Here is a 57282-nt window from a genome sequence, read left to right as displayed (position 1 = left end):
TCGCTGTTCAAAGAGACCGTCGCCGCCCTCGCCGCGGCGGGCCTGCCCACCGCCGAGCTCGCGGACCCCGGGCGCAAGCTCGTCATCCGCGAGGGCGACGTCGAGTACGTGATCGTGCGCGCCCAGGACGCGCCGGCCTTCGTGGGCCGGGGAGGCGCCGACTGCGGCGTCTGCGGCAAGGACTCGCTCATCGAGGCGGGGCTCGACCTGCTCCAGCTCGTGGACCTGCGCTACGGCGGCTGTCGCTTCGTGGTGGCCGAGCCGCGCGACAAGGCCGGTGAGGCGGCGCGCAACTACGCTTGGCGCGGCGCCGTCCGCGTGGCGACCAAGTACCCGCGCATCACGCAGCAGTACTACGATTCCATCGGGCAGCAGGTCGACATCGTGACGCTGCACGGCAACATCGAGCTCGGCCCGATCGTGGGCATGGCCGACCGCATCGTGGACATCACGGCGACGGGCACCACGCTCGCCGAGAACGACCTCGTGATCGTCGACGAGGTCATGGAGTGCACCGCGCGCTTCTTCGCCGGGCCCGCCGCCTATCGCTGCGACCGAAGGATCCGCGACCTCGCCGCGCGTCTCGCCGAGGTCGCGAGGAAGGGGAGTGAGTCATGAGGACCGTCGTGCTCGAGGGGGGACGCCGCCTCACGCAGGCCGACCTCAACCGCGCGGGCGCCCTGCCCGCCGAGGTCATGGAGGCGGCCGAGAAGATCGTGGCGGACGTGCGCGCCCGCGGCGACGTGGCGGTGCGCGAGCTCTGCGTGCGCTTCGACGGCGCCTGCCCGGACGCCTTCCGCGTGCCCGACGAGGCGCTCGCCGCCGCGCTCGAGGCCGTTCCGCAGGAGTTTCTCGCCGCCCTCACCCAGGCGCGCGACCAGATTCGCGACTTCCACGAGCGCGAGCGCGAGCAGTCCTGGTTCACGGCGCGCGCCGACGGCACGATCCTCGGCGTGCAGGTGACGCCCGTGGCCTCGGCCGCCGTCTACGTGCCGGGCGGCCGCGCGCAGTACCCCTCGACCGTCCTCATGGACACCATCCCCGCCAAGGTCGCGGGCGTGCCACGCGTGGTGATGGTGACCCCGCCGCAGGCGGGCGGCGGCCTCAACCCCTACACGCTCGCCGCCGCCGCGCTCGCGGGCGTGGACGAGGTCTACGCCGTGGGCGGAGCCCAGGCCGTGGCCGCCGTGGCGTACGGCACCGAGTCCATCCCGGCGGTCGACAAGATCGTGGGTCCCGGCAACGCCTACGTGGCCGCCGCCAAGCGCCTCGTCTCCGGGGACGTGGGCATCGACATGGTGGCCGGCCCCTCCGAGGTGTGCGTGCTCGCCGACGCCACGGCCGACCCCGTGGTGGTGGCCGCCGACCTCATGGCCCAGGCCGAGCACGACCCTATGGCGAGCTGCTACCTCGTGACCTGCGACCCGGAGCTGCCCGACCGCGTGCTCGCCGCCGCCGAGCGCCTCGTCGCCCAGAGCCCGCGCGAGGAGATCACCCGCGCCTCGCTCGACGACCGCGGCGTGATCGTGGTGGCCGAGAGCCTGGAGGCGGCCGTCGACGCCGTCAACGTGGTGGCTCCCGAGCACCTCGAGCTGCACTGCGAGGACGCCATGGCGCTTCTCGGCCGCGTGCGCAACGCCGGCGCGATCTTCGTGGGCGCCTGGAGCTCCGAGCCCCTGGGCGACTACGTGGCCGGCCCCAACCACACGCTGCCCACCGGCGGCACCGCGCGCTTCTCCAACCCCCTGGGCGTCTACGACTTCCAAAAGCGCTCGAGCGTGATCTGCTACACGCCCGAGGGCCTGCTCGCCGACGCCCCCGCGGCGCAGACGCTCGCGCAGTCCGAGGGGCTCTGGGCGCACGCCCTCTCCGTGGGCCTGCGCCGGCGCCTCGCCGAGGGCGCCTCGTTTGACGTGGACGACGTCCACCGCGTCGCCTGGCCCTCCGACCTCGCCGCCCCCGCCAGTTCTGCTAGTTGGGGACAGTCCCCAACTAGCAGGTCGGAGGTGTGAGATGGCCGAGAAGAACCTCGACCTCGCCGCCCGCCTGCGGCCCGCGCTCGCCGGCTTCGAGCCGTACGACCCGGCCTTCTCGCCCTGCCGCGTCAACCTCTCGGCCAACGAGAACACCCACGCGCTGCCGGAGGAGGTCCGCGCCGCGATCGACGCCGCCCTTCTCGCCACGCCGCTCAACCGCTACCCGGACCCCATGGCAAACGAGCTGCGCGACGCGATCGCCGAGCGCCACGGGGTCGCCCGCGGGAGCGTCTGCGTGGGCAACGGCGGCGACGAGCTGCTCTTCAACCTGCTCTTTGCCTTTGGCGGGCCGGGGCGGACGCTCGTCACGTGCCCGCCGGACTTCTCGGAGTACGCCAACTTCGCCGCGATGTGCGAGACCGCGGTCGAGCGCGTCTGGCGCGACGCGGAGGACTTCTCGGTGGACGCCGACGCGCTCGTGGCCGCCGCGGCAGGCGCCGACCTGGTGTTTGTGACCTCGCCCAACAACCCCACGGGCGACCTGCTCGACCCGGCCGTCGTGCGCCGCCTGCTCGACGAGACCGACGCCCTGGTCATGGTCGACGAGGCCTACGTCGAGTTTGCCCCCGAGGGCTCGAGCGTCGTGGGGTGGGTCGCCTCCGAGCCCCGCCTCATGGTGCTGCGGACCCTCTCCAAGGCCTTTGGCCTGGCGGGCGCGCGCGTGGGCTATCTCGTGGCGGACCCGGCGGTCGTGGACGTCCTCGGGGCCGTGCGTCAGATATACTCCGTTGACGTGCTCGCCCAGGCGGCGGGCCTCGCGGCGCTGCGCTGCCGGGAGGCGCTCGCCGGGACGGTCGCCGACATCGTGGCCGAGCGCGAGCGGCTGGCCGCGGGGCTTTCGGAGCTTCCCGGCGTCCGGACGTGGCCCTCGTCCGCCAACTTCGTGCTCGTGCGCGTGCCGCGCGCCGCCGAGGTGCGCCGGCGCCTGCGCGACGAGCACTCCGTCCTGGTGCGCGACTTCAGCGCCGCGCCGGGGCTCGAGGGATGTCTCAGGCTCTCCGTGGGCACGCGCGAGGAGAACGACGCTCTTCTCGACGCGCTCGCGACGCTTGTGAGGGAGGAATCATGACAAGGACCGCCAAGGCCGTCCGCGCCACCGCCGAGACCGACATCGGGCTGTCCGTCGACCTCGACGGGACCGGCGTCGCCGACGTCGAGACCGGCGTGGGATTTTTCGACCACATGCTCACCGCGCTCGCGCGCCACTCGCTCATCGACCTCACCGTCCGCGTGAAGGGCGACCTCGAGGTCGACGACCACCACACCGTCGAGGACACCGGCATCGTGCTCGGCCAGGCCCTGCGCGAGGCGCTCGGCGACAAGCGCGGCATCCGCCGCTTTGGTTCGGTCATGGTGCCGCTCGACGAGGCGCTCGTCATGGCCGCCGTGGACGTCTCCGGCCGCGGCGAGCTCTACTGGGACGTGCCCATCGGGCCCGCCAAGGTGGGGGCCTTCGACACCGAGCTCGGCCACGAGTTCTTCGCGGGCCTCGCGCGCGAGGCGGGCGTCACGCTGCACCTGCGCCTGGTCTGCGGGTCCAACGCCCACCACATCCTCGAGGCGACGTTCAAGGCGGCGGCGCGTGCCCTGCGCGAGGCCGTCGAGCCCGACCCGCGCGTCGACGGCGTGCCGTCCACCAAGGGGAGCCTGTGATGGCGCCCGCCGTCGGCGCCCGCCCGATCGTCATCGTGGACTATCACAAGGGCAACCTGAGCTCGGTCGAGCGCGGGCTTGCGGAGGCGGGCGGCAGCGCCGTGGTCTCCGACGACCCCGCCGTCATCAGGGCCGCGTCCGGCGTGGTGCTGCCCGGCGTGGGCAGCTTCGGCGACGCCATGGCCTACCTGCGCGCGTCTGGCGAGGCCGAGGCCGTCCTCGACGCGCTCGGCCGCGGCGTGCCGTTCCTCGGCATCTGCCTGGGCCTGCAGCTGCTCTTCGAGCGCGGCAACGAGACGGACGACGGCTCGTGGACGGGCGGCCTGGGCGTGATCGCCGGCTCGGCCACGCGCCTGGAGTCGTCGCGCCTCAAGGTCCCGCACGTGGGCTGGGACCAGGTCCACCTGACCGAGCACGGCCGCGGGTGCCCGCTCTTCTCGGCCGTGCCCGAGGGGGCAAACGTCTACTTCACGCACTCCTTCGCGCTCGCCGACGACGTCCCGGGCGACGTGGTGGCGGCGCGCACGCACTACGTGCGCAGCTTCGCGAGCGCCGTCTGGGCGGACAACGTCTTTGGCGTGCAGTTCCACCCCGAGAAGAGCTCGGCGGTGGGCCGCGCGATCCTCGAGGGCTTCGTCGGCGTGGTCGGGGGTGGCGCATGATCCTGTTTCCCGCGATCGATCTGGTGGGAGGCCGCGTCGTGCGCCTGGCGCGCGGCGAGCGCGCCCACATGGACGTCTACTCGAGCGACCCCGCCGCGGTGGCCGAGAGGTTCCGCGACGCCGGGGCGCGCTGGGTGCACGTGGTCGACCTCTCCGCCACGCTCGAGGAAGACGCCGCGGCCCGCGCGGCCAACGACGCCGCGATCCGCGCTATCTGTGCCGTGCCCGGCATCTCGGTGGACGCCGGCGGAGGCGTGCGCGACCTCGCCGCCGTGGAGCGGCTGGCGGGGCTCGGCGTGCGACGGATTGCCATCGGCACCGCGCTGGTGCGCGACCCGGCCTTCGCCGCGGAGGCGGCGCGGCGCTTCGGCGAGCTCGTGGTGGCCGACGTGGCCGCCCGCGGGGGAGAGGTGCGCGTGAACGGCTGGCGCGAGGGCGCGGCGCTCTCCGCAGACGAGCTCGTGGCGCGCCTCGCCGAGCTGGGGTATCGCCACCTCGTCTTCACCGACGTCGCGCGCGACGGCATGCGCTGCGGCGTGGACGCCGAGGCGTACCGCCACGTGGCCGAGGTCGCGGGCTTTCCCGTGGTCGCCTCGGGCGGCATCGCGGGCCTGGACGACCTGCGGGCGCTGGCGGCGCTCGGGCCGGGCGTGATCGAGGGCGCCATCACCGGGCGCGCCCTCTACGAGGGGTCCTTCTCGCTCGAGGACGCGCTCGCGGCCTGCGCGGGGTAGCCATGCAGTACCGCACCAACCCGCGCAACGGGGACCGCATATCGGCGCTCGGCCTCGGGTGCATGCGCCTTCCGGGCCCGCCCGGCCGCCCCGATCCCGAGCGCGCCCGCGCCATCATCGCCTGTGCCGTCGAGCGCGGCATCAACTACCTGGACACCGCCTACCTCTACCCGGGCAACGAGGCCTGCGTGGGCGCCGCCCTCGACGAGCTTGGCCTGCGCGACCGCGTGCTTCTCGCCACCAAGCTGCCGCACGGCTCCGTGCGCGCGACCGCCGACCTCGACCGCATCTTCGACGAACAGCTCCGCCGCCTGCGCACGGACCGCGTGGACTACTACCTGATCCACAACGTCACGAGCCCCGCGCAGTGGGAGCGCCTGCGCGACCTGGGCATCGAGGACTGGGTGGCCCGCCAGCGCGCCGCCGGCCGCATCCGCCAGACCGGCTTCTCCTATCACGGCAGCGCGGGTGACTTTCCCGTCCTGCTGGACGCCTACGACTGGGACTTCTGCCAGATCCAGTACAACTACGCGGGCGAGCAGTACCAGGCGGGCACCGCGGGCCTGCGCGCCGCCGCTGCGCGCGGTCTCGCCGTCTTTGTCATGGAACCCCTGCTGGGCGGGCGCCTCGCCGACAAGCTGCCCGACCGCGCGCGGCGCATCCTCGACGCCGCGGCCGCGCCCGGCCTGGAGACGCCCGCCGCCTGGGGCCTCTCCTGGGTGTGGGACCACCCCGAGGTGACGATGCTGCTCTCCGGCATGGCCGCGCCCGAGCAGGTCGAGGAGAACGCCGCCGTGGCGTGCCGCGCCCTGCCGGGTTCGCTCACGCCCGCGCAGCACGAGGTCATCGCCCGCGTGGTCGAGGAGTTCGCCCGAACCAACCGCGTCCCCTGCACGGGGTGCAACTACTGCATGCCGTGCCCGCAGGGCATCAACATCCCCGGGTGCTTCTCGGCCTACAACGCGAGCTTCGCGCACGGGTGGTTCACGGGGCTCTCGCAGTACTTCACCGCGAGCGCGGTGCGCACGAGCGCGCCCAAGCTCGTGAGCAACTGCGTCCGCTGCGGCGCGTGCGCGCGCCACTGCCCCCAGGGGATCGACATCCCCGCGCGCCTGATCGACGTCGGGCGGCGCTTCCAGCCCGGTCCGGTGGGCTGGGCGCTGCGCGCGTGGTCGCGCCGTGGTCGTTAGCCTCGCCGGGGGACGACAGCCCCCGCCATCCCGTGTAAACACCTCGGGGCGAGAAGAGCCTCCAGCCCCAGGGACCCCCGAAGTCCAACTATGATTGCAACGTCCTCCGTTCGCCCGGGGGTCCGCCGTCCTTCTCGGCAGGGCGAATCGCGCAGCGAGCGAACGCAGTGAGCGCTGGGCCCTGCGAGAAGGACGGCGGACCCGGGCCCCGGCAACCGAAAGGACCACCCATGCTGACAAAGCGAGTCATCCCCTGCCTGGACGTCAAGGACGGACGCGTGGTGAAGGGCGTCAACTTCGTGGGCCTGCGCGACGCGGGCGACCCCGTGGAGCTCGCGCGCCGCTACGACGCCGAGGGCGCCGACGAGGTGGTCTTCCTCGACATCACCGCGACCTCTGACGACCGCGCCACCAAGATCGGCCTGGCCAGCCGCGCCTCGGCCGAGCTGCGCATCCCCTACACGGTGGGCGGGGGCTTTCGCGACGTGGCCTCCTGCCGCGAGATGATCGCCGCCGGCGCGGACAAGGTCTCGCTCAACTCCGCCGCCGTCAAGGACCCGAGCCTCATCACCGCGGCGGCCACGGCCTTTGGCTCGCAGGCCGTCATCTGTGCGATCGACGCCAAGCGCGTGGGAGCGGCGGACAAGTGGGAGGTCTATCTCGCGGGAGGGCGCGTCGCCACGGGCATCGACGCCGTCGCCTGGGCGGAGGAGGCCGCGCGTCGCGGCGCCGGGGAGATCCTGCTCACGAGCATGGACCGCGACGGCACCAAGGACGGCTTTGACCTCGCGCTCACCCGCGCGGTGGCGCGCGCCGTGCCGATCCCGGTGATCGCGTCGGGCGGCGTCGGCACGCTCGAGCACTTTGCCGAGGGCATCATCGAGGGCGAGGCCGACGCCGTGCTCGCTGCGAGCGTCTTCCACTTTGGCACGTTCACCATCCGCCAGGTCAAGGAGTACATGGCCGGCCAGGGCATCCCCGTCCGCCTGGACTTCTAGGGCCCGCCCCGCGTTGTAGGCAGTTTTTGGAAGGGGCTCCGAGTAGCCCCTTTTGAACAAGCCGTCTACCTGCGCCTTTTCGCGTGAAATGCGCCCGATACTGGGGGCCATCGAAAAAACTGCCTACAACGGCGCCCCTCGTCGGGTTCCGGCCCTTAGCCGAGCGGCTCCGCCACGGGCCGGCCGTCCGAGCCCAGGCGAATCACGAGCGGGCGGGCCTGGTCAGGGTCCTCTTCGGGGAAGTCCGCGCGGTGGTGGGCGCCGCGGCTCTCCGTCCGCGCGAGCATGGCGGTCACGAGGGCGCGGGCCGAGAGGGCGGCGTTGGCAAGGCGCCGGGACCCGGTCCGCGCGCTGTCCCTGTCCAGCTCGTCGAGCAGGCGGCCCATCGCCTGCAGTTCCTCCGCGGTGCGCCCGAGCAGGCAGCGCTCGTCCATGGCGTGCCGCAGCGCGAGAAGCCCCTCCCGCTCCGGGACGCCGAGAGGGGACCGTGCCTTCACGGCGTGGGCGGCGGCGTTGGGTGCGGTGACGCGGGTTGCGGCGGCATCGCCGGCGGCGGCTCGCCCGGCGGCGTGGCCGAAGACCAGGCCGTTTGCGCTCGAGAGGCCGCCGATCCGGTCGGCTCCGTGCATGCCGCCCGTGGCCTCGCCGCAGGCGAAGAGGCCCGGGACGCCGGTCGCGCCCCGCTCGTCCGCGAGGATGCCGCCGTTGGAGGCATGCGCGTACGGGGCGATCCGCAGGCCCCCGTCCGGGCGGCGCCCGAAGGCGTCCTCGAACCAGTCGAAGTAGGTCTGCATGAACTCCGGCAGCTTCTCCGGCAGGTCGTAGGACACGGCCGCCCCGCGCGCCCCTGCCGCCGCGACCGCGAAGTCCACGACGCGGTCGGGCAGGCTCGCGGTGAAGGGCCCGTGCCCGCCGCGCGTGTCGAGCAGCCCCGCGGCGCCCGGCGCGTCGAGCCCCTCGACGCGCGCGTAGCGGAAGGTCCGCTCGTTGAAGACCACGCCGCGGACCGGCTCCACGAGGCCGGGCATGATCTGGATGAACTCGACGTTCACCAGGCGCGCCCCGTGGCGCAGCGCCACCGCGGCGGCGGTGCCGGTGACGTCGGGCATCGTGAGCGTGCGCGAGAAGAGCCCGCCGAAGCCGCCCGTCGCCAGGACCACGGCGCCGGCACCCACGACGCGCTCCGCCCCCGACCGCACGTCGAAGAGCACGGCGCCGCAGACGCGCCCGTCCATCTCGACGAGGTCGAGCAGCTCGTGGAAGGGGAGCGCCGTGACGCCAGCCGCCCGAAGCGCAGCCTCGGTCGCGGCTCGGTACGACGCTCGGCCGAGGCCGTGCCAGCTGCGGCATCGACGGTCGAAGCAGGGGATGAAGTCGCGCTCCTCGGGGCGCTCCGCCTGCTGAAGCTCGACGCCGCGCTCCTCGAGCCGCCCCACGGCCGCGGCGACGCCGCGCACGAGCGCGGACGCGAGCCCCGGCAGCGCCATGCCGCGCCCCACCTCGAGGATCGTCTCGACGAAGTCCGCCTCGTCCTTATCGTCCGCCGGCCCCACCAGGCCGAGCCCCCACGTGCCGGGAAAGAAGCTCGACCCGGAGAACGTGTCTGCCGCGCTCGCGAGCGCCACGCGCGCGCCGGCCTCGGCGGCGGCGAGCGCGGCCTCGCACCCCGCGATGCCGGCGCCCACCACGAGCACGTCGAACGACTCGGTTTCCGTCGCGTGAGCCATCGCAACCCCTTCGCTGCCGTGTAGTAAAGTGATGGGGCAGCAAGGACCGAGGAGGACCCGTGTCACAGACGCCCCAGCAGGAGCCTCAGTATACCTACGCCGGCGAGCGGCTCGAGCCCGTGACGCTCGCCGACGCGGTCGTGCGCTTCGACGAGCGAGGCCTCGTGCCCGCCGTCGTGCAGCAGGCCGGCACCGGCGAGGTGCTCATGGTCGCGTGGATGAGCGAGGAGTCGCTTCGCCTCACCCTCGAGACCGGCACCACCTGGTTCTGGAGCCGCAGCCGGCGTGAGCTCTGGAACAAGGGCGCCACCAGCGGCAACGTCCAGCGGGTGCGCCGCGTGCTCGTGGACTGCGACGCCGACACGCTGCTCGTCGAGGTGGACTCGCCGGGCCCGGCCTGCCACACCGGCCACCGCAGCTGCTTCTACCGCGAGCTCGCCGCCGCGCCGGCGGAGGGCGACGACCGCTAGGGGGATACCAATGGGGGAGAGAACCGCCAACGTGCACGACGGCGATATCGGCGAGACGCTCACCGGGCTCGCCGCCGTCATCCACGCCCGCCGCGACGCCTCGCCGGAGACGTCCTATACCGCCCGCCTGCTGCAGGGGCCTGAGGACACCCTCCTCAAGAAGGTCACCGAGGAGGCCACCGAGGTCGCGCTCGCCTGCAAGGACCGCGACCACGACCACATCCGCTACGAGGCCGCCGACCTCGTCTACCACCTGCTCGTCACCCTCGAGCGCCACGGCGTCACCGTCGCGGAGCTCGCCGGCGAGCTCGACGCCCGCCACCGCTAGGCCCAGATAGGAACAACATGGCAACCAGACCAGAGCACGTCGCCGAGAAGGACCTCGCCTCGACCATCCAGCCCGTCATCCTCGGCGCGGACTACTCCGCCTACGCCTACGTCCGCGCCTTCCGCGAGGCGTACGGCGCACGGGCGATCATCTACGGCAGCTCCGACATCAAGTCCATCTCGCGCACGCGCTTCGCGGAGTACCGCGTCGTCGAGGGCTTCGACGAGCCCGAGGTCCTTCTCGCCACGCTCGCCGAGCTGGGGGAGGAGCTCTGCGCCGCCGGGCGCGTGCCGTTCCTCGTGACCTGCGGGGACTTCTACGCGCGCATCGTCTCGCAGCACAAGTCCGAGCTCGAGCGCTGGTTCTACACGCCCGTCGTGGACTTTGACGTGCTGGACTTCGTCACGCAGAAGGAGAACTTCTACCGCGTGTGCGAGGAGGTGGGCGTGCCCTACCCCAAGACGCGCCTGCTCGACTGCGCCGACCCCGCCGCCCAGGCGGACGACTCCGGCTTCGCCTACCCGCTCGTGGCCAAGCCGTCCAACTCGGCCGCCTATCACTACGCGGAGTTCCCCGGCAAGCAGAAGATCTTCATCGTGGAGACGCCCGAGGAGCTGCGCCGCATCTTCGACGAGCTCAAGCGCTCCTGCTACGACGAGAGCCTCATCGTCCAGGAGTTCATCCCCGGCGGGGACTCCCACATGTACGCCATCTACCTCTACGCGGACGCCAACTCGGACGTGGTCTTCTCGATCTGCGGCCACGTGGGGCTGGAGGACCATCACCCCGGCGCCATCGGCAACGCGGTGGCCATCGTCCCGGAGCGCAACGCCGAGGTGGAGGCCGCCGCGGCCCGCTTCGTCAAGCGCGTGGGCTACCACGGCATGGGGACCTTCGACGCCAAGTGGGACGTGCGCACCGGCGAGTTCAAGTTCCTCGAGATGAACGCCCGTCCCGGGCGCAGCTCCTGGTTCGTCCTGCTCGCGGGCGTCAACTTTGCGCGCATCCAGGTGGAAGACGTCGTGCTCGGCCGCACGCCCGCGCCCGTCGCGCCCCGCGAGGACTGGGCCTACGTGGCCGTCCCGCGCAAGGTGATCGAGCGCTGCATGCCGGCCGGCCCCCTCAAGGACCGCGTCCTTGCCGCCTACCGCGACAAGACGGCGAGCTTCGCGCTTCACTGGCGTGGCGGGCACGACTCGCTCGCGCAGCGCCTCTGGGCCTACGTCAACTACTTCCACCAAGTCCAGAAGTTCGAGAAGTACCTCCCGCACGGGGACGTCTCGTGAGCGAGGCCCCGGACAGCCCCGCCGGCGGCGCCCGCGTGGAGCCGACCCTTTCCGAGCAGGTCGCGCGGGTCCCCACCGAGCCCGGCTGCTACCTCTGGAAGGACGGCCGCGGCGAGGTCGTCTACGTGGGCAAGGCCAAGAACCTGCGCGCCCGCATGCGCCAGTACGTGACCCTGCAGGACGAGCGCGAGAAGATCCCGCTCATGATGCAGGTCGTGAGGTCCTTCGACTACGTGGTGGTGGGCTCCGAGCACGAGGCGCTCGTCCTGGAGCGCAACCTCATCGCGCAGTACCACCCCTACTTCAACGTGGACTACAAGGACGACAAGTCCTACCCGTTCATCGCCATCACCGAGTCCGACGTCTTCCCCGCGATCAAGTACACGCGCGAGAAGCACCGCAAGGGCACGCGCTACTTTGGCCCCTACACCGACGCCCGCGCCGCCCGAGAGACCATCGACACCCTGCGCAAGGTGGTGCCCATATGCCTTGCCACCTGCGCGGAGTGGAAGCGTGCCAAGCGCCTGCTCGAGCGTGACCCCGACCAGGCTTCCGTCGCCAACCTCATGCTCGCCGAGAAGTGCCGCCCGTGCTTCGACTACCACGTGGGGCGCGGCCCGGGCGTGTGCGCCGGCATGATCGACACCGTGGAGTACGCGCGCCACGTGAGCCAGGTCGAGCGGTTCCTCCGCGGCAACCGCTCGGAGATCGTGGGCGAGCTCGCCGAGCAGATGCGCGCGGCGGCGGCGGACCTCGACTTCGAGCGCGCCGGCCGCATCAAGGCGCGCCTCGACAACCTCGACGCGCTCGACGACCGCCAGCAGGTGGTCTTCCCCTCGAGCGTGAGCCTCGACCTCTTTGGCTTCTACCGCGAGGAGACCATCAGCTGCGCCTGCGTCTTCGTGGTGCGCGAGGGCCGGACGGTGCGCTCGGCCGAGTTCATCCTCGACAAGGGCCTCGACGTCTCCGAGGAGGAGCTCGTGGGGGGCTTCGTCAAGCGCTACTACGACGAGACGGCCGACGTCCCCTCCGAGGTCGACCTTCCCTGCGAGCTCGGCGACGCCGAGGTCGTTTCCCAGTGGCTCGCCGAGAAGGGCGGGCGCGCCGTGCGCCTGCACCGACCGCAGCGCGGCGAGAAGCGCCGCCTGCTCGACATGGCCTCGGAGAACGCCCGGCACGCGCTCATGCGCTACATGGTGCGCACGGGATATGCCGACGAGCGCACCAACCAGGCCCTGCTGCAGCTCGAGAGCGCGCTGGCCCTCGACGCGCCGCCCATGCGCATCGAGTGCTTCGACATCTCGACGCTGCACGGGCACTTCACCGTGGCCTCGATGGTGGTCTTCACCAACGGCCGGCCCGACAAGGCGCAGTACCGCCGCTTCAAGATCCAGACGCCGCTCACCGAGGCCAACGACTTCGTCTCGATGTCCGAGGTGCTGGGACGGCGCTACGCCCCGGAGCGCATGGCCGACGAGCGCTTTGGCAGCCGTCCCGACCTGCTCGTGGTCGACGGCGGCAAGCCGCAGCTCACTGCCGCGATGGCCCAGCTCGAGAGCCTGGGGCTCGACATCCCGGTCTGCGGCCTGGCCAAGTCCGACGAGGAGCTCTTCGTGCCGTGGGACGAGACGCCGGTGGTGCTGCCGAGCGGCTCGCCCTCGCTCTACCTGATCAAGCAGGTGCGCGACGAGTCCCACCGCTTCGCGATCACCTTCCACCGGGAGCTACGCGACAAGGCGATGACGACGTCGGTCCTCGACGACGTGCCCGGGGTGGGCCCCAAGCGCAAGCGCGCCCTCATGCGCCGCTTTGGCTCGCTCAAGCGCCTGCGCGCCGCGAGCGAGGAGGAGATCGCCGCGACGCAGGGCATACCAACCGAGGTGGCCCGAGCCGTCTATCAGGCCCTTCAGGAACTTACATAGATACCAGTTCCTGAAAAATCGAGAAGAACTAGAACTGAGAACGATTCCATATACCTCAGATTAACTGGGCTTCTTTGAATGGGAGCAGGATATTGCGGTGAGGAAAGAGAATGTAACCACCATACCAGATTTACAGGCTGATTACATACGCCCAACCGTTTGGGGGCATTAATCCGTCCGTTAGTCGGTTCTATGAGTGATGTTGCGCAGGGGGTCGCGCACAATAGGACAACAAGGGACGACCGCCGCCACGAGGCGGTCGCAGGAGGAGAAAAGGAAGACACCATGAAGAAGCTCATGAACAGCGCCGTGTCTCGTCGTGCGTTCCTTGGTGGGACCGCCGCGGCGTCCGCGCTCGCGCTCGCCGCGTGCAACAACGGCGACGCGCCCGCCGACTCCACCGGCGACGAGGGCGGCGAGACCACCTCTGGCGGCGGCACCATCACGGCCGGCTCCGCCTACGCTCCGTCCGAGTACAACCCGACGAAGACCTCCTCGGCCTTCTGCCTGGGCTCCAACTGGCACGTCCTCGAGGGCCTCTACGGCACCGACCCGCACGACTACTCCACCTTCCCCGAGCTCGCCACCGGCGACCCGGAGCAGGTCGACGATACCACCTTCACCGTCACCATCCGCGAGGGCGCCGCGTTCTCCAACGGCAACGCCGTGACCGCCGCCGACGTCGTCGAGGCCTTCGACCGCACCAAGGCCGACGCCACCTACGGCGCGTTCCTCGCCCCGATCGACTCCCTCGAGGCCACCGACGACACCACCATTACCGTGAAGACCGCCATCGCGAACTTCTCGCTCCTCAAGGAGCGCCTGGCGCTCGTTCGCGTCTTCCCCGCGGGCACCTCTGACGACGAGCTCTCCCAGCAGCCCGTCGGCTCCGGCCCCTGGATGTACGACGCCATCACGGACAACACCGTCGACCTCGTCCCCAACCCCAACTACAACGGCTCCTTCCCGGCCGAGGACGCCGGCCTGCACTACGACATCCTCGTCGACGCCACCGCCCGCATGACCGCCCAGCAGCAGGGCACCACGCTCGTCATGGAGTCCGTCACCGCCGACGCCATCGACCTCATCGAGTCCGCCGGCTGCAAGGTCGACCAGGTCCAGGGCTTCGGCACCCGCTTCATCATGTTCAACACCACCAAGGCGCCGTGGGACAACAAGGTCGCCCGCCAGGCCGTGATGTACGCGATCAACACCGACAAGATGATCGACAACATCTTCAACGGCCTCGCCGCCACCGCGTCCTCCTACATCCCCAAGGACTTCCCCAACTTCCAGGAGGCCGCGACGGTCTACACCTATGACCAGGAGAAGGCCAAGAGCCTGCTCGACGAGGCCGGCGTGACCCCGGGCGCCCTCAAGATCCGCTGCACGGACAACACCCAGGCCTCCGGCATGGCCACCCAGGCCAAGCAGGACCTCGACGCCCTCGGCTTCAACTGCGAGATCGCCGAGGAGACCTCCGCGGCCACCTACGCGGCCATCGACGGCGGCACGGACGACTTCGACATCCTGATCGCCCCGGGCGACCCGTCCTGCTGGGGCGCCGACCCCGACCTGCTCCTCAACTGGTGGTACGGTGACAACGTCTGGCAGCAGACCCGTACCGGCTGGGGCAGCTCCGACGAGTTCAAGCAGATCCGCGAGCTCATGACCGCCGCCCTCGGCCAGTCCGGCGACGAGCAGCAGGCCACCTGGAAGCAGGTCTACGACCTCATCGCCGACAACGCGGTTCTCTACCCGCTGATTCACGTCCAGACCGTCACCGCCTCCTGGGCCGACGCCTCCGCCTCCCCGACCGGCACTGCCATCGAGGGCTTCGCGGGCATCGGCACCACGGGCATGAACTTCATCGGCTGCAAGACGGTCAGCGCGTAGCCTCGAGCAACGTTTCCGTTCCCCACTGAAAGGCTGGGGATCAACAAGGACGTTCGAGGGGTCCGGGCCAAGGTTCGCTCGGGCCCCTCTCTGTACTGCAGGCATTGAGAGAGGAGAGGGTATGAACAACCTTCTGCGCCTTGTCGGCCGGCGCATCATCGCGCTGCCGATCATGGCCCTGGGCGTCACCCTGCTCGTGTTCTTCCTCATGTCCTTCACCGACCCCTCCATCCCCGCGCGCACCGTCCTGGGCGAGGGCGCGTCGCCGGAGGCCGTCGCTGAGTACATGGACGAGCACGGCATGAACGACCCGTGGCCGGTCCGCTACGTCGACTACATCGGCGGCCTCGTCCAGGGCGACCTGGGCACCTACGGCAGCCGCCAGACCCCCGTCGCCACCGCCATCGCGTCGGCCCTGCCGATCACGATGCAGCTCACCTTCTTCGGCCTTCTAATCGCCGCGGTCTTCTCGTTCACGCTCGGCGTCATATCGGCGCTCTACCGTGACAAGTGGCCCGACCAGATAATCCGAGTGATATCGATCGCAGGCATCGCGACGCCGTCCTTCTGGCTGGCGGTCCTGCTCATCCTTCTGGTGACCATGGCCGGGCTCACGCGCGTCTTCCCGTCCTCCGGCGCGCTCCCCGACATCTTCACCAACCCCGGCGGCTACTTCGGCCGCATGATCATGCCCGCCATCGCCCTGGCCTTCCCGGTCATCGGCCAGATGACGCGCATCGTGCGCACCGCCATGGTCGAGGAGCTCGACAAGGACTACGTGCAGACGGCTCGCGGCTCGGGCATCCCCGAGAACGTCGTCATCGCCAAGAACGTTCTGCGCAACGCCCTCATCACGCCCGTCACCACCCTCGGCCTCAAGATCGGCTACCTCATGGGCGGCGCGGTCGTCATCGAGGTCATCTTTGCCCTCCCGGGTATGGGCACCCTCATCCAGCAGGGCATCACCGGCGGCGAGATCATGCTCGTCCAGGGCGTCGTCGTGGTCGTGGCTCTGGCCTTCGTCATCATCAACATCGTGGTTGACATGCTCTACCTGCTGATCAACCCGCGCATTAGGACGGTGTAGGCCCCATGACTAAGATCAGAGAGAACAAGACCGCTCAGCTCGAGAAGGCCGCGTCCAAGGGCGCCAAGTTCCACGGCCTCAAGAACATGAGCGTCCCGAGCAAGATCTCGCTCGTCCTTCTCGTCCTCGTGGCGCTGTCCGCCATCCTGGCACCGGTCATCGCCCCGCATGACCCGCTTGAGATCACCAAGGCCTACCAGCCGCCCGACGGGACCTACCTCTTCGGCACGGACAACGCCGGCCGAGACATCCTCTCCCGCATGCTCTACGGCGGCCAGTACTCGCTCGTGATCGGCTTCGGCGCCACCGCGTTCGCGCTCGTCCTCGGCTCCATCATCGGCGCCGTCGCGGCCGTCGCGCGCAAGGCCGTCTCCGAGGTCATCATGCGCGTGCTCGACGTCATCATGTCCATCCCGGGCATCGCCCTCGCGGCCATCCTGGTGCTCATCCTGGGCAACTCCGTCCCGGCCATCATCTTCTCGATCGGCTTCATGTACACGCCGCAGATCGCGCGCATCGTTCGCGCCAACGTGGTGTCCGAGTACGGCGAGGACTACGTCCGCGCGGTCATCGTCTCCGGCGCCCGCGCCCCGTGGATCCTCATGAAGCACGTCCTGCGCAACTGCATCGCTCCGATCATGGTCTTCACGGTGACCCTCGTCGCCGACGCCATCATCTTCGAGGCGTCCCTGACCTTCATCGGCGCCGGCATCGCCGAGCCCACGCCCACGTGGGGCAACATCCTGTCCTCCGCGCGTGACGGCGTCCTGCTCGGCCGCTGGTGGCAGGCCCTGTTCCCGGGCATCGCGATCATGGTCACCTGCCTTGCCCTCAACATCCTGTCCGAGGGCCTGACCGACGCCATGGCCGCCGCCCCGTCCGCGCCCGTCTCCAACGAGAACGCCGACAGCCGTCGCGAGGCCGACCTCCTCGTCGCCGACCCCGTCCGCGCCTACAAGGAACAGGCCGACTCCCTCGCCCGTCGCCTCGGGGCCCTTCGCGAGGTGGAGCTCGCCCGCACCGACCGCCGCGTGCCCGACTACTCGGTCGAGCCGATCCTCCAGGTCAAGAACCTCTCGATCGGCTTCCCGCGCCACGGCGACGTCCACGTGGTCGACAACGTCTCCTTCGACGTCCGTCCCGGCCAGTGCATGGCGCTCGTCGGCGAGTCCGGCTGCGGCAAGTCCATCACCACCAAGACCATCATGAACCTGCTGCCCGACAGCGCCCGCATCGAGGGCCAGATCCTCTACAAGGGCCAGGACCTGCTCAAGCTCTCCAAGGAGGAGCACCGCAAGCTGCTGGGCCACGAGCTCGCGATGGTCTACCAGGACTCCCTGTCCTCGCTCAACCCCTCCATGCTCATCTCCGCGCAGATGAAGCAGCTCACGAGCCGCGGCGGCACCCGCAGCGCCGAGGAGCTCCTCGAGCTCGTCGGCCTCGACCCCAAGCGCACGCTCGAGTCCTACCCGCACGAGCTCTCCGGCGGCCAGTGCCAGCGCGTCATCATCGCCATGGCGCTCACGCGCAACCCGTCGCTGGTGATCTGCGACGAGCCCACCACGGCCCTTGACGTGACGGTCCAGAAGCAGGTCATCAAGCTCCTGAACGACCTTCAGAAGCAGCTCGGCTTCGCGATGATCTTCGTGTCCCACGACCTGGCGCTCGTCGCCGAGGTCGCCTCCGAGATCACCGTCATGTACGCCGGCCAGGTCATCGAGTCCGCCCCCACCAAGGAGCTGCTCACCAACCCGATCCACGAGTATACCCAGGGCCTGCTCGGCGCCGTCCTCTCCATCGAGGCGCACGACGGCAGCCGTCTGCACCAGGTCCCCGGCTCCGTCCCGAGCCCCGCGGACTTCCCCAAGGGCGACCGCTTCGCCCCGCGCTCGAGCCACCCGACGGTGGGACTCGACGTCCATCCCATCCTCAAGCCCGTTCCCGGCGCCGAGCACCATCTCGTCTCGGAGATCCCCGACGAGGAGCTCGCCAAGAACGGTCTCGTTTCCCGTCTGGAGGTGAGGTAGATGGCGGAGAAGAACACCGAGCAGACGCCCATCATCTTCCTGGACAACATCTCGGTCACGTTCAAGTCCCGCACGGGCTCGCTGTTCCACCCCAACCTCGTGCACGCCGTCAACGGCCTGACGCTCAAGCTCATGCCCGGCGAGACGATCGGCATCGTCGGCGAGTCCGGCTGCGGCAAGTCCACCACGGCCAACGTCATGTGCGGCCTTCAGTCGCCGACCGACGGCCACGTCTACTTCAAGGGCGACGACGTCACCAAGCGCACCGCCGAGCTCCGCAAGAAGATCGGCCGCGTGGTCTCCGTCGTGTTCCAGAACCCGGCCACGGCCCTGAACCCGCGCATGTCCGTGCACGACCAGCTGCTCGACCCGCTGATCGTCCACAAGGTCGGCTCCGAGGACGAGCGCGAGGCCCGCGTCAACGAGCTGCTCGGCATCGTCGGCCTGCCGTCATCGGCGATGTACGCGCTGCCCGGCCAGCTCTCCGGCGGCCAGCGCCAGCGCGTCGCCATCGCGCGAGCGCTCTCCCTCCAGCCTGACGTCATCATCGCCGACGAGCCCACGTCGGCCCTCGACGTCTCCGTCCGCGCGCAGATTCTGAACCTGCTCACGGACCTCAAGAAGGAGCTCGGCCTCGCCATGGTCTTCATCAGCCACGACATCCAGACGGAGCGCTACATCTCCGACCGCATCGTCGTCATGAACCACGGCCAGATCATGGAGCAGGGCCCCGCGAAGCAGATCTTCGAGGACCCGCAGGACGCCTACACCAAGACGCTCCTGGGCGCGGCCCCCTCGCTGCTCCACCCCAACCTGGGCAAGTAGGTCACACCCGTTCGGATGCGGGCGCGCCTCCGGGCGCGCCCGCTTTTCGAAATCGGCCGGCGGCGCGTTCTTCTCGCCCTCCGTGCCGTAGCATCTGAGTGCTCCATCCATCGCTCGGCGGTATCCCCCCGCCGCTCACGAGAAAGGATCAGCATGGCAGACTTCAAGATCAGAGGCGTCGTCCCGCCCGTCGTCGTCCCCGACACGCCCGACCACGAGCTCGACGTCCCGTCCTTCGAGCGCCTCATCAACTACATGATCGACGCCGGCGTCGACGGCCTGTTCTTCCTCGGCTCCTCCGGCGAGGTCGTCTTCTCCACCGACGAGCGCCGACGCCAGATCATCACCGAGGCCATCCGCATCGTCGACCACCGCGTGCCCGTCCTGGTGGGCATCATCGACACCGAGACCGAGCGCGTGCTCGAGCACGGCAAGGTCGCCCAGGAGCTCGGCGCCGACGCGCTCGTCGCCACCGCGCCCTTCTACGCCCTCGGCGGCATGACCGAGGTCGAGGAGCACTTCCGCATCCTGCACGAGGAGCTCGACCTGCCGATCTTTGCCTACGACATCCCGGTCTGCGTCCACACCAAGCTCCCGTGGCCGCTGCTCGTCAAGCTCGGCCGCGAGGGCGTGCTCGCCGGCGTCAAGGACTCCTCCGGCGACGACATCTCCTTCCGCTACCTCTGCCAGGAGAACGAGAAGGCGGGGCATCCGCTGTCCCTGCTCACCGGCCACGAGATCGTGGTCGACGGCGCGTACCTCTCCGGCGCGGACGGTTCGGTCCCGGGCCTTGCCAACGTCGAACCGGGCGGCTACGTCCGCATGTGGAAGGCCGCCGAGGCCGGCGACTGGGCCACGGTCAAGAAGGAGCAGGACCGCGTCAACGAGATCTCCCACATCTTTGACGTCACGACCGGCGTCCAGGGCTACGCGGGCGGCGTGGGCGCCTTCAAGACCGCCCTCATGCTGCTCGGCATCTTTGACTCCAACACCATGCCGCGCCCGGTCAAGGCCCTCGAGGGCGCCAACGTCGAGGCCATCAAGAAGGTCCTCGTCGACAACGGGCTTCTCTAGGGAGGTTCCCATGGCTGAGACCCAGACCATCGTCGCCGTCGACATCGGCGGCACCAAGATCGCGTGCGGGCTGGTGACCCTCGGCGGTGAGGCGCCGGTCATCGAGAAGGTCCAGAAGGTTCCCACCGAGGCCATGGAGGGCGGCGCCCACGTGCTCGCCACCGTGCTTGAGCAGGTCAAGTCCGCTATCGAGCGCGCGGACGAGAAGCCCGTGGGCGTGGGCATCTCCTCCGCAGGCGTGGTCAACCCCAGAAACGGCGACATCACCTTCGCCAACGAGCTCATGCCCGGCTGGGGCGGCACCCGCCTGGGCGCCGAGGTCACCGCGGCCACGGGCCTGCCCTGCCGCGTCCTGAACGACGTCCACGCCCACGCCCTCGGCGAGGCCCGCTGGGGTGGCGGCCGCGACAAGAAGAGCTGCCTGGTGGCCGCCGTGGGCACCGGTATCGGCGGCGCCTTCGTCGAGTACGGCAAGATCATGCTCGGCGCGCACGACGAGGCCGGCCACATCGGCCACGTCTGCTGCCCCGCGGCCGCCGACGTGCCCTGCTCCTGTGGCGCGACCGGCCACCTCGAGCCCATCGCGGCAGGCCCCGGCATCATCCGCGAGTACGTGCGCCTGGGCGGGGACGAGACCCTGCCCGACGGCACGCCGATCGACGGTGCCGAGATCGACCGCCGCGCCGCCGCGGGCGACGCCAACGCCAAGGCGGCCGAGGCCCGTGCGGGCCGCGCCCTCGGCGAGGTGCTCGGCAGCATGTGCAACATGCTCGACCCGGACGTCGTGATCCTCTCGGGCTCCGTGGCCCAGTGCGGCCCGGACTGGTCCGACGCCATGGCCGAGGCCTTCAAGGGCCAGGCCATGCCGCCCGTCGCCACCACGCCCATCGTGGGCGGCGAGCTCGGCGGCGACGCGCCGCTGATCGGCGCGGCCGAGAACTTCGTGGCCTCCGGCTACGCGGAGGTCTCCGACTAACCCCCGGGGGATGTGACAATTAGGACAGGTTTAATTGTCACATCCCCCTCCAGGGGCCCGGAATCGAGCAGCGTTTGACGATGTGACAATGTAACCTGTCCTAATTGTCACATCCTAAGGAGGAACCATGCCCATCTCACCGCTCGTCCAGTCCCTCAAGGGCAAGCTCATCGTCTCCGTCCAGGCCTATCCCGGCGAGCCGCTGCGCCACCCCGAGACCATGGCCCAGATGGCCCGCGCCTGCGAGCTCGGCGGCGCCGCCGCCATCCGCTGCCAGGGCCTCTCCGACATCGCCGCCATCAAGGGTCGCGTCGAGATCCCCGTGATCGGCCTGTGGAAGGAGGGTCACGAGGGCGTCTACATCACCCCGACCCTGCGTCACGCGATGGCCTGCGTCAACGCCGGCGCCGACGTGGTGGCCCTCGACGCCACCGACCGCCCGCGCCCGGACGGGCGCACCTTCGAGGAGACCGTCAAGGCCATCCGCGAGCAGTCCGACGTCCTCATCATGGCCGACTGCATGACCATCGACGACATCCGCAACGCCGTGGCCTGCGGCTGCGACCTCGTCTCCACCACGCTCTCCCACAACAAGGCCGCCATCGACACCACGATGGACGACGGCCCCGACGTGCCGCTGCTCAGGCAGGCCACCTCGGAGTTCCCCGACTACCCGATCATCTGCGAGGGTCACGTCCACACGCCCGCCGACGGCAAGACCGCCATTGACGCCGGCGCCTGGGCCGTGGTCGTGGGCACGGGCATCACGCACCCCACCTCCCTCACCAAGTGGTTCAAGGCCGCGATCGAGTAGGGGCGTCCTTCTCGCCGGCGCGTGACCGGTTCGTGCCGATTCCGGACGGTTTTCAGCCTCAGACCGTCCGGAACCGGCACGTTTTCTTTGGGTTGAGAAGAGCGAGCGGCGTGTGGACGGTTTTGCCCTGTGAACCGTCCACACGCCGCATCCTTCCTCTCTGGGTGCGCGTTCCGGACGGTTCTTCTCGACAAACCGTCCGGACGCCGCACCCTTCTCAGGGACATGCGGATTCCGGACGCTTTCCCACCCAGAACCGTCCGGACGCCGCACCCTCTCACAAACGTACGAGCGTCCGCTCAGCGTTCTTATCGACAAGGTCACGATCATAGCCGCATGAATCTGCGCGAACATGCGCAAAACTGCGCAGAAATGAGCGCTTACGCGTGATATCCTACCGTTTTCCGTTATAATGCGCAAAGATGCGCAAACATGACTGAAGTTGCGCGAAAATGAAATCAGCCCAGAAGCCCAGAGAGGGAGGACCCATGTCAGATACCGAGAAGAACGCCCCGCTCGACTCCGCGGCCGCTGCAGCCGCCGCCTTCGAGGCCATCGAGAACCGCCCGTTCCCCGACGATGTCTTCGCCGCACCGCAGCTCCGCTGGGCGGTCATCGGCTGCGGCGTCATCGCCAGCCAGATGGCGACCTCGCTCGCGCTCGCCGGCCGCCGCCTGCACGGCGTCGCCAACCGCACTCGCGAGAAGGCAGTCGCCTTTGCCGAGAAGCACCACGTCGAGAAGGTCTACGACTCCTTCGAGGAGCTCTACGCCGACCCCGAGGTCGACGCCGTCTACATCACCACCCCGCACAACACGCACATCACCTACCTGCGCGGAGCGCTCGCCGCGGGCAAGCACGTGCTCTGCGAAAAGTCCATCACCCTCAACTCCGAGGAGCTCGACGAGGCCCGCGCCCTCGCGGCCGCCGCGGGCGTCGTGCTGATGGACGCCACCACGATCCTGCACATGCCGCTCTACCGGGAGCTACGCCGTCGCGCGGACGCCGGCGAGTTCGGTCGCATGAACCTCGCGCAGGTCAACTTTGGCTCCTTTAAGGAGTACGGCGACCTCACCAACCGCTTCTACAACATCAACCTCGCCGGCGGCGCGATGCTCGACATCGGCGTCTATGCGCTCAGCATCATGCGCCTCTTCATGGAGAGCCAGCCCACCGAGGTGCTCTCGCTCGGCAACCTCTGCGAGACGGGCGTGGACGTGGCGGGCGGCATCGTCTGCCGCAACCAGGAGGGCCAGATCGGCGTGGTCTCGCTCACGCTCCACTCCAAGCAGCCCAAGCGCGCCGTGCTCAGCTTCGACAAGTGCTACGTCGAGATCATGGAGTACCCGCGCGCCGACACCGCCCAGATCGTGTGGACCGCAGACGGCCGCCGCGAGACCGTGTCCGCCGGCGTCGAGGGCTACGCGCTCTGCTACGAGATGGCCGACCTCGAGCGCGCCGTCGCCGGCGACGCCCGGGCCGCGGGCCTCATCGACACCGCCTCCGACGTCATGCGCCTCATGACCGACGTGCGCCGCTCCTGGGGCGTCACCTACCCCGAGGAGGCGTGAGCCCCATGCTGACCGCAGAGCGCCACGCGCGCATCGTCGAGATGGTGCGCCTGCGCGGGACCGTCACCGTGCCGGAGCTCGCCGCCGCGCTCGAGACCTCCGAGTCCACCATCCGCCGCGACCTCGACAAGCTCGACCAGGCGCACCAGCTTGTCAAGGTCCACGGCGGCGCCACCACCCGCGAGTCGGCGCATCTCACGCGCGACCTCACATTGGGGGAGCGCCACGGCCTGCACGACGAGGAGAAGCGCGCCATCTGCGCGCACGCCGCCTCGCTCGTGGGACCCGATGATTTCGTCTACCTCGACGCCGGCTCCACCACGGAGATCCTGCTCGATCTGCTGCCGCCCACGCGCGCGGGCTACGTGACCGACTCGGTCTCCCACGCCATCCGCCTGGCGGCCCGCGGGCTCTCGGTGACGGTGCTCGGCGGCGAGCTCAAGAGCGCGACCGAGGCGCTCGTGGGTCCCGGCGCCCTCGACGCCCTCTCGCGCCTCCACTTCACGCTGGGGTTCTGGGGCTCCAACGGCATCACGCCGGAGGCGGGTCTCACCACGCCCGAGCCCAACGAGGCCATGGTCAAGCGGGCGTCGATGGCGCGCGCCACGCGGCGCTACGTGCTCGCCGACGCCTCCAAGCTCGGCCGCACGAGCCTCGTCACGTTCGCGGACTTCTGCGACGCCACGATCGTCACCTGCGGGGACGTCCCCGCCGAGTATCGGAGCTTCGACAACGTCATGGAGGTGTCGCTGTGATCTGCACCGTCACGTTCAACCCGTCGCTGGACTACATCGTCCGCGTGGACGACATGCGCCTGGGCGCGATCAACCGCACCGCCTACGAGCAGGTGCTCCCGGGCGGCAAGGGCGTGAACGTCTCCATCGTGCTCGGCAACCTCGGGCACAAGAGCCGCGCGCTCGGCTTCGTCGCGGGCTTCACGGGCGACGAGCTCTGCCGCCTCTGCGCCGAGGCGGGCGTCGACGCCGACTTCATCCGCGTCGAAGAGGGCATGACCCGCATCAACGTCAAGGTCAAGTCCGCCGAGGAGACCGAGCTCAACGGCATGGGGCCAAGAATCGCCGAGAAGGACGTCGAGGTTCTTCTCGCCAAGCTGGACGCGCTGGGCGACGGCGACACGCTCGTCATCTCCGGTTCCGTGCCGGCGACGCTTCCGCACGACCTGTACGAGCGCATCATGGCGCGCCTCGCCGGCCGCGGCGTCTGCATCGTCGTGGATGCCGAGCGCGACCTGCTCACGCGCGTCCTTCCGTACCGCCCCTTCCTCGTGAAGCCCAACAACCACGAGCTCGGGGACATCTTTGGGGTCACGCTGCGCACGCGCGACGAGGTCGTGCCGTACGCCCGGAAGCTTCAGGAGGTGGGCGCCGCCAACGTGCTGGTCTCGATGGCGGGGGAGGGGGGCGTGCTCGTGGACGAGACGGGCGCCGTGCACCAGAGTCCGGCCGCGCGCGGCACCGTGGTCAACTCCGTGGGCGCCGGCGACTCCTCCGTGGCGGGGTTCCTCGCGGGCCTCATGGAGACCGGCAGCTACGAGGACGCCTTCCGCATGGCTCTTGCCACCGGCTCTGCCAGCGCGTTTTCCGACCACCTGGCCACTCGGCCGGAGGTGGAGGCGCTGCTCGCTAGGTCGTAGCCGCCCGCCTGCCGTATACTGGCGAGAGGGACGTCGAGGGGAGAGACCATGCCAGACGCGAGCCAGCGGATGCGAGCGGCCGAGAGCGCGGCGCGCGTGCCGGACGTCGTGGTGATCACGGGCATGTCCGGCTCGGGGCGCACGCAGGCGCTGCACGTCTTCGAGGACATGGGCTACTTCTGCATCGACAACCTGCCGCCGCGGCTGCTTCTGCAGCTCGCCGAGCTCGTGGGCATCAACTCGGGCGTGGGCCGGCACCTCGCCGTGACCTGCGACCTGCGCTCCCAGGGCCTCTTCGACGAGTTCTCCGACTCGATCAAGCAGCTCCGCGAGCACGAGCTCACGGTCAGCGTGGTCTTTCTCGACACCACCGACGACGTCCTCATGCGCCGCTACGACGAGAACCGCCGCCGTCACCCGCTCGCCGCGCCGGGGGAGGGCGTCGCCACGGCCATCGAGCGCGAGCGCGCGCAGCTCGCAGGCATCCGCGACACCGCCGACCTCGTCATTGACACGAGCCGCCTGCGTACGAGCGCGCTGCGCACCCGCCTGCGCCGCGCCTTCTCGGAGCTCTCCGACCAGCAGCTCATGGAGGTCTCGGTCTTCTCCTTTGGCTTCAAGCACGGCATGCCCGTCGAGGCCGACCTCATGATCGACGTGCGCTTCCTGCCCAATCCCTTCTACGACCCGCAGATGCGCACGCTTACCGGCAACGACCGGCTGGTCGCCGACTTCGTCCTGCAAAACCCCACCACCGAGAGGTTCCTCGAGGCCTGGTACAGCCTGCTCGACGTCGCGATGCCGGGCTACGTCGCCGAGGGCAAGAGCCACCTCTCCATCGCGGTGGGGTGCACGGGCGGCCAGCACAGGAGCGTCGCCATCGCCTCGGCCACGGCCGCCTACCTCGAGAAGGGCGGCTACCACGTGAGCCTGTCGCACCGCGACCTTTCGCTCGCCAACGTGAGGACGAGCTAGCATGTCGTTCACCGCCGAGGTCAAAGACGAGCTCTCGCGCGTCGAGGCGCCCATGCCGGCATGCGAGCTCGCCCAGCTCTCCGCCCTCATCCGCGTGTGCGGCACGATGTCGTTTCGGGGCTCGGGGCGCTACTCGATCCGCATCGCCACGGAGACGGGCGCGGTGGCGCGCACGGTCATCAAGCTCACGCACAAGCTCTTCGACCTCGAGACCTCGCTCACCGTGCGCCGCTCGGTGCTGCACAAGACGCGCAACTACCTCATCGAGATGCCCGAGCAGGACGAGCTCGCGGCGGACCTCGTGCGCCTGGGCATCCTCGTGCCCGGGCGCGGGCTCGCCACCGGCGCGCCCGCCGCGCTGCTGGGCACCCGCCCGGCGCGCGAGGCCTTCGTGCGCGGCGCCTTCATGGCCGGCGGCTTCATCGCCGACCCGCGCGGGGACTTCCACCTGGAGATCGCGGTCACGGGTGAGGACTTCGCGCGCGACCTCGCGGCGCTGATCGACTCCTTCGGCGTCTCCGCGCGCGTGAACCGCCGGCGCGGCGCCTACGCGATCTATCTCAAGAGCTACGACGACGTCATCGCGCTCCTGCGGGCGATGGGCGCGCGGCGCATGGCGCGCGTCGTCGAGGTGGCCCGCGCGAAGAAGTCCGTCAAAAACGACGTCAATCGGCGCGTCAACGCGGAGATGGCCAACCAGGCCCGCTCGACGGGCGCTGCCGCCTCCCAGCTCGACCTCATCGAGCGCGCGGAGCGCAGCGTGGGGCTCGCCGCGCTGCCGCCCGCCCTGCGCTCCTTCTGTGCGGCGCGACGCGCCCACCCCGAGCTCTCGCTCGCCGCGCTGGGGGAGGAGCTCGATCCGCCGGCATCGAAGTCCGCGATGTATCACCGGGTGCTGCGCCTCCAGGAGATCGTCGAGGAGGCGGAGGGGGAGGCGAGCAGAGCCGCCACCTCGCCCGCAGACTCGCTCGGGTCCGGGAACAATCCCACGTCGGCGGTGCAAATCTGAGCGCCCACGGCTTAAATCCCGCCGCCGTTCAGTTTTGGGGATACGCGCCGGCGCGTGTGGGGTACACTATCGGGTGGCAAGGGCGTCATGCCCATGTGTGCTTTGGTCCGCCGGGGAGAAGCCCCGTCGGCCCCGTGAAAGGAGAAAGCATGGCAGTAAAGGTTGCTATCAACGGCTTTGGTCGCATCGGCCGTCTGGCTTTCCGTCAGATGTTCGGTCACGAGGGCTCCGAGATCGTCGCCATCAACGACCTCACCTCCCCCGACATGCTCGCGTACCTCCTGAAGTATGACACCACGCAGGGCAACTACGCTCGCGACCACAAGGTCGAGGCCGGCGAGGACTCCATCACCGTCGACGGCAAGAAGATCACCATCTACAAGGAGGCCGACGCCTCCAAGCTCCCCTGGGGCGAGCTCGGCGTTGACGTCGTCCTCGAGTGCACCGGCTTCTACACCTCCAAGGCCAAGGCTCAGGCTCACATCGACGCCGGCGCCAAGAAGGTCGTCATCTCCGCTCCCGCGGGCAACGACCTCCCCACGATCGTCTACAACGTCAACCACGAGCAGCTGACCGCCGATGACAACATCATCTCCGCGGCTTCCTGCACCACCAACTGCCTCGCCCCGATGGCCAAGGGTCTCAACGACTTCGCGCCGATCGTCTCCGGCATCATGACCACCATTCACGCCTACACCGGCGACCAGATGCCGCTCGACGGCCCGCAGCGCAAGGGCAACAAGCGTCGCTCCCGCGCCTGCGCTCAGAACATCGTCCCCAACTCCACGGGTGCCGCCAAGGCCATCGGCCTGGTTCTCCCGGAGCTTAACGGCAAGCTGATCGGTGCCGCCCAGCGCGTCCCGACGCCCACCGGCTCCATCACCAACCTCTACTGCGTCGTTGACAAGAAGGTCACCGTCGACGAGGTCAACGCTGCCATGAAGGCGTACGCCGAGAGCATCCCCGAGACCTTCGCCTACAACGAGGACGACATCGTTTCCTCCGACATCATCGGCGAGACCCACGGCTCGATCTTCGACGCCACTCAGACCATGGTCCAGGATCTCGGCAACGGCCAGAGCCTCGTTCAGGTCACCTCTTGGTACGACAACGAGAACTCCTACACCTCTCAGATGGTCCGCACCATCAAGTACTTCGAGAAGTTCGTCGCGTAGTTCTCGCCTCAGAGGCTTTTCGCAGAGGGGTGCGGTTTGCAGCTCACGGGCCGCGGCCGCGCCCCTTTTCTTTACCATCAGACCCACAGTCGCTAGGAGTGAACATGGCCTTCACCAAGAAGACGGTCCGCGACGCCGACGTCGCGGGCAAGCGCGTCCTGATGCGCGTTGACTTCAACGTGCCCCTGAAGGACGGCGTCGTGACCGACGACACCCGCGTGCGCGCCGCCATCCCCACCATCGAGTACCTCAAGGACAAGGGCGCCAAGATCATCCTCATGAGCCACCTCGGCCGCCCCAAGGGCGACGGCCCCGAGCCCCAGTTCTCCCTCAAGCCGGCCGCCGACAAGCTCGCCGAGCTCACCGGCTATGACGTGAAGTTCGTCGACGACACCTATGGCGAGAAGGCCAAGGCCGCCGTCGACGCCCTACAGGACGGCGAGATCCTCGTCCTCGAGAACGTCCGCTTTGACAAGCGCGAGAAGAAGAACGACCCCGAGATCGCCAAGATCCTCGCCTCCTACGGCGACATCTTCGTGCTCGACGCCTTCGGCACCGCGCACCGCGCCCAGGGCTCCGTCGTGGGTCCCGCCGCGTATCTCCCCGCCTACGCCGGCTTCCTGCTCGAGAAGGAGGTCGACACCCTGACCTCGATCTTTGCCGAGCCCGAGCGTCCCTTCGTCGCCATCGTCGGCGGCTCCAAGGTGTCCTCCAAGATCGGCGTCCTCGATCACCTCATCGACTCCGCCGACACCCTGATCATCGGCGGCGGCATGGCCTACACCTTCTTCCTCGCCCAGGGCATGTCCGTCGGCATGTCCCTCAAGGAGGAGGACTGGGTCGAGCGCGCCGGCGAGATGCTGAAGAAGGCCGAGGAGAAGGGCGTCAAGATCCTGCTCCCGATCGACAACCGCGTCGCCGACCACTTCGGCGAGGACGCCGTGCCGGAGGTCGTGGCCTCCGACGCCATCCCCGATGACCGCGAGGGCATGGACATCGGCCCCGAGACCGAGAAGCTCTACGCCGACGCCGTCAAGGCCGCCAAGACCGTCTTCTGGAACGGCCCGATGGGCGTCTTCGAGTTCGACAACTTCGCCCACGGCACCGAGGCCGTCGCCCGCGCCATCGCGGACTCCGACTGCACCTCGATCATCGGCGGCGGCGACTCCGTCGCGGCCATCAACAAGTTCGGCCTGGCCGACAAGATGAGCTGGATCTCCACCGGCGGTGGCGCTTCCATGGAGCTCGTCGAGGGCAAGGCCCTTCCTGGAGTGGAGGCGCTTCTCGATGCGTAAGAGGATGATCGCTGGCAACTGGAAGATGAACAAGACCTGGAGCGAGGGCGTCGTCCTCGCCCAGGGCCTTGCCGATGAGCTCAAGGACGGCACCGGCGACGTCGACGTCGTCGTCTGCCCGCCCGCCGTCGACCTCAAGGGCGTCTCCGAGGTCATCGAGCAGACGAGCGCGCCGTTCGCGCTCGGCGCCCAGAACGTCTACTGGGAGGAGTCCGGCGCCTACACCGGCGAGACCGCTCCCAACATGCTCGAGGCCGTGGGTGCCACCCACTGCATCATCGGCCACTCCGAGCGTCGCGACTACTTCGGCGAGACGGACGAGGACGTGAACAAGAAGGCCAAGGCCCTCATGGCTCACGGCATCGTGCCCATCTCCTGCTGCGGCGAGTCCCTCGAGATCCGCGAGGCCGGCAAGCATGTCGAGTTCGTCGTCGACCAGATCAAGAAGGACACCGAGGGCCTCGAGATCACCGACCCCTCCAAGTACGTGATCGCCTACGAGCCCATCTGGGCCATCGGCACCGGCAAGACCGCCACGGCCGACGACGCCCAGGAGGTCTGCGGCGCCATCCGTGCCACCCTCGTCGAGGTCTTCGGAGAGGAGATCGCCCAGGGCATCCGCGTGCTCTACGGCGGTTCCGCCAAGCCCGAGAACATCGCGGGCTTCCTGGAGAAGGAGGACGTCGACGGCGCGCTCGTCGGCGGCGCCTCCCTCAAGGCCGACAGCTTCGCCGCCATGGTGAAGAGCGCGATGGCCTAGTCTGTCGCCCCTCTCGGCAGATGTGAAGAAGGGGACCCGGGCGAGAGCTCGGGTCCTCTTGTGTTACCATAGCAAGCTGTTATGCATCTGTCCCCAGAAGGAGCTCATCCCGTGAACCCGCTCAACATCATCCTGACGGTCCTGCTGTTCCTGTCCGGCGCGCTCACCGTCATCCTCGTCCTCATGCACTCCGGCAAGGGCACCGGCGTCTCCGACATGATCGCCTCGTCCCTCTACAACTCCGGCACCGGCTCGGGCGTGCTCGAGAAGAACCTCAACCGCCTCACGGTGATCACCTCCACGGTCTTCATCGTCTGTGTGCTCGTGATGGCGCTGACCTTCCCCACGGGCACCCTCGGCTAGGGAAGTCCCACAGGCGTTGCCGGCGGCCCCTCGGGGCCGCTTTATTTTTCACCGGGCAGTCACGGCGGCGGCTCCAAAGTTTTTGAAATTGGGACTTGCGCCGCGCCGCGCGGTAGTGCATACTACTCCTTGCGCGAAAGCGCAGTGCACGTCGGAGTGGCGGAATTGGCAGACGCGCTAGCTTGAGGTGCTAGTGACTGACTAAAAGGTCGTGCGGGTTCAAGTCCCGCCTCCGACACCACGAAAGAACGCGGGTCCCCTCGGGGACCCGCTTTTCGTATCTCGACAGGGGGCGCGCATGACGAGGTCGGCACTCAGCGTTCGCCGCGTCGAGGGCATCGGCGAGGGGAGCCTCGTCGGAACGCTCTCGCGGCTCCTTCAGCTCACCTGCGAGGCCGTCCTCGTCTTCGACGGGGCGGGCCGCGTCCTTCTCGTCAACGACGAGGCGGCGGAGCTCTTCGGCCCGGAGCGCGGCCAGGTGGGCGCGGACGTGCGGCTGCTCTTCCCCGCCTCCGACGAGCCCGACCCCCTCGTGGCCCCCTTCGACCCGGCGGACCTCACCTTTCCCCTGGACGGCTCGATGGCGCTCGTGGACTGCGCGGGCGCCTCGGGGCGCCTCGTCTCCGTGCGCGTGCGCTGCGACGCCGTGAACGCCCCCGGGGAGACCTACCTGCTCGTGGCCCTCGCCGCCGACGAGGACGCCCGCGCGGGGCGCGAGGGCGAGCGCGCCCTCGACGACCTGCGCCGCGCCAACCATCGCCTCTCCGGCACGCTCAAGATCGTGCTCGACACCATCGACTCCACCGACATCGCGGACCTGTTCGAGCGCGTGCTCGAGGAGCTCACGCAGACCATGGAGGCGGACGGCACGATCGTCTACCTCGCCGAGTCGGACGGCTTTCACCTGCGCGGCGTCTCGAGCGGGCTGGCGGGCGAGAAGATCGCGCGCTTCATGCCCTTTGGCCGCAGCGTCGAGCGGCTCGCCATCCGCGAGGGGAGGGCGGTGCGCCTGAGGGTGTGCCCGCCAACCGGGGACGCCCTGAGGCAAGGCAGGCTCACCACGCGCGAGGTCGTCAACGAGGACACGCACGAGGTGCTGCGCATGAAGAGCGCCCTGCTGCCGCCGTTCACGAGCTTCATCCCCGTGCCGGTGTGGTTTGGCGGGCAGGTCATCGCGATCATCGAGGTGGGCTGGAGGCGCCTGCGCCCTGTGGCCAAGGAGGACGCGCGCCTGCTCGACTCCGTGGCGCACTATCTCTCCGTGCAGCTCGCCGGCGCCTTCACCACCTTCCGGGCCCAGAGGGCGGACCGCCTCGCGGCGCTTGCCACGGACGTCCGCGAGGAGCTGCTCTCCTACGTCGGCGACGGGGACGAGGGCGCCGCCGCGCGCTTCTTCGACGTCCTCGCCGAGGTGGGAGACGAGCTCGAGGCGGCGGTCGTCCGCATGCGCGTGAACGCCTCGCAGCGCATCGTCGTGGCCGACCTGCCGCTCACGGGGACGCGGGAGCTGCCGCTGGACCTTGACGACTTCGTCGCCTCGTACCTGGTCGACGGCGTGGCGGTCGCGCCCATCGTGCCAGACTCGCCGTTGAACACCTATCTGCGCGACCTCGGCGAGCCGTGTCTGGGCGCCGTCATCGACTTCGGCGCGCTCGAGGGCAACCGTCTCTGCGGCATGGCGCTGCGACCGGACGGCGCCGAGCCCTTCGACGAGCTGGAACTCGAGTTTCTGCGCGAGCTCGCCGTCGACGTGCGCGACATCGCCCGAGGCGCGGTGGCGCGCGAGCAGGAGAAGCGCATCTCCCAGGCGCTCCAGACGGGTATGAGAAACGAGCTCCAGAAGGTCGAGGGGCTCACCGCCCAGGCGGTCTACTCCTCGGCGACCAAGGCGGCCTCGGTGGGCGGGGACTTCTACGACCTCATCCGCCTGCCGGACCACCGCGCCTGCGTGATCATGGGGGACGTCTCGGGCAAGGGGGTGGAGGCCGCGTCGGTCTCGGCCGCCGTCAAGACGGCGCTGGGAGCCTATGCCTGGGAGGGCCTGGCGCCCGCGCGCATGGTGCGCTCGCTCAACGACTTCCTTCTGGGCTTCTCGCGCCTCGAGACGTTCGCGACGCTGTTCGTGGGCATCATCGACCTGGCGACGGGCACCATGCGCTACTGCTCGGCGGGCCATCCCCCGGCGCTGTTCATCCGCTCCGACGCCCAGGAGATCTCCATCCTGGACGTCCAGTCGGGCGTCGTGGGCGCCTTCCACGACATCTCCTACCAGGACGGCGTCGTGAGCTTTGACCCTGGCGACGTGCTCTTGCTCTACACCGACGGCACGACGGAGGCGCGCGACCCCTCGGGCGCCTTCTTCGGCGAGGAGGGGCTGCGCGACATGGTGATGCGCGAGTCCGCCGACGGCAAGCCCTTCGAGGGCTTCGTGGGACGGCTGCTCTCGACGCTCGACGACTTCACGGGCCACAGCCTCGAGGACGACGTCGCCATGATGGCGCTGCGCTTCGACGGCCTTCCGGGAGGGGTCGGCGCGGGCCCGGGCGAGAAGGGCGCCGCGCATGCGGGGCTGACGGCCTCGCGCGGCGATTGAGGCCGTCCCGGGCGTTAGAGCCCGCCCGGTTTGGGGAATAACATCACCATGCCTGACATGGTCAACATAGCCCTGGTGACGGTCGAGGGCGACCTCGACGTGCGGACGGTGCCCGCCCTGCGCAGACGCATCGACCGGCTGGTCTCGGGCGGCTGTCGGCGCATCTTCCTCAACATGGCGGGGGCGCGCTACGTCGACTCCGCGGGGATGGGCCTCATCCTGACCGAGCTGCGCCGCATGCGCGGCGCCGGCGGGCTGCTCTCGCTCATGAACGTCTCGCCCCAGGCCTATCAGGCGCTGCGCCGCATGAGGGTCTTCGACTACATGCCCGTCTCGCGAGCGGGGGAGCGGCGCGCCGTCGTCGCGCTCGACCCCTCGGTCCTGCCCGAGTGGCGCACGACGTTTCGCGTCGAGCCCGCCTCGCTGAGGGAGGCCCGCGAGCGCGTGGGCGAGCTGCTCTCCTCGCTTCCCTTCACCCCCGACGAGGTCTTCGACATGACGCTCGCCTCCGGGGAGGCGCTGGGAAACGCGGTCGACCACACCTGCGGGGGCGGCGTGCTGGCCACGGTCGCCGCCTATCCCGACCGCGTCACCATCGACGTCGCCGACTGCGGCGAGGGCTTCGAGCTGCCCGACGACGAGGAGCCCCCCGAGGCGGGGCCCTTCTCGGAGCGGGGCAGGGGCATCCGCCTCATGCGGCTGCTCGCCGACTCGGTGAGCATCGCCCACAAGAGCGCCGGCGAGGGCACGGTGGTGCGCCTCGTGAAGCTCTTCGACGACGCGTCGGCCGTTTCCGCAGCTGCGGACCTGCGCGCATAGGGCCCTTCACATTTCCTCCATGACTGCCCAACATCGCGCTTGCGCGGAGCCACGGCGGACCGTATTATATTCCTCGCACTTGCGGGCTTAGCGCAGTTGGTAGCGCGCCACCTTGCCAAGGTGGAGGTCGCGGGTTCGAACCCCGTAGCCCGCTCCATGCGAGCTCAGGCCGGATACGTTCGGCCTTTTTCATACGGCGAAGTGGCCAAGTGGTAAGGCACGGGCCTGCAAAGCCCTGACCCCCGGTTCGAATCCGGGCTTCGCCTCCAAGACCTGACGGGCGCCCTCCGGGGCGCCCTTTTCGATGGCACGTCCTCCCGCGCGGGCCGTCACGTCCCGGGTGGGAGAAAAAAGCCCTTGCAATCGAGAAGGACCTCGCGTAGTATATCTCCTTGCGTCGCGGGCTTAGCGCAGTTGGTAGCGCGCCACCTTGCCAAGGTGGAGGTCGCGGGTTCGAACCCCGTAGCCCGCTCCATGAGAGCCCAGGGCCGGTCATTGACCGGCCCTTTTTGTTATCCTGAGGTCCGTTGGACCCGAGCGTTTGCCGGCAGCCTGGAGGCACATGTTTCTCTCGCTCATCTTCGTCGTCTTTCTCTTTGCGGTGATCCAGGGGTTCGTCCGCGTCGTGGTCTACTTCTGGGAGTGGCTCTCTCGGGGCGACCAGCTCGACGAGGACGACGTCGAGCGCGCCGAGGCGGCCCTGGAGGAGTCCGAGGACGCCCTCGAGCGCGAGCTCGCCCGGGCCGGTCGCGCCCGCGGGCTCTCCCGCCTGTTCGCCCGCTGGCGCGCCTCCGCCGCCGCGGTCGACGAGTACCTCGACCACCTTCACCTCGGCTGGTACCAGATCGTCATCATCTTCTTCCTGGGGTCCATGGCGGGCCTGCTCATCGAGGAGGTCTGGATGCTCGCCACGGCTGGCCTCACCGAAAACCGCGTGGGCCTGGTGTGGGGGCCCTTCTCGCCCCTCTACGGCCTGGGCGCGGTGCTGCTCACGCTGCTGAGCTTCTTTCTGCGCGGCCGCGGGGCGCGCGCCTGGCAGGTGTTTGTCGTCTCCGCTGTGGTGGGGGGGCGTGCTCGAGCAGCTCACCGGCTGGTCCATGTCCACCTTCTTCGACGCGGAGTCGTGGACCTACCTGCACCTGCCCGACCACATCACCCAGTGGGTGGCGTGGCGGTTTTTGGCCTTCTGGGGGCTTCTCGGCCTCACGTGGAGCCGCGCCGTCATGCCGCGCCTGCTCTATCAGATTGGCATGCCCACCACGCGCCGCCAGGCCGTCTTCGTCACGCTCGTGGCGATCTACCTCGTGGCCGACGTCGTGATGACGCTCGTGTGCTTTGACCGCAAGGCGGAGCGCGACGCGGGCGTGCCCCCGGCCAACGCCTTCGAGCAGTGGGTCGACACCAACTATTCCGACGAGTTCATCGCCGGGCGCTTCGAGAACCTCAAGATCGGGGACGCCCGCGACAAGGTCGACGAGAACGGCGACATCATCCTCGACGAGGTCGGGGACGGGCCGAAGAAGGACGAGGTGTGAGCATGGCCGCGCCGAAGCGAGAGGTATACCTCGACTATGCCGCCGCGACGCCGGTGGACCCGGAGGTCGCCGCCGCGATGCTGCCCTATCTGACGGAGCGGTTCTGGAACCCCTCCGCGCCCTACGCGCGCGCCCGCGAGGCCCGCGACGACGTCGAGCGCGCCCGCGGCTCCATAGCCCGCCTCATCGGCGCCCGGCCTGACAACCTCGTCTTCACGGCCGGCGCGACGGAGGCCAACAACCTCGCCTTCGCCGCCGTCGAGGGCCACGTGGTCGTCGACGCGATCGAGCACGAGAGCGTGCTCGCCTGCGCGGGGACGCACGCCCGGCGCACGGTGCGCGTGGGCGCCGACGGCCTGGTGGACCCCTCCGCCGTTGCCCGCGCGATCCGGCCCGAGACCGAGCTCGTCTCGATCGAGCTCGCCAACGGCGAGATCGGCTGCGTCCAGCCCGTGCGTGAGGTCGCGCGCGTGGTCGCTGCCGAGCGGGCGCGTCGCCTCGAGGCGGGGGAGGGCGTGCCCATCTACCTGCACACGGACGCCTCCCAGGCTGCGGGCGCCCTCTCGGTGAACGTGAGCTCGCTGGGCGTGGACCTGCTCACGCTCTCCGCCGCCAAGATCTACGGCCCCAAGCAGGTGGGCCTGCTCTGGGCCTCCGACGACGTGCGGCTGCGCCCGCTCGTCTATGGCGGCGGGCAGGAGGGCGGCGTGCGCTCAGGCACGGAGAACGTCGCGGGCATCGTGGGGTTTGCCCGGGCGCTGGAGCTCGCCTGCGAGCGTCGTTCCGAGGAGACCCGCCGCCTCGCTGCGCTGCGTGAGCGCCTGCGCACCGGCATCCACGAGCGCGTGGGCTGGGCGGTGGTCTCGGGGCCGCGCAACCCCAAGCGCCGGCTGCCGGGCCTTTTGCACGTGTCGTTCGCGGGCATCGAGGCGCGGCGGCTCGTGATCGCGCTCGAGCGCGCGGGGGTCTCGGCGGGCACGGGCTCGGCCTGCGCGGCGAGCCGCATGCGCGTGAGCCACGTGCTCGAGGCCATCGGCATGCCGCGCCCGCTCGCCGAGGGGAGCCTGCGTCTCACGCTGGGGCGCCCCACGACCGAGCGGGACGTCGACTACGCCGCCGCGGCGATCGGGGAGGCCGTGCGCGCCGAGGCGGCGCGTCTCGGGCTCGACGACGCCGCCCAGGCGTCCCGCGTGGCGGCGCTGCTGGAGGGGTGGCGCGGGGCGACCTCGCACGACGCCCAAAACGAGCCGGGCTTTGGCCCCCAAAACGGGCGGTGTGCGAGGTGACCCGGGGCACCCGTCGCGGCGCGCGCGTCTTCTGCGGCCTCTCGGGCGGGGTGGACTCCGCGCTCGCCTGCGCGCTGCTGCTGGAGCAGGGCTATGACGTCACAGCCGTCTACATGCGCAACTGGTCGCGCGACCTGCCCGGCTTTCGCTGCCCGTGGGCGGACGACCTGGCCGACGCCGAGCGCGTGGCCGTGACGCTCGGGATCGACCTCGAGGTCTGGGACTGCGAGGCCGAGTACCAGGCGACGGTCGTGGACTACCTCGTGGACGCCTACGCGCACGGCCGCACGCCCAACCCCGACGTCATGTGCAACCAGACGATCAAGTTCGGGACCTTCCTCGACCGGGCCCTCGCCGAGGGGGCCGACTTCGTGGCGACGGGCCACTACGGCCGCGTGGCGCGCGCAAAGGACGGTCGCACGATCCTTCTGCGCGCCCTCGACGAGCACAAGGACCAGACCTACTTTTTGTGGCGCGTGGACGAGGAGGCGCTCTCCCGGGCGCTGCTGCCCGTGGGCGAGGTGGCGAACAAGGCCGAGGTCCGGCGCATGTGCGCCGAGCGGGGCCTTGGCGTGGAGGGCAAGCCGGACTCTGACGGCATCTGCTTCGTGGGGCCGGTCGGCATCCGAACCTTTCTGCTCGACGCCCTCGAGCGCCGCGCCGGCGACGTCGTGGAGTGGGAGACCGGGAGGGTGCTCGGCCGCCATGACGGGGCGTTTCTCTTCACGGTGGGGCAGCGCAAGGGGCTCGACCTCGGCGGCGGCCCCGCCCGCTACGTGGTGTCGACCGACGTGGACGCAAACGTCGTGTACGTCACGGCGGACCACGACAGCCCGGCGCTTCTCACGCGCGAGGTCTCGCTCGAGGACGCGCGCTGGATCTCCGGCGAGCCGCCGGAGCCGGGACGCTACCTCGTGAGGACCCGGCACACCGGCGAGCTGCGCGAGACTCACCTCGAGCTTGCCGAGGGCGGCCCCGTGTTGCGCTTTGACGAACCCGTCCGCCGCGTGGCCCCCGGGCAGTCTGCGGTGCTCTACGATGGCATTCGCTGCCTCGGCGGCGGCATCGTGCGGTGAGCGTGTCACATGTCCCCAAATGGGACATGTGACACATGCTCGGAGGGGGGGGGGAGCCATGTCCATAGAGCGCGCCCGCGCGCACCTCGCGCGGTTCGGCCTGGCCGAGAGGGTCCGCGAGTTCGACGTCTCGAGCGCCACGGTGGAGCTCGCCGCGGCGGCGGTGGGCGTGGAGCCCGCGCGCATCGCCAAGACGCTCAGCTTCATGGTCGGGGAGACGCCCACGCTCATCCTCTTCGCCGGCGACGCCCGCGTTAACAACCAGGCGTTCAAGGCGACCTTCCACACCAAGGCCAAGATGCTCACCGCCGAGCAGGCCGCGGAGCTCGTGGGACATGCCGTGGGCGGCGTCTGCCCCTTCGGCGTCAACGAGGGCGTGAACGTCTACCTCGACGAGTCCCTGCGCCGCTTCGAGACGGTCTGGCCCGCGGCGGGCAGCTCCAACTCCGCCGTCGAGCTCACCTGCGACGAGCTCGAGCTCGCCTCGGGAGCGCGCGGCTGGGTTGACGTGGGCAAGGGCTGGAGAGAGGGAGAATAGCCGGAGACTCGGCCCCGTCGCCGTCCCGCGGCACCCGGGGAGCCCCCGGGGCGCTACACTGGAGGGACGGTTCTTGTCGGCACGTCAACTGGAGCGCGCGTGACAGCAGGTCAGGAAGATCAGGACACCAAAGCTCAGGCCAAGGCGCCCAAGAAGGTCGCCCTGAAGGTCTCCGCCGTGCGCTCGGTCTCCGCCGAGGACAGCGCGGCGGACAAGAAGTCCATGGGACAGGTCCGCAAGACCGTCATCTTCCTAGGCTTCGTCGCCGTCGCCTATGCGCTCTACCTCGTCTTCACCGGTCAGGTCGACGAGTTCGTGTCGTCGCTCGCCGGCGTGGACATGAGCTGGATCGTGGCGGGCGTCATCTGCTTCCTGTTCTACTACGTCTTTGGCATCCTCGCCTACGTGCTCTCCGTCGCGGCCGACCCGGACTGCCCGGTGGGCATCCGCGACCTCATGAGCGTCGAGGCGTCGGGCGTCTTCTTCATGCGCCTCACGCCCAACAGCGCCGGCGCCCCTCCGGCCCAGATCTTCCGCCTCACGCGCGCGGGCATGTCGGCCGGCGCGGCGAGCGCCCTCAACTTCACGCGCACCATCATCTACGAGACCGGCGAGGGCGTCTTCGCCGCGATCATGCTCGTCTTCTGCGGCAGCTACTTCTACGAGACCTTCGGCGACGTCACGCTGATAGGCCTTTTTCTCTTTGGCTTCAAGGTCGTGCAGGTGGCGGGGTTCGTGGCGCTGTGCCTGCTGCCCAAGCCGGTCATGGCCATCGGCAACTGGGCGTTGCGCTTCGCCAACCGCCGCAAGTGGCTCAAGGACGACAAGTACGAGAAGTACTATGACGTCGTCAACACCCAGGTCATGGAGTTCTCCCGCGCCTTCAAGCGCGCGGCGGCGAACGTGCCCGAGATGCTTGCCACGATGGGCGTGACGCTGCTGCAGCTGGGCTGCATGTACGCGCTGCCGTACTTCGTGCTGCGCTCCTTCGGCGAGCCGGCGGACTTCCTCGTGTGCCTGGCGAGCGGCTCCATGCTCGAGCTGCTCGTCAACGCGGTGCCGCTGCCGGGCGGCGCGGGCGGCGCCGAGGTGGGCTTTGCCTACCTCTTCCAGGACATGTACGGCGTGCACCTCACCGCGGGCTTTGTCATCTGGCGCGCGATCGAGTATCTGCTGCCCGTGATCATCGCCGCGCCGTGCATGGGACTGCGCTCCACGAGCGGCGAGTCCATCAACCGCCGCGCCAAGCGCGTCTGGAAGCGCGTGCGGGGCTTCGTGACCGGCAAGGGCTCGGGCGGCAAGAAGCGCGGGGCAGCGCGCGGCGGCGTTACCGTGAAGCCGGGCGCCAAGAAGAAGGCCGGGGCGGCGGGCGCCGGCAAGAGGCCCGCGGGCGCCTCGGACGTCGAGGCGCGGATCGCCGCCGGCAAGGCTGCCGCCGCCGCGAAGAAGGCCGCCGCCGAGGCCGACGAGGCGCCGGGCCCCGAGAAGGGGAAGTAGAGCGCCTCGCCCCGGGCTCCAGAAAAAAGTCCAAAATGGGGCTTGCGCTCTTGGGTCGATCCTTGCTAATATATCCCTCGCGCTGCGGTCCCCAACGCAGCGGGAACAATATAAGGGCGCTTAGCTCAGGGGGAGAGCGCTTCCCTGACACGGAAGAGGTCACAAGTTCAAATCTTGTAGCGCCCACCAAATTCTCGCAGCTCAGAGCATGTTCGCTCTGAGCTGTTTTCGTATACGCCAAGCCCGGGCTCAGCGTAGCCGTCCCGAGCCCGCCCGCGCTACTCGACCGCCCGGGCGAACTCGAGATAGGTGATGGTCGCGAGGTCCTCGTAGGCGCCCGCCGCGCGAGGGGACGCGGTCGCGTCGGCGACCCAGCCGCCGTCCGCGAGGAGCGCCCCGACGGTGCTTATCGCCGGCAGCTCGTCTCGTGCGACGAGCTGGACCTTCTGGAAGTCGGTGAGCGGCGCGCCGATGGCGTCGAGGACCATCGCGGCGAGGTAGGCGGGGCTCGCGTCGTCCCAGACGCCGGCGGCCTGTGCGCCGTCGTCCTCCGCAGCCGACGCGAGCGGGTAGTTCGCCCACACCGCGTAGGTGGACTGATGGGCCCTCAGCGCGTTCTCGAGACGGTCCGCCCCGGGATAGAGGGCGTCCACGAGCCTGGGCGTGATGTTGGGCTGGTGGTCGCCAAAGAAGACCAGGACCACCGGCTCGTCGAGCTCGGCGAGCTGCCCCACGAAGCGCTCGAGGTCGCGGTCTGTCGAGCTCACGCAGGCGAGGTACTCGTTGAGCGCGAAGACCTGGTTTGACGTGAGCCCCTCGACGGAGTAGCCGGGGCGCAGCGCCTCGTCGACGTTGGCCTGCAGGTAGCTGCCGTGGTTCTGGATCGTGAGGCAGAAGACGAACTGCGGGCCCTCGCCCTCCTCGAGCACCTCGAGCGTCCGGTCGAAGGCCGTGCCGTCGGCGATGGTGCCGTGGACCTGCCGCGCCCCCGCAAAGTCCTCGACGTCGATGAACTCGTCGAAGCCGAGCTCCTCGTAGACGCTTGCCCGGTTCCAGTTGGTCGCCTTGCCCGGATGGATGGCCGTCGTCTTATAGCCAAGAGACGCGAGCTGGCGGGGGAGGCTCGGGGCGTCGGAGAGGTCGTAGAGCGTGTAGGGGTAGCTGCCCCCGCCCACAAAGGCGAGGGATACCCCCGTGAGGAACTCGAACTCGGTGTTGCAGGTCCCGCCGCCCTGGACCGAGACCGCGAGGTCCCCGCGCAGCGCGGCGCCCGGCCAGCTGGCGTAGAACTCCGGCCCCTCGTAGCCCACGCCGAGCCCGTCCAGGAAGGAGAGATCGGCGAAGGACTCGTCCATGACGCAGACGATGCTCGGGCGCTCCTCGTTGAACTAACGCGTGGCGGCCTCGCGCCGACCGCCCTTCTCGGCGTCCTCGTCGTAGGCGGCGGCGTAGCGCGCCTCGAGCTCGGCGGCTTCGGCGTCGGAGTAGCCCTCGGGGCGGTCGATGGACAGGTCCTGCGCGACCTTCACGAAGGAGGGGAGAAACCCGTGCTCGCGGTAGGAGCCGACGGAGTCCCAGTAGTCGACCTCCACCCCGAGCGTCTTGCCCGGGTCGGCGGTCACGCCCGACCAAAGCAGGCTCGCGACCGCGAGCGCGGCGAGGGCGTTGCCCATGACGTTGCCAAAGGCGCCGTCGGGCGTGGAGGGGCGGGAGGGGGCGACAAACGCGCAGAGCCCCACGGCCACGAGCGCGCAGGCGAGGCCCAGGACGACGGAGCTGTCCACGGAGAAGGCGTAGCCGCCGCTGACCTCGGCGGCGGTCCCGAGGGCGAGAAGGTCGGCGGGCATGATCGAGGCGGACTTGAAGCGCGTGACAAAGAACTGCGCCAGGCCCACGAGCGAGAGCGCGACCACGCCCACGGCCATGCCCGCGCCCCGTCGCTGGCAGAAAAAGTAGAGGAAGGCGAGCGCCCCCAGGACGAGAAGGACCTCGAAGGTCGAGAAGGACGGGTCGATCTGGAGGAGGTCGGGGTTCCAGGGGAGCTCGAGCGAGAGCCACGCGAGCGCGCAGGACCCGAGCAGCGCGACGAGCGCGATGCCCGCGCGTATGGCCTCCCGGCGCGTCCGAGCGGGGCGGTCCGCCCCCGGGAGGGCGTCAAGGGCGTCGAGGGCCTGCCTGCGCAGCAGGGCGCAGGCGCCCTCGAGCAGCGCCGCGAGGCACAGCAGCGCGAGCGCGAGCGGGTCGGAGGCGCTCTCGTAGAGCCCGCCCCCGCACCAGGCCAGCACGGCGGAGAGCGCACTCACCGCCGGCAGGAGCCAGAGAAGGTCGGGCAGATGGGCGGGCCTCGCGCGTGCGAGCCTGCGCCGCGGCACGAGGACCGCGGCGGCGACGAGCGCGCTCAGTGCGAGCGCGGCGATCTGAGGGATGGGCTCGAGCATGGGCCTTGCGCACTCCCGCCTGACCTACTTGAGCTTGCTCGCGAACTCGAGGTACGCGACGTACGAGAGGTCGAGGTAGGAGGCGGGGAGGCTCGAGGCGTCCGTCCCGGCGGGCAGCGCGCTGCCGTCGGCGAGCTTGGTGGCGATGAGGCTGATCGAGGGCAGCTCCTCGCGTGCGACGAGCTGCGTCTTCTGGTAGTCGGTGAGCGGCACGCCGATCTTCTCGGCGAGCAGGGCGGCGAGGTAGCAGACGCTCGTGTCGCACTTCTCGCCGTTCGTCGAGCCGGCGACGTCGTAGTTCGCCCAGACGAGATACCGCGTCTCGTGGGTGCGCTGGCTGTGCTCGAGCGTCTGCTCGCCGGCGTAGATCGTGTTGTTGAGGATCGAGGAGAGCGCCGGCTGGTGGTCGCCGAAGAACAGGACCACCACGGGGCGGTCGAGCTGCTCGAGCTCCGCGAGGAACTCGTCGAGGGCGCGGTCGGACTCCTCGATGCAGGCAAGGTACTCCGAGACGCGCATGTTGTCGTAGGGGCTCAGGCCCTCGACGCTGTACTGCGGGACCTCCCCGAGGTTGCACTGGTCGTAGGGGGAGTGGTTCTGCATGGTCACGTCGAAGACGAACTGGGGCTCGTCGCTTTGCTCGAGCAGCTCGAGGACCTTGTCGTAGGTCTCGGCGTCCGAGACGCCGCTGTGGAACCACTCGGACCCCTCGAAGTCCTCGATCGAGAGGAACTCGTCGAACCCGAGCATGGAGTAGACGCGGTCGCGGTTCCAGTTGGTCGCGTAGTTGGGGTGCAGCGCCGTGGTCTTGTAGCCGAGCTCGGAGAACTGGCGGGCGAGGCTCGGGGCGCTCGAGAGGTCGTAGAGGGAGTAGGGGTACTTGCCGTCCCCCACGTAGGCCAGCGGCACGCCCGTGAGGAACTCGAACTCGGAGTTGCAGGTCCCGCCACCGAGCACGGAGACCGAGACGCCGCCACCCAAGATGGCGTCGTCGCGGGAGTTGAAGCGCTCCGGGCCGGCGTAGCCCCAGCTCTCGCCGTCAAAGACGGAGATGTCCGAGAAGGTCTCGTTCATGATGCAGATGACGGTGGGGCGCAGCTCCTCGAACTGCTCCTCGGCCGCGGTGCGTCCCGCCTCGACGCCGGCGCCCTCGTCGTAGGCGGCGACGTAGGACGCCTCGGTCTCGGCCGCCGCGGCGTCCGTGTAGCCCTCGGGCACCTCGATCGGGAGGTCCTGCGCCACGGCGACGAAGGTGGTGAGGAAGCCCTGGCGCTTGTAGTAGTCGAGCGAGTACCAGTACTCCATCCCCACGCCGAGGTCGTCGAAGTAGTTGGGGATCGTGACGCCGGCCCAGAGCGCGGTGAGGGCCGCGAGGGCGCACGCGAGGTTGACGACGGTCCTTCTCACCAGGCTCTGGCTCGTCTCGGCGCGCGTCGCGGCGACCAGCGAGCAGATTGCGGAGGCGATCACCACGCAGCACAGGCCCGTCAGGACCATGCCGTTGACCGAGTACACGTAGCTGCCGCTCACGGCCGCGGCCGTCTGCAGGACGAAGAGGTCGTTGGGCAGGATGGCCGAGGCCTTGAAGTTGGCGATGAAGTACTGCGCGAGGCCGATGACCCAGCAGAGGCCGACGCCCAGGGCAAGGCCCGCCCCGTGGCGCTGGAAGAGGAAGAACAGGACGAGCAGGGCGCCGAGGATGAGGCTCATCTCGATGGCGGCAAAGCCGAGGGCCACGGAGAGCGTCCCCACGTTGTAGGGCAGCTCCATGGCAAGAAACCCGAGCACGGTGCAGGCGAGCACGGCGACGAGGGCCATGAGGGCGCGCACGGGGCCGGCCGCCTCGGGGCTGCGCCGCCCCAGGGCGTCGACCCACTCCATGACGCGGCCGCGGGAGAGCGACACGGCGCCGGCGGCGAGCGACGCGGCGCTCAGGACGATCAGCCCTCGGGAGCTACCGAGGTAGAGCCCCGTCGCGCACCAGTAGCAGGCGGCGAGCAGCGCGGCGACGGGCACGACCAGCCACGCGATCGATCGAGCGAGCTGCTCTCCCAGGCGTCCCTCGCGCCCGCGGAGGCGTCGCGCGACGACGACGGCGCCCGCGACGAGCAGGGCGAGCGAGAAGAGCGGGATTGCGATCAGGGGGGTCATGGGGACCTCTTTCTCGCGCCGCGCGGCGCGCTACTCCAGGTTGCTTGCGAACTCGAGGTAGGTGATGCGCGCGAGGTCGTCATAGGCCTCGGGGAGCGCGTCGACGTCGTCGATGGGAATGAGCGAGCCGTCTGTCGTGTGGACGCCCACGGAGTGCAGGATGGGCATGGTCTCGGTGGCCACGAGCTGGGCCTTCTGGAAGTCGGTGAGCGGGGCGCCGATGGCCTCGGCCATCATCGCGCCGAGGGTCGAGACGCCGGCGTCCAGCGTCTGGGAGACCTGGTCGTTGCCGAGGACGTCGTAGTTCGCCCAGATGAGATAGGTCGTCTGGTAGGTCCGGGCGATATGCTCGGGCGACTCGGGGTCCTCGTCGGCGTAGATGAGGTCGTTGAGCTCCGAGGCGAAGGAGGGCTGGTGGTCGCCAAAGAAGACCACCACCACGGGGCGGTCGAGGTTCCAGAGCGTGGCGAGAAACTTCTGGAGGTCGCGGTCGGACTGCGCGATGCAGGAGAGGTACTCGTTGAGCTGCGCCTGGTAGGACTCGTCGAGGCCGTCGACGGGGCGGTCGACGTAGAGCTCCTCGGGGATGTCGTCGTTCTCGTAGCCGCCGTGGTTCTGCATGGTCACGTCGAAGATGAACTGCGGCTCGTCGCTGCTCCCCAGGATCTCGAGGATCTTGTCATAGGTGACGCCGTCGGTCACCCCGTTGTGCAGTGCGGGCTGGTGCGGGAAGTCCTCAAAGCTCAGGAAGCGGTCGAACCCGAGCTGCTCGTAGATCACGCTGCGGTTCCAGTTGTTGGGGTTGTTGGGGTGCATGGCGGTGGTCTCGTAGCCGAGCTCGGAGAACTGCTTGGCGAGGCTCGGGGACTCGCTGAGGTCGTAGAGCTGGTAGGGGTACTTGCCGTCGCCCACGTAGGGCACGGCCACGCCGGTGAGCAGCTCGAACTCGGAGTTGCAGGTGCCCGCGCCGAGCACCGAGGTCGCGGCCGAGCCGCGCATGAGGGCTGCCGAGACGTTGCTGTAGAAGCTCGGGCCCTCGTAGCCCCAGGCCTTGCCCTCGTAGATGGAGAGGTCGGAGAAGGCCTCGTCCATGATGCAGATCACCGAGGGCCTCACCTCGGAGAACTGCGCCTCGGCGGCCGTCCTCGCCTCGGAGGAGCCGCGGGCCTCGTCATAGGTCTGGGCGTATGACGCCTCGAGCTCGGCCGCGGAGGCGTCGTCGTAGCCCTCGGGGACCTCGATCCTCATGTTCTGGACGAGGGTGACGAAGGTGGTGAGCATGCCGCGGCGGCAGTAGTTGCTGAGGATGTTCCAGTAGTTCGGCTTCATGCCGAAGAGCTTCTCGTAGCTCGGCACCCCCATGCAGCCGCCCAGCGCCACGAGCGCCACGAGCGCGCCGGCGACGTGGGCGCGGACCAGGAAGGCGCGGGTCCTTCCCGGCCGGGGGCTCGGGGTCACGGACAGCGTCGCGACGGCGCAGGCGAGCATGACGCAGCAAAGCCCCAGAAGGACGGGGCCGTCGATCTCGTAGACGTAGCCGCCGCTGACCGTCGCCGCGGTGCCGAGGGCGAGCAGGTCGCTCGGCAGGATGGCGGTCCCCTTGAACTCCTTGACGAAGAACTGGGCGAGGCCGGCGACCCAAAGCGTCGTCACGCCGAGGGCGAGGCCCGCGCCGCTGCGCTGGAACAGCAGCAGCAAGAAGAGCAGGATGCCCGCGATCAGCGCGGTCTCGAGGAGCACGTAGAAGGGCTCGATCTCAAAGGCGAGGGCGACGAAGTTGTACGGGAGCTCGAGCGCGAGGTGGCCGAGGTAGGCGCAGACGAGCAGCGCCGCGGCCGAGAGCCCCAGGCGCGCGGCGCGGGGGTGGGGGGTGCCGTCGAGCAGGGCGAGCAGACGGTCGCGGAAGAGCGCCGCCGCGCCGGCGACGAGCGCCGCGGCGTCGAGGGCCAAAAGCTCGCCGACGCCGCCCCGATAGAGGCCGAGCAGGCACCAGACGGCGGCAAAGAGGAGCGCGAGGGCGGGGGCGGAAAGCCAGCACAGGCTCGCGCCGCGCGGCCGCCGCTCGTGCGCGGCCTCGTGGCGGACGAGGAAAAACGCGCCCCCGGCGAGCAGCGCGAGGGCGAGGAGCGGGCAGACGGCAAGAGATGCGGGCATGACGATCCTTCTCGAACATTGAGCTTACAAACGGCTTATGATACGGCATAGGTTTGAAGGCTCGATGGGCGAGCGTCTCGGGCGGGCTCTCTCCCGGCGGGGTCGTCCCCGCGAATGGGGTACCCCGAGGATGGGGCATAACCGAGATGACGGACAGCACGTGGGGCGGACACCCCGGAGATCTGTCCCATACGGAGAAGGGGGAGCCATGAACGAGGTCATCCAGGCCATGAAGGAGCGTCGCAGCGTCCGCGCCTACACCGACGAGGTGCCGTCCCGCGAGCTGATCGACCAGGTCGTCGAGGCGGGACTGTGGGCGGCGAGCGGCATGAACCGCCAGGGTCCCATCGTCGTCGCCGTCACCGATCGCGCGCTGCGCGACCGTCTCTCGGCCATGAACGCCGAGGTCATCGGCGACCCCAGCCGCGACCCGTTCTACGGCGCGCCGGTCGTGCTCGTGGTGCTCGCCCCGTGCGACCAGGCAAACCGCGTCTACGACGGCAGCCTCGTCATGGGCAACCTCATGCTCGCGGCGCACGCGCTCGGGCTCGGCAGCTGCTGGATCCATCGCGCCCGCGAGGAGTTCGACACGCCGGAGGGCAAGGCCATCCTCGCCGAGCTGGGCGTCGAGGGCGACTACGAGGGCATCGGCCACTGCATCCTGGGCTACCCGGCCGAGACGCCGGAGGCCAAGCCCAGAAACGACGGGCGCGTCTTCTTCGCCGAGTAGTGTGGAAACGGGACAGTCCCTTTTCCACGACGGGGCGAGGCGCGCGACGTGCTAGCCTAGTGGGTCGTCGGGCATGCCCGGCGACCCCTTTTCACGTCGACGAGAGCGGGGACAGGTGGACCTCAGCCAAGCCATAGAGTGCGCGAGCGCCTTCGTCTTCCCGGGCTTTCTCACGGACGACGCCTCCCTCTCCGCGGAGCGCGCCCGAAACGAGGAGGCCCTGGGCGTCCTGCGCTCCGCGTGGGCCGAGGCGCCGGCGGGCCGCGAGCCGTTCTCGTATGACCTCGTGCGCTCGCTCGCCGACCGCAACCGCGACGTCTGCGACCGCTTTGGCATCGAGAAGCTGCGCGACGTCTCCGCATCGAGCCTCGCGCGCGGCCTCTCCAACGCCGATTTGATCCACGCCGTGGCGGTGCTGCAGCACCGCACCGACGCCAAGGTCACGGCACTCTCCGGCCCGGACGCGCGCGACCTCAACGTGGCCTGGGTGGACGCCCCGGTCTCCGGCATGGTCGTGGGCATCGACATCGAGACCACCGACCGCGACCCCGCGCGCGGCTACATCATCAACGTGGGCCTCGAGTTCATGACCGTGGGGCCGGACGCCAAGCCCCACGATCCGTTCTCCGGCTACTTCGGCCTGCCCGATATGTACGCCGAGAAGGGGGTGCCGCTGGCGGACATCCACAAGATCGAGTGGTCCGACCTCGAGGGGAGGCGCCCCTTCCGCGAGGACGCCCAGGTGCAGAGGGCGCTGCTCGCCGCGCTCACCGCCTACCCGTTCATGGCGCACAACGCCGCCTTCGAGGACTCCTGGTTCATGCTGCACATCGACGGCTACGCCGAGGCCCGCAAGGCGGGGCGCGTGGTGCCCATCGACACGCGCGACATCTGCCGTCGAGTGGACCCCGAGACGCGCACGCTGCCGCACGAGATGCGCCCCGCCTCGCTCGAGAGCTGGGCGCTGCGCCGCGGCACGCTCAAGCCCGGCGAGTCCGAGCGACACCTCGGCCTCGACGACGTGGAGCTCATGCTCGCCACCGTGCAGGCCGAGTTCTCCGCCCGCAACATGCTCGGGTGAAGCGAGCGTCGGGGAGGCCCAGCATGGTCAGGGGAATCGGCATAGACTCGGTCGACATCGAGGAGATGGCGCGGCTCGTCGCCGACGAGCGCGGCGCCTTCGCGCGGCGCACCTTCACCGAGGCCGAGCGCGCCCAGGCCTTCTCGCGCCACGACGCCGCCGCCTGCCTGGCAGGCAAGTTCGCCGTCAAGGAGGCCGTCTTCAAGGCCCTCGCGCGTCACACCGCGGAGGGCTTCGACTTTCGCCGCGTGGAGACCCTCGAGGACGAGAGCGGCTGCCCGCACGTCACGCTCGACGGGCCGCTCGCGCCGGTGCTCGCCGAGGCAGGCGTCTCTGAGCTGCTCGTCTCCATCACCAACGAGCGCGGCGTGGCGACGGCCGTCGTCCTCGCGCAGTAGCGCCCCCGCCGTTCCCTGTGCATCGGCACAACGAACGGCCGCTGTCCCGCCGCCTTTTGTGTTTTGCATCCATTGGGCGGCCGTCTCGCCCTCTCCATACTGTCTTCACGAAGGGTTACAGGCCCGGGCACGGGGTCCGGGCTCCGACGCGCATGCCGCGTCGGGCGGCTATCAACGGAGAGGTGACTGCCATGCCCATGAAGAACTCGACCAAGCTTGTGAAGGTCCTTCTGACCAACATCCCCATCGCCGTGTGCATCTCGCTCGTCGCGAGCTACATCGGCATCAGCTCCGCCGGCGTCCCCGAGGAGGCCTTCATGCCGGCCTTCCTGTCCACCGCCGCCATCAACATCGTCATGGCCTACGTCATCTCCTTCTTCATCGGCTGGTTCATCCCGGCCGAGAAGTGGGGCTTTGCCTTTGCCGGCGCCTTCGGCCTCAAGCCCACCGACGGCATCAAGTTTGGCCTGGTGCTCAACATCGTCGTGAACACCGTCTACGTCGTGGTGAACGCCGTCATCCTCACCTTCGTCAACGCCAACGTCATGCAGGGCATGCCCATCTCGATGTTCCCGATGGCGCTGCTCGGCAGCTTCTTCCAGTGCTGGATCGTGGGCTACGTCGTCTCCCTGCTGTGGGCCCAGCCGGCCGAGAAGATCGCCCGCAACCTCATGAACGACCCCGCGCCCGACATGCACTAAGCTCTTCTTGCCCCGCGCCGAACGCAACGGCCCGCCCGCGCCCCGCGCCGGCGGGTCTTTTCTCATGGGCCAAAGGCGCCTCGACCTTTGCCCGCCGTCCGAAGGGAGAAGCCGTGGACGGACTCATCACCTCAGAGCTGGTCGAGCCCGGGCTCTGGCGCCTCGCCGACCCGATGGGCTTTCTCGCGCACCTCGTGGTGGGGGAGCGGGAGGCGGCGCTCGTCGACACCATGCTCGGCCTCGGCGACGTGCGCTCCGTCGCCGAGGGGCTCGCGGGAGGCCGGACGCCTCGCGTCCTGCTCACCCATCGCCATCCCGACCACGTGGGCGGCGCGTATCGCTTCGACGAGGTCATGATGCCGGCGGAGGAGGACGGCCACTGGGACGAGACGGAGCGCTTCGCCGCGGAGCACCGCGCCGCCGGCGTCGCCGCCGACCCGCGCCTGGCCGACGCCCCGTGGGCGATCTCCGAGCGCGCCCGACCGCGCGTGACGCACGTGGCGGAGGGCGACGAGCTCGACCTGGGCGGGCTCACCCTGCGCTGCGTGGCGCTTCCGGGGCACACCACGGGCTCGATGGGATACCTCTGCCCGGAGCTCGGGGTGCTGCTCTCCGGAGACGCCGTGACGCCGATCATGTGCCTGTGCTTCGAGGAGTCTCTGCCCATCTCCGCGTGGCGCGCGACCCTCGACAAGATGGAGGGCCTGCCCTTCGAGCGCTTCTTCACGGGGCACCACCGCCACGCCTTCACCAAGGCGGACCTGCCGAGCTGGCGCGCCGCCGCCGACTTTGCCGAGCGGGACCGCGGCATCGCCTGGCACCACGCCGACGTCGCGGAGTGGGAGGGCACCTGTCACCTGTGCCCGTGTCCCACTGCCGACGTCGACAGCCCGGACTTCCGTGCGGTGATCACGCGCGGGCTGCCGGCGCCGCGCAGGCGCGGCACAAGAGCGCCCCGGGCGTGAGGGGGCGCCCGGGGCGGGAGAGGACGTGCGAGCTGCTCGGCGGTTACGCCACGTGCGGCCTCGCCTTGAGCGAGAAGAGCGCGAGCACGAGGCACACGGCCATGCAGCCGTAGCCAAGGACAAACATCAGCGGGTAGCCGCCCGCGGAGTCCACGACCAGGCCCCAGAGCACGGCGGCGACGGCGCTCATGAGCGAGCCCACCATCGAGACGCGCGAGTAGATGTTGGTGTAGTCGGCGCTGCCGAAGACGGTGCGCACGAGCAGCGGCGTCTGCACGGTGGTCATCGCGTAGACCACGCCAAAGAGGAAGGAGCCCACGAGCAGCAGCGCGAGCGCGCCCGGGAAGAGCCACATGAGCGTGATGCCGGCAACGCCCGCCCCGATGCCCAGCACCACGCCGGCGTGCACGGAGCGGTCGTTCACGGCGCCGAGCACGACCTTGCCCACGGCCTGGCCGCCCATCGCGGCGCTCGCCACGATGCCGGAGGCGGCGGCGATGGCGGGCATGGTGTCGGCGAAGGACTGGGCGTAGCCGGCAAGGAACTGGTAGATGGTCTGGTTGAGCGTGATCACGCCGCAGAAGGCAGCGAGGGCAAAGAACGCCGGCATGCGCATGGCGCGCTCCGCGGGCACGCCGGAGAGCTCGGCCTTCGCGCCGTCGCCCGCGGCCGCCTCGCCGGCGCCGTAGGGGGCAAGGCCCTTGTCCTCGGGCCGGCTGCGCACCACGAGCAGCGTGAACGGCAGCGTACCCACCGCCACGATCGCGGCGAAGACCAGGTAGGCGGTGCGCCAGCCCTCGGCGCCGGAGTTGATCAGCGCCGTGCCCACGGGGTTGAAGACCACGCCGCCGATGCCGGTGAACGCCATGCACAGGCCCACGAAGAAGCCGACGCGCTTGACGCACCAGGCGTTCACGAGCGTGGGCACGGAGAGGTAGATCAGCGGGCACACGCCTACGCCCAGGACCGCGCCGCAGACGTAGAACTGCCACATGGCCTGGCACTGGCTCATGCCCGCGAGGCCGAGGGCGCACAGCACCACGGCCGCGGAGAGCACCGCCCGCGCGTCGAGGCGCGAGAGGAGCTTGCCGGCCACGGGCAGGGTGAGCATCTGGGCGATGTTGAGCACCGAGAAGTACAGCGTGAACTCCGCGGTCGCCACCCCAAAGTACTGCGAGACCGGCGTGAAGAAGATGCCGGCGCACGACAGCACGAGCGCGCAGGGGAGAAACGTTATCGCTATGCAGGACGCGACGATGGCGTAGGCGTAGTGGAACCCGCCCGCCCTCGCGCCAGTCTCGACGTTCTTCTCGGTCATGGGCCTTGCGTCTCCTATCTCTTGTCCTAGCCCTCGACGTCGGCGATGGCGCCGTCCATCGTGAAACCCTTCCAGCTGGGCTCGCCGGTGTAGGTCATGACGGGCTCGGTGCCCTCGAGCGCGCGGATGGCGCCCGCGGCGAGCGCGTCCATCTCGAAGTCGCCGGCGTAGACCTTGACCGGGGCGATCCAGCCCACGCGCTCGGTCACGTAGGACACGAAGCGCGGGTCGTGGGAGACGCCGCCGGTGAGCACGATGCCGTCGACCTTGCCGGCGAGGACCGCGGCGAAGGCGCCGATCGCCTTGGCGACCTGGTAGGCCATCGCGTCGTAGACGACCTCCGCCCAGGCGTCGCCGGCCTCGATGCGCGCCGTGATCTGGCGCGCGTCGTCGGTGCCGAGCAGCCCGAGCAGGCCGCCGGTCTTGCCGATGACGCCGTCGAGCTCCTTCTTGGTCGCGCCGGAGTAGGCGAGCTTCACCACAGGCTTGAGCGGCGCGTCGCCGGAGCGGTTGGGCGCGAAGGGGCCGGAGCCCTCGAGGACGTCGTTGGTGTCGACCATGCGGCCGTGGTTGTGGCAGGCGACGGAGAGGCCGCCTCCCACGTGCGCCACGATGAAGGAGCCGCCCTCGTAGGTGAGGCCGAGCTCGGCGGCGCAGCGGATCGCGCACTCCTTCTGGTTGAGGCAGTGCACGTGGCTCTTGCGGTAGACGCCGGGAAATCCGGTGATGCGCGCCACGTCGACGAGCTCGTCGGTGTCGGGCTGGTTGACGGCGTAGGCGGGCTTGCCGGTCGCCTGCGCGAAGGCGTGCAGCAGCGGCGCGCCGAGGATGGCGGGGTGGTTGACGCCGGCGTTCATGACGTGGTCGCAGACCGTGTCGTCGATGGCGAAGATGCCGCCGACGGTGGGGCCCATCGCGCCGCAGTAGCCGGAGAAGGCGTCGATGTCCTCGAGGGCGATGCCCTGCTCGGCGAGGGCGTCGAGGATGGTCTGGCGGCGGTACTCGAACTGGTCGGCGGCGTTGTCGAAGGCCGCGATCTCCTCGGCGGGGTGGGTGACGTTGAGACGGAAGAGCGCCTCGGTCCCGTCGAAGACAGCCACCTTCGTGGAGGTGGAGCCGGGGGAGAGCGTGAGGATCTTGTGGCCCATGCGGTTCCTTTCTGCGGGCGCGCCGTACGGCGATTGTGCGCGGCGCGGCGGCCCCTGTCTTTGTGCGGACACAACAAAATGCGGGCGAGAAGAACGGACGCGTCCCTCTCGCCCGGCGTCGGCGCTAGCGGGCGGCGAGGACGAGCATCGCGATGTCGCCGACGATCTCGTCGACGGTGGCTCCGCGGGAGGAGTCGGCCACGGGGCACTTGAAGCCGGAGAGCGTGTGACCGTAGGCGGCGCCGTGGGCGAAGCGCTGGACGATCTTCACCGCGAGGTTGGCGGAGTTGAGGTCGGGGAAGATGAGCACGTTGGCGCGGCCCGCGACGGCCGAGTCGCGACCCACCTTCTTGGCGGCGACGGCCTCGTCGATGGCGGCGTCGAGCTGGAACTCGCCGTCGGCGGCGATGTCGGGCCTGCGCTCGTGCACGAGCGAGATCGCCTCGTTCACGCGGTCAACCGAGCTGCCGGCGCCCGAGCCGCAGGTGGAGTACGAGAGGAAGCCCACGCGCGGCTCCCAGCCCATGATGGCGGCCACGTTGTCCGCCGCGGAGATGGCGATGGAGGCGAGCTCGGAGGCCGTGGGCTCGGGGTTGAGCCCGCAGTCGGCGAAGCAGACGACGTTGCCCTCCGGGCCCTCGAAGCCCTCGGTCTCCACGAGTGCGAAGATCGACGGGACATCCACGCCCTCCTTGAGGCCGATGATGGTCTGGGCGGCCATGAGGACGTCGCCGGTGGTGTTGGTGTGGCCGCAGAAGGTGCAGTCCACGTCGCCGAGCTCCTCCATGACCATCGCGTACCACATCGGGCTCTTGATCTTGCGGCGGGTGCCCTTGGCGGAGAGCAGGCGGGCGCCGCCGGCCATGTAGCGCTCGGCCAGCGCGTCGGCGGCCGCCTCGTCGGAGGAGTCGACGATCTCCATGCCATCGAGCGCAACTCCGGCCTCGGCGGCCGTGGCCTCGATGACCTCGCGCGGGCTCACGAGCACGGGCGTCCCCACGCCCTCGTCGAGCACGCGACGGGCGGCGAGCAGGGTCTTTGCTGCCTCGCACTCGGGCAGGGCAACGCGGCGCGCGGGCGCCGCCTTGGCGTCCTCCACGAGCTTCTCGATAAGCGTCATGTCAGGTCCTTTCGATAGAAAAAGGGCCCGGCGGCGGCCGAGAGGGGCCGCGCTGCCGGGCCGTTCGTGCTACATGGACAGGGCGTCATCCACAAACTTGGCGGCGTCGGCGAAGGTCGCGCACTTGTTGAGCTGCATGTAGGGGACCTCGACCTCGTACTCGTCCTCGAGCGCGGACGCAAACTGCACGATGTTGACGGACTTGCAGTGCAGGTCGTCGACGAAGCGCGTCTCGGCGGACAGGGTGGAGGCGTCCACGCCAAAGATCTCGGCCGCCTTGTTCTTGAGGATGTCCACGACCTCTTCCTGGAACTCGTTCATCTTGCTTCCTTTCGCTTGTGGAAGAGGGACCGCCCCTCTTCCGCGTTTGCCGTATGTGGAGAGGGGAGCGCCCCTTTTCCTCGCGTTAGCCGCGGTAGACGTAGTCGCCGACCTGGTACTTGGGCGGCACCACGGGGATCTGCAGGTAGGAGTCGTGCTCGCCGCCGGTGTGGATGACGTGCATGCCGTCGCCGTTGTCGGTCTTGTGGTTCATGTCGTTGTCGTGGAACCACTCGGTCTTGATGAAGCGGCCGGCGATGACCACCTGGATCTTCTCGCCCTTGTGCCAGAAGCGGGAGTGCGGGTACATCTCCACGTCCACCGGCACGATCTCGCCGGGCTGCATGCGCTCCTCCTTGGTGTGAGCGTGCACCGGCTGGAAGTCGCTCGCGTACTTGGGGTCGAGCTCGCGGTGGCTGCAGCGCAGGAACCCCCATGCGCCGCGGAAGGGCGCGCCCATGACGCGGATCGGCACGTAGTTGCCGTCCTTGTCGAGCTTGATGACCCAGGGGAACAGGTCCATGTTGTCGTAGCCGCGGCACTCGACGTTCAGGTGCAGCTTCATGAAGCCCGTGATCTCGGTGTCCTCGGTGAACTGATAGGTGAACGTCGTGGTCTCGGTCTTGGGGTCGTAGACGACCTCGGCCTCCTGCCCGGGATTCTCAAAGCTCGCGGAGCCGTCGGCGGCGTTGAGGTAGAGCTTCTTGTACTCGGTGCGCTTGAGCGGGAAGGACTCCTCCGGGCGGCGGTCGGCGTAGTCAAAGTCATAGCCGTCCATGACGTCGATGCGCACGCGCGGCGTCATCTCCCAGCCGTTGTGGATGTCCTTGCAGTAGCGGTCGAAGAAGCGGCGCAGGTCCTCGAGATTCTCGGGCTTGTAGCTGTCGGGCCACTCGAAGTCGCGGTGCGCGCGCATCCACTTCTTGGGCGAGCGGATGCGGCGGAAGCCCTCGAAGGCGCCGCGCAGGTGGTGGTGGACCCAGCCGGCCGTCACGTACGTGGGGATGCGGATCTTGTTCCAGTCGACGATCTTGTCCTTGTAGTACGCGTTCATGAGCGGGTACTGGGCGACCATCGCCGGCGTATCCTCGATGTAGTTGTTGACCGCGAGCGCCTGGATGATGTGGGTCTCGTAGTCGGGGTTGGGGATGCCGCCGCAGTAGTAGCTCTCGCGGTAGAGGTCGCCCTGGCCCTCCCAGGCCGCCAGGCACGCGAGGTGGGGCGGACGGGTGGCGGCGATGCGCCAGTGGGCCATGCACACGCCGGAGTTGCCGATCATCGTGGCCTTTCCGTTGCACCACTCCTGAGCGGTGACCCACTCGATGAAGTCATAGCCGTCCTGGGCGTCCTGGCTGCCCCAGAGGTAGACGTCGCCCTCGGAGTTGCCCACGCCGCGCGGGTCCACGTTGGCCACGGCGTAGCCGTAGTGGCACCAGTAGCCGGGGTCGGGCGCCTCGAACTTGGCGTACTGGGAGACCGTCTTGGGTGGCACGCCCATGAGCTGCCAGGAGTCCATGCCCTCGGAGGGGTTCTTGCCAAACGGGGCAAAGACGCAGATGACCGGCACCTTCTCGGTGGTGTTGGCGGGACGGTAGATGTCCGCGTAGATGGTGGTGCCGTCGCGCAGGACGCAGGCCTGGTCGCGCTCGCACATGACGCCGGGGATCTCGGTCATGTAGGTGTGCGGCTGGTAGGGGGCGCAAAACCCCATCGTGGCGACCATCTCGCCGTCGCCGGCGTCGGGGTCCTCGGCCAGGCGGCGCTTGATCTCCTCGAGCTCCTCGCGGGACTTGCCGGGGTTGCCCTTGGCAAAGGGGACCTCGAACTCCTCCCCGCCGAAGGTCATCTTCTTGACGATGCCCTCTCTCTTCTCGGCCATGCGGCGCTCCTCTCTGACGAGCCCCCGGGCGTGCCCGGCGGGCGCTTTCCCTGCCCCAGAGTGTGGGCGTTTGGGCCAAGAACTTCATTGGACTGGGTTACAAACTTTGGGGCCCCGTGGCGGGCCCGCGCGGTACCGCTGCCCATCGCCCAGCTCAGAGCCCTTGGTCAACAGCACAACGCGCTGCTATCATGGGGGCGAGAAGAGCGGGCGGGCCGTCCCGCCGTCGGGTCCGGAGGGGGAGCCATGAAGCTGAGAACGGTCGTCAACGAGCTGGCGTGCGGGGCGCTCTGGCCGGCGCGACCGGAGCTTTTGGACGCCAACGTCCTGCTCACCCCCGAGTACGGCTCGACGACCCCGGGGGACATGCTGTTCGTGCGCCTGTGCCGCCTCGAGGACTGGGCGGACGGGAGGGTCAGCGCGGGCGAGCGCGAGCTTCTGCTCGTCCACGCGGGGCCCAAGATCCCCGCCGACGCCTCGCCCGCGGGCAATGTCGTGCTCATCTCCCATCCGAGCTGCTACGAGGACCTGCGGGCCCAGTTTCTCGACCTGCCCTCCCGCATCGCGGTGCTGGAGCTGCTGCGCGAGCGGATGTTCAACGCGTTTCTCGGCTCCTACGACGTGGCGCAGTTCGCGCGCCGCTCCTCGGAGGTGCTCGGCAATCCCGTGATCGTCCTCAACTCCGACCAGCGCGTGCTCGCCACTGCCGGCGAGTTCCCGGTCGACGCCCTCGACGCGCAGGAGGTCCTCGCGCAGGGCTACATCTCCGAGATGGTCAACGCCGACATGGAGGCCGACGGCATCATCGAGGGCGTGCGGCGCTCGCATCACTCCATCCTCGCCTTCAGCGCGCGCTACGCCCGAAGCTGGGTCACCTCGATGGTCTACTTCCATCATCTCGAGATGGGTCGCTTCGACGTGATGGAGAAGGACCGCCCGATATCCGGCATCGACCTCGAGCTCATCGACTACGCCTCCCAGCTCGCGGGCATCCTCATCGACCGCCTCGGCCTCGCCGGCGAGCGCG

51 protein-coding genes, 5 tRNA genes and 1 pseudogene (2 of these 57 only partly in view) are annotated in these 57282 nt (G+C 69.5%); 47 read left to right on the top strand and 10 right to left on the bottom strand.

Annotated elements, in window-relative coordinates; genetic code table 11:
- From hisG to hisF, 8 genes are all read left to right on the top strand, one after another.
- Positions 1 to 618 carry the final stretch of an ATP phosphoribosyltransferase gene (hisG, locus tag B5F85_RS00540; RefSeq protein WP_239386552.1) on the top strand. 1053 nt of this gene lie to the left of the window's left edge, so the window shows 618 of its 1671 coding nt (coding positions 1054-1671); its start codon lies beyond the left edge, outside the window; its stop codon occupies positions 616 to 618.
- Complete coding sequence (gene hisD, locus B5F85_RS00535; protein WP_087313342.1) at positions 615 to 2012, top strand: histidinol dehydrogenase; 1398 nt, start codon at positions 615 to 617, stop codon at positions 2010 to 2012. The genes hisG and hisD overlap by 4 nt, the downstream gene beginning before the upstream one ends.
- A gap of 1 nt (position 2013) precedes the next feature.
- The gene (gene hisC / locus B5F85_RS00530; protein ID WP_087313339.1) at positions 2014 to 3105 is read left to right on the top strand and encodes a histidinol-phosphate transaminase; all 1092 of its coding nucleotides are present in this window, start codon (positions 2014 to 2016) and stop codon (positions 3103 to 3105) included.
- Positions 3102 to 3689: an imidazoleglycerol-phosphate dehydratase HisB gene (hisB, locus tag B5F85_RS00525; protein WP_204204586.1), complete on the top strand. Its 588-nt coding sequence runs from the start codon at positions 3102 to 3104 to the stop codon at positions 3687 to 3689. The genes hisC and hisB overlap by 4 nt, the downstream gene beginning before the upstream one ends.
- Positions 3689 to 4351 (top strand): imidazole glycerol phosphate synthase subunit HisH, encoded by a 663-nt coding sequence (hisH, locus tag B5F85_RS00520; RefSeq protein ID WP_087313337.1) that lies wholly within the window; start codon positions 3689 to 3691, stop codon positions 4349 to 4351. Before hisB ends, hisH begins: the two co-directional genes overlap by 1 nt.
- Positions 4348 to 5085, top strand: coding sequence for a 1-(5-phosphoribosyl)-5-[(5-phosphoribosylamino)methylideneamino] imidazole-4-carboxamide isomerase (locus B5F85_RS00515; protein WP_087313335.1), 738 nt, complete (start codon positions 4348 to 4350; stop codon positions 5083 to 5085). The genes hisH and B5F85_RS00515 overlap by 4 nt, the downstream gene beginning before the upstream one ends.
- A 2-nt stretch (positions 5086 to 5087) precedes the next feature.
- A complete protein-coding gene (locus B5F85_RS00510) occupies positions 5088 to 6275 on the top strand; it encodes an aldo/keto reductase (protein WP_087313333.1) in 1188 nt (395 codons plus the stop codon).
- Between the two features lie 230 nt (positions 6276 to 6505).
- Positions 6506 to 7273: an imidazole glycerol phosphate synthase subunit HisF gene (hisF, locus tag B5F85_RS00505; protein ID WP_087313331.1), complete on the top strand. Its 768-nt coding sequence runs from the start codon at positions 6506 to 6508 to the stop codon at positions 7271 to 7273.
- Between the two features lie 155 nt (positions 7274 to 7428).
- Here the strand turns inward: hisF and B5F85_RS00500 are convergent, their stop codons facing one another.
- On the bottom strand, positions 7429 to 9000 hold the full coding sequence (locus B5F85_RS00500; protein ID WP_087313329.1) for an FAD-binding protein: 1572 nt from the start codon (positions 8998 to 9000) through the stop codon (positions 7429 to 7431).
- Between the two features lie 119 nt (positions 9001 to 9119).
- On the opposite strand from B5F85_RS00500, the gene hisI reads away from it, so the two are divergent.
- The 33 genes and pseudogenes from hisI to B5F85_RS00340 all read left to right on the top strand — a co-directional run bounded on the left by hisI (position 9120) and on the right by B5F85_RS00340 (position 40040).
- Complete coding sequence (gene hisI, locus B5F85_RS00495) at positions 9120 to 9470, top strand: phosphoribosyl-AMP cyclohydrolase (protein ID WP_087313592.1); 351 nt, start codon at positions 9120 to 9122, stop codon at positions 9468 to 9470.
- 10 nt (positions 9471 to 9480) lie between these two features.
- The gene (gene hisE / locus B5F85_RS00490) at positions 9481 to 9798 is read left to right on the top strand and encodes a phosphoribosyl-ATP diphosphatase (RefSeq protein ID WP_087313327.1); all 318 of its coding nucleotides are present in this window, start codon (positions 9481 to 9483) and stop codon (positions 9796 to 9798) included.
- A gap of 17 nt (positions 9799 to 9815) precedes the next feature.
- Positions 9816 to 11084 carry a hypothetical protein gene (locus B5F85_RS00485; protein WP_087313325.1) on the top strand — a complete coding sequence of 423 codons (1269 nt, stop codon included), beginning with the start codon at positions 9816 to 9818 and terminating at the stop codon, positions 11082 to 11084.
- Positions 11081 to 13006: an excinuclease ABC subunit UvrC gene (uvrC, locus tag B5F85_RS00480; protein WP_204204584.1), complete on the top strand. Its 1926-nt coding sequence runs from the start codon at positions 11081 to 11083 to the stop codon at positions 13004 to 13006. Before B5F85_RS00485 ends, uvrC begins: the two co-directional genes overlap by 4 nt.
- A 285-nt stretch (positions 13007 to 13291) precedes the next feature.
- On the top strand, positions 13292 to 14902 hold the full coding sequence (locus B5F85_RS00475) for an ABC transporter substrate-binding protein (RefSeq protein ID WP_087313323.1): 1611 nt from the start codon (positions 13292 to 13294) through the stop codon (positions 14900 to 14902).
- Positions 14903 to 15023: 121 nt separating this feature from the next.
- Positions 15024 to 15989, top strand: coding sequence for an ABC transporter permease (locus B5F85_RS00470; protein WP_087313321.1), 966 nt, complete (start codon positions 15024 to 15026; stop codon positions 15987 to 15989).
- Positions 15990 to 15994: 5 nt separating this feature from the next.
- Entirely contained in the window at positions 15995 to 18016 is a 2022-nt protein-coding gene (locus B5F85_RS00465) for a dipeptide/oligopeptide/nickel ABC transporter permease/ATP-binding protein (protein ID WP_087313319.1), read from the top strand.
- Positions 18017 to 18841, top strand: coding sequence for an ATP-binding cassette domain-containing protein (locus B5F85_RS00460; protein ID WP_087313317.1), 825 nt, complete (start codon positions 18017 to 18019; stop codon positions 18839 to 18841). It begins immediately after the preceding gene.
- A gap of 153 nt (positions 18842 to 18994) precedes the next feature.
- On the top strand, positions 18995 to 19915 hold the full coding sequence (locus B5F85_RS00455) for a dihydrodipicolinate synthase family protein (protein WP_087313315.1): 921 nt from the start codon (positions 18995 to 18997) through the stop codon (positions 19913 to 19915).
- 10 nt (positions 19916 to 19925) lie between these two features.
- Positions 19926 to 20891, top strand: a complete 966-nt coding sequence (locus tag B5F85_RS00450) for an ROK family protein (RefSeq protein ID WP_087313313.1) — start codon at positions 19926 to 19928, stop codon at positions 20889 to 20891.
- A 127-nt stretch (positions 20892 to 21018) separates the two neighbouring features.
- On the top strand, positions 21019 to 21705 hold the full coding sequence (locus tag B5F85_RS00445; protein ID WP_087313311.1) for an N-acetylmannosamine-6-phosphate 2-epimerase: 687 nt from the start codon (positions 21019 to 21021) through the stop codon (positions 21703 to 21705).
- Positions 21706 to 22193: 488 nt separating this feature from the next.
- Positions 22194 to 23276: a Gfo/Idh/MocA family oxidoreductase gene (locus B5F85_RS00440; RefSeq protein ID WP_087313309.1), complete on the top strand. Its 1083-nt coding sequence runs from the start codon at positions 22194 to 22196 to the stop codon at positions 23274 to 23276.
- 5 nt (positions 23277 to 23281) lie between these two features.
- Positions 23282 to 24031: a DeoR/GlpR family DNA-binding transcription regulator gene (locus tag B5F85_RS00435; RefSeq protein ID WP_087313307.1), complete on the top strand. Its 750-nt coding sequence runs from the start codon at positions 23282 to 23284 to the stop codon at positions 24029 to 24031.
- Entirely contained in the window at positions 24028 to 24930 is a 903-nt protein-coding gene (pfkB, locus tag B5F85_RS00430; RefSeq protein ID WP_087313305.1) for a 1-phosphofructokinase, read from the top strand. The genes B5F85_RS00435 and pfkB overlap by 4 nt, the downstream gene beginning before the upstream one ends.
- 48 nt (positions 24931 to 24978) lie before the next feature.
- Positions 24979 to 25905 carry an RNase adapter RapZ gene (gene rapZ, locus B5F85_RS00425; RefSeq protein WP_087313303.1) on the top strand — a complete coding sequence of 309 codons (927 nt, stop codon included), beginning with the start codon at positions 24979 to 24981 and terminating at the stop codon, positions 25903 to 25905.
- 1 nt (position 25906) lies between these two features.
- Positions 25907 to 26914: a DNA-binding protein WhiA gene (whiA, locus tag B5F85_RS00420; protein ID WP_087313302.1), complete on the top strand. Its 1008-nt coding sequence runs from the start codon at positions 25907 to 25909 to the stop codon at positions 26912 to 26914.
- Positions 26915 to 27063: 149 nt separating this feature from the next.
- Positions 27064 to 28089 (top strand): type I glyceraldehyde-3-phosphate dehydrogenase, encoded by a 1026-nt coding sequence (gene gap, locus B5F85_RS00415; RefSeq protein ID WP_087313300.1) that lies wholly within the window; start codon positions 27064 to 27066, stop codon positions 28087 to 28089.
- Positions 28090 to 28193: 104 nt separating this feature from the next.
- Positions 28194 to 29384, top strand: coding sequence for a phosphoglycerate kinase (locus B5F85_RS00410; RefSeq protein WP_087313298.1), 1191 nt, complete (start codon positions 28194 to 28196; stop codon positions 29382 to 29384).
- A complete protein-coding gene (gene tpiA / locus B5F85_RS00405) occupies positions 29377 to 30144 on the top strand; it encodes a triose-phosphate isomerase (RefSeq protein WP_087313296.1) in 768 nt (255 codons plus the stop codon). The genes B5F85_RS00410 and tpiA overlap by 8 nt, the downstream gene beginning before the upstream one ends.
- Positions 30145 to 30255: 111 nt before the next feature.
- Entirely contained in the window at positions 30256 to 30507 is a 252-nt protein-coding gene (gene secG / locus B5F85_RS00400; protein WP_087313295.1) for a preprotein translocase subunit SecG, read from the top strand.
- A gap of 150 nt (positions 30508 to 30657) precedes the next feature.
- Positions 30658 to 30748, top strand: a tRNA-Leu gene (locus tag B5F85_RS00395).
- 57 nt (positions 30749 to 30805) lie between these two features.
- Entirely contained in the window at positions 30806 to 33100 is a 2295-nt protein-coding gene (locus tag B5F85_RS00390; RefSeq protein WP_087313293.1) for a SpoIIE family protein phosphatase, read from the top strand.
- A gap of 48 nt (positions 33101 to 33148) precedes the next feature.
- A complete protein-coding gene (locus B5F85_RS00385) occupies positions 33149 to 33919 on the top strand; it encodes an anti-sigma factor antagonist (protein ID WP_087313292.1) in 771 nt (256 codons plus the stop codon).
- A gap of 81 nt (positions 33920 to 34000) precedes the next feature.
- Positions 34001 to 34076: transfer RNA gene (locus tag B5F85_RS00380), tRNA-Gly, on the top strand.
- Positions 34077 to 34114: 38 nt separating this feature from the next.
- A tRNA-Cys gene (locus tag B5F85_RS00375) sits at positions 34115 to 34188 on the top strand.
- A gap of 130 nt (positions 34189 to 34318) precedes the next feature.
- Positions 34319 to 34394: transfer RNA gene (locus B5F85_RS00370), tRNA-Gly, on the top strand.
- 87 nt (positions 34395 to 34481) lie between these two features.
- Positions 34482 to 34925, top strand: a pseudogene (locus tag B5F85_RS10965) (hypothetical protein); the annotation flags it as partial.
- A 64-nt stretch (positions 34926 to 34989) separates the two neighbouring features.
- On the top strand, positions 34990 to 35454 hold the full coding sequence (locus B5F85_RS10820) for a putative ABC transporter permease (protein ID WP_239386549.1): 465 nt from the start codon (positions 34990 to 34992) through the stop codon (positions 35452 to 35454).
- A 2-nt stretch (positions 35455 to 35456) separates the two neighbouring features.
- Entirely contained in the window at positions 35457 to 36740 is a 1284-nt protein-coding gene (locus B5F85_RS00360; protein WP_087313290.1) for a cysteine desulfurase family protein, read from the top strand.
- Positions 36737 to 37816: a tRNA 2-thiouridine(34) synthase MnmA gene (gene mnmA / locus B5F85_RS00355; RefSeq protein WP_087313588.1), complete on the top strand. Its 1080-nt coding sequence runs from the start codon at positions 36737 to 36739 to the stop codon at positions 37814 to 37816. The genes B5F85_RS00360 and mnmA overlap by 4 nt, the downstream gene beginning before the upstream one ends.
- 58 nt (positions 37817 to 37874) lie before the next feature.
- Positions 37875 to 38354, top strand: coding sequence for a YbaK/EbsC family protein (locus B5F85_RS00350; RefSeq protein WP_087313288.1), 480 nt, complete (start codon positions 37875 to 37877; stop codon positions 38352 to 38354).
- Between the two features lie 99 nt (positions 38355 to 38453).
- On the top strand, positions 38454 to 39851 hold the full coding sequence (locus B5F85_RS00345) for a lysylphosphatidylglycerol synthase transmembrane domain-containing protein (protein WP_239386547.1): 1398 nt from the start codon (positions 38454 to 38456) through the stop codon (positions 39849 to 39851).
- 114 nt (positions 39852 to 39965) lie between these two features.
- Positions 39966 to 40040 (top strand) — tRNA-Val (locus B5F85_RS00340).
- A gap of 89 nt (positions 40041 to 40129) precedes the next feature.
- Here the strand turns inward: B5F85_RS00340 and B5F85_RS00335 are convergent.
- The 4 genes from B5F85_RS00335 to B5F85_RS00320 are packed head-to-tail and all read right to left on the bottom strand — an operon-like array spanning position 40130 to position 46594.
- The gene (locus B5F85_RS00335) at positions 40130 to 41206 is read right to left on the bottom strand and encodes an LTA synthase family protein (RefSeq protein WP_087313286.1); all 1077 of its coding nucleotides are present in this window, start codon (positions 41204 to 41206) and stop codon (positions 40130 to 40132) included.
- Positions 41207 to 41239: 33 nt separating this feature from the next.
- A complete protein-coding gene (locus tag B5F85_RS00330; RefSeq protein WP_087313284.1) occupies positions 41240 to 42289 on the bottom strand; it encodes a hypothetical protein in 1050 nt (349 codons plus the stop codon).
- Between the two features lie 24 nt (positions 42290 to 42313).
- Positions 42314 to 44440: an LTA synthase family protein gene (locus B5F85_RS00325; RefSeq protein ID WP_087313283.1), complete on the bottom strand. Its 2127-nt coding sequence runs from the start codon at positions 44438 to 44440 to the stop codon at positions 42314 to 42316.
- 30 nt (positions 44441 to 44470) lie between these two features.
- A complete protein-coding gene (locus tag B5F85_RS00320) occupies positions 44471 to 46594 on the bottom strand; it encodes an LTA synthase family protein (protein ID WP_087313281.1) in 2124 nt (707 codons plus the stop codon).
- A 208-nt stretch (positions 46595 to 46802) separates the two neighbouring features.
- Between B5F85_RS00320 and B5F85_RS00315 the strand changes: the two genes are divergently transcribed.
- From B5F85_RS00315 to B5F85_RS00295, 5 genes are all read left to right on the top strand, one after another.
- A complete protein-coding gene (locus B5F85_RS00315) occupies positions 46803 to 47324 on the top strand; it encodes a nitroreductase (protein WP_087313279.1) in 522 nt (173 codons plus the stop codon).
- 115 nt (positions 47325 to 47439) lie between these two features.
- The gene (locus B5F85_RS00310) at positions 47440 to 48405 is read left to right on the top strand and encodes a DNA polymerase III subunit epsilon (RefSeq protein ID WP_087313277.1); all 966 of its coding nucleotides are present in this window, start codon (positions 47440 to 47442) and stop codon (positions 48403 to 48405) included.
- Between the two features lie 23 nt (positions 48406 to 48428).
- Entirely contained in the window at positions 48429 to 48803 is a 375-nt protein-coding gene (acpS, locus tag B5F85_RS00305) for a holo-ACP synthase (RefSeq protein ID WP_087313275.1), read from the top strand.
- 191 nt (positions 48804 to 48994) lie between these two features.
- On the top strand, positions 48995 to 49504 hold the full coding sequence (locus B5F85_RS00300; RefSeq protein WP_087313273.1) for a hypothetical protein: 510 nt from the start codon (positions 48995 to 48997) through the stop codon (positions 49502 to 49504).
- A gap of 113 nt (positions 49505 to 49617) precedes the next feature.
- The gene (locus tag B5F85_RS00295; protein ID WP_087313271.1) at positions 49618 to 50469 is read left to right on the top strand and encodes an MBL fold metallo-hydrolase; all 852 of its coding nucleotides are present in this window, start codon (positions 49618 to 49620) and stop codon (positions 50467 to 50469) included.
- A gap of 43 nt (positions 50470 to 50512) precedes the next feature.
- Here B5F85_RS00295 and B5F85_RS00290 read toward each other — a convergent pair whose 3' ends face one another.
- The 5 genes from B5F85_RS00290 to B5F85_RS00270 all read right to left on the bottom strand — a co-directional run bounded on the left by B5F85_RS00290 (position 50513) and on the right by B5F85_RS00270 (position 56255).
- Complete coding sequence (locus tag B5F85_RS00290; RefSeq protein ID WP_087313269.1) at positions 50513 to 51787, bottom strand: MFS transporter; 1275 nt, start codon at positions 51785 to 51787, stop codon at positions 50513 to 50515.
- Positions 51788 to 51813: 26 nt separating this feature from the next.
- Positions 51814 to 52935 carry a butyrate kinase gene (buk, locus tag B5F85_RS00285; protein ID WP_087313268.1) on the bottom strand — a complete coding sequence of 374 codons (1122 nt, stop codon included), beginning with the start codon at positions 52933 to 52935 and terminating at the stop codon, positions 51814 to 51816.
- A 124-nt stretch (positions 52936 to 53059) separates the two neighbouring features.
- Entirely contained in the window at positions 53060 to 54055 is a 996-nt protein-coding gene (locus B5F85_RS00280) for a phosphate acyltransferase (protein ID WP_087313266.1), read from the bottom strand.
- 69 nt (positions 54056 to 54124) lie between these two features.
- Complete coding sequence (locus B5F85_RS00275) at positions 54125 to 54376, bottom strand: phosphopantetheine-binding protein (RefSeq protein WP_087313264.1); 252 nt, start codon at positions 54374 to 54376, stop codon at positions 54125 to 54127.
- 85 nt (positions 54377 to 54461) lie between these two features.
- On the bottom strand, positions 54462 to 56255 hold the full coding sequence (locus B5F85_RS00270) for a CocE/NonD family hydrolase (protein WP_087313262.1): 1794 nt from the start codon (positions 56253 to 56255) through the stop codon (positions 54462 to 54464).
- A 246-nt stretch (positions 56256 to 56501) separates the two neighbouring features.
- Between B5F85_RS00270 and B5F85_RS00265 the strand changes: the two genes are divergently transcribed.
- Positions 56502 to 57282, top strand: partial view of a helix-turn-helix domain-containing protein gene (locus B5F85_RS00265; RefSeq protein ID WP_087313260.1) — the 5' portion only. It continues 776 nt past the right edge of the window; only the first 781 of its 1557 coding nucleotides appear in the window; it begins with the start codon at positions 56502 to 56504; its stop codon lies off the right edge, out of view.

Origin of the sequence: Olsenella sp. An293, from assembly GCF_002159495.1 — a bacterium.
GTDB lineage: Bacteria > Actinomycetota > Coriobacteriia > Coriobacteriales > Atopobiaceae > Thermophilibacter.
The sequence above is the reverse complement of the archived record's forward strand: the minus strand, read 5'-3'. Positions and strand labels throughout refer to the sequence as shown.

Coding starts and splice junctions, on each gene's coding strand:
- hisD (WP_087313342.1), top strand. CDS start 615: ATGAGGACCGTCGTGCTCGAGGGGGGACGCCGCCTCACGCAGGCCGAC.
- hisC (WP_087313339.1), top strand. CDS start 2,014: ATGGCCGAGAAGAACCTCGACCTCGCCGCCCGCCTGCGGCCCGCGCTC.
- hisB (WP_204204586.1), top strand. CDS start 3,102: ATGACAAGGACCGCCAAGGCCGTCCGCGCCACCGCCGAGACCGACATC.
- hisH (WP_087313337.1), top strand. CDS start 3,689: ATGGCGCCCGCCGTCGGCGCCCGCCCGATCGTCATCGTGGACTATCAC.
- B5F85_RS00515 (WP_087313335.1), top strand. CDS start 4,348: ATGATCCTGTTTCCCGCGATCGATCTGGTGGGAGGCCGCGTCGTGCGC.
- B5F85_RS00510 (WP_087313333.1), top strand. CDS start 5,088: ATGCAGTACCGCACCAACCCGCGCAACGGGGACCGCATATCGGCGCTC.
- hisF (WP_087313331.1), top strand. CDS start 6,506: ATGCTGACAAAGCGAGTCATCCCCTGCCTGGACGTCAAGGACGGACGC.
- B5F85_RS00500 (WP_087313329.1), bottom strand. CDS start 9,000: ATGGCTCACGCGACGGAAACCGAGTCGTTCGACGTGCTCGTGGTGGGC.
- hisE (WP_087313327.1), top strand. CDS start 9,481: ATGGGGGAGAGAACCGCCAACGTGCACGACGGCGATATCGGCGAGACG.
- B5F85_RS00485 (WP_087313325.1), top strand. CDS start 9,816: ATGGCAACCAGACCAGAGCACGTCGCCGAGAAGGACCTCGCCTCGACC.
- B5F85_RS00475 (WP_087313323.1), top strand. CDS start 13,292: ATGAAGAAGCTCATGAACAGCGCCGTGTCTCGTCGTGCGTTCCTTGGT.
- B5F85_RS00470 (WP_087313321.1), top strand. CDS start 15,024: ATGAACAACCTTCTGCGCCTTGTCGGCCGGCGCATCATCGCGCTGCCG.
- B5F85_RS00465 (WP_087313319.1), top strand. CDS start 15,995: ATGACTAAGATCAGAGAGAACAAGACCGCTCAGCTCGAGAAGGCCGCG.
- B5F85_RS00460 (WP_087313317.1), top strand. CDS start 18,017: ATGGCGGAGAAGAACACCGAGCAGACGCCCATCATCTTCCTGGACAAC.
- B5F85_RS00455 (WP_087313315.1), top strand. CDS start 18,995: ATGGCAGACTTCAAGATCAGAGGCGTCGTCCCGCCCGTCGTCGTCCCC.
- B5F85_RS00450 (WP_087313313.1), top strand. CDS start 19,926: ATGGCTGAGACCCAGACCATCGTCGCCGTCGACATCGGCGGCACCAAG.
- B5F85_RS00445 (WP_087313311.1), top strand. CDS start 21,019: ATGCCCATCTCACCGCTCGTCCAGTCCCTCAAGGGCAAGCTCATCGTC.
- B5F85_RS00440 (WP_087313309.1), top strand. CDS start 22,194: ATGTCAGATACCGAGAAGAACGCCCCGCTCGACTCCGCGGCCGCTGCA.
- B5F85_RS00435 (WP_087313307.1), top strand. CDS start 23,282: ATGCTGACCGCAGAGCGCCACGCGCGCATCGTCGAGATGGTGCGCCTG.
- rapZ (WP_087313303.1), top strand. CDS start 24,979: ATGCCAGACGCGAGCCAGCGGATGCGAGCGGCCGAGAGCGCGGCGCGC.
- whiA (WP_087313302.1), top strand. CDS start 25,907: ATGTCGTTCACCGCCGAGGTCAAAGACGAGCTCTCGCGCGTCGAGGCG.
- gap (WP_087313300.1), top strand. CDS start 27,064: ATGGCAGTAAAGGTTGCTATCAACGGCTTTGGTCGCATCGGCCGTCTG.
- B5F85_RS00410 (WP_087313298.1), top strand. CDS start 28,194: ATGGCCTTCACCAAGAAGACGGTCCGCGACGCCGACGTCGCGGGCAAG.
- tpiA (WP_087313296.1), top strand. CDS start 29,377: ATGCGTAAGAGGATGATCGCTGGCAACTGGAAGATGAACAAGACCTGG.
- B5F85_RS00390 (WP_087313293.1), top strand. CDS start 30,806: ATGACGAGGTCGGCACTCAGCGTTCGCCGCGTCGAGGGCATCGGCGAG.
- B5F85_RS00385 (WP_087313292.1), top strand. CDS start 33,149: ATGCCTGACATGGTCAACATAGCCCTGGTGACGGTCGAGGGCGACCTC.
- B5F85_RS00360 (WP_087313290.1), top strand. CDS start 35,457: ATGGCCGCGCCGAAGCGAGAGGTATACCTCGACTATGCCGCCGCGACG.
- B5F85_RS00350 (WP_087313288.1), top strand. CDS start 37,875: ATGTCCATAGAGCGCGCCCGCGCGCACCTCGCGCGGTTCGGCCTGGCC.
- B5F85_RS00335 (WP_087313286.1), bottom strand. CDS start 41,206: ATGGACGAGTCCTTCGCCGATCTCTCCTTCCTGGACGGGCTCGGCGTG.
- B5F85_RS00330 (WP_087313284.1), bottom strand. CDS start 42,289: ATGCTCGAGCCCATCCCTCAGATCGCCGCGCTCGCACTGAGCGCGCTC.
- B5F85_RS00325 (WP_087313283.1), bottom strand. CDS start 44,440: ATGACCCCCCTGATCGCAATCCCGCTCTTCTCGCTCGCCCTGCTCGTC.
- B5F85_RS00320 (WP_087313281.1), bottom strand. CDS start 46,594: ATGCCCGCATCTCTTGCCGTCTGCCCGCTCCTCGCCCTCGCGCTGCTC.
- B5F85_RS00315 (WP_087313279.1), top strand. CDS start 46,803: ATGAACGAGGTCATCCAGGCCATGAAGGAGCGTCGCAGCGTCCGCGCC.
- acpS (WP_087313275.1), top strand. CDS start 48,429: ATGGTCAGGGGAATCGGCATAGACTCGGTCGACATCGAGGAGATGGCG.
- B5F85_RS00300 (WP_087313273.1), top strand. CDS start 48,995: ATGCCCATGAAGAACTCGACCAAGCTTGTGAAGGTCCTTCTGACCAAC.
- B5F85_RS00290 (WP_087313269.1), bottom strand. CDS start 51,787: ATGACCGAGAAGAACGTCGAGACTGGCGCGAGGGCGGGCGGGTTCCAC.
- buk (WP_087313268.1), bottom strand. CDS start 52,935: ATGGGCCACAAGATCCTCACGCTCTCCCCCGGCTCCACCTCCACGAAG.
- B5F85_RS00280 (WP_087313266.1), bottom strand. CDS start 54,055: ATGACGCTTATCGAGAAGCTCGTGGAGGACGCCAAGGCGGCGCCCGCG.
- B5F85_RS00275 (WP_087313264.1), bottom strand. CDS start 54,376: ATGAACGAGTTCCAGGAAGAGGTCGTGGACATCCTCAAGAACAAGGCG.
- B5F85_RS00270 (WP_087313262.1), bottom strand. CDS start 56,255: ATGGCCGAGAAGAGAGAGGGCATCGTCAAGAAGATGACCTTCGGCGGG.